46 protein-coding genes (2 of these 46 running past the window's edge) are annotated in these 57,671 nt (G+C 71.8%); 31 read left to right on the top strand and 15 right to left on the bottom strand.

Annotated features, from left to right (window positions below):
• The 9 genes from nirB to HCK04_RS12705 all read left to right on the top strand — a co-directional run.
• Positions 1-1,132, top strand: the final stretch of a protein-coding gene (nirB, locus tag HCK04_RS12750; RefSeq protein WP_142647383.1) for a nitrite reductase large subunit NirB. Its footprint begins 1,322 nt before the window's first position; the window shows 1,132 of its 2,454 coding nt (coding positions 1,323-2,454); the start codon falls outside the window, past its left edge; it ends in the stop codon at positions 1,130-1,132.
• A complete protein-coding gene (gene nirD / locus HCK04_RS12745) occupies positions 1,129-1,485 on the top strand; it encodes a nitrite reductase small subunit NirD (RefSeq protein WP_142647382.1) in 357 nt (118 codons plus the stop codon). Before nirB ends, nirD begins: the two co-directional genes overlap by 4 nt.
• On the top strand, positions 1,482-2,645 hold the full coding sequence (locus tag HCK04_RS12740) for a uroporphyrinogen-III synthase (protein WP_142647381.1): 1,164 nt from the start codon (positions 1,482-1,484) through the stop codon (positions 2,643-2,645). Before nirD ends, HCK04_RS12740 begins: the two co-directional genes overlap by 4 nt.
• Positions 2,642-3,373, top strand: coding sequence for a CbiX/SirB N-terminal domain-containing protein (locus HCK04_RS12735; RefSeq protein WP_142647380.1), 732 nt, complete (start codon positions 2,642-2,644; stop codon positions 3,371-3,373). The genes HCK04_RS12740 and HCK04_RS12735 overlap by 4 nt, the downstream gene beginning before the upstream one ends.
• Positions 3,374-3,971: 598 nt before the next feature.
• Positions 3,972-5,888 carry a serine O-acetyltransferase EpsC gene (gene epsC / locus HCK04_RS12725; RefSeq protein WP_205830160.1) on the top strand — a complete coding sequence of 639 codons (1,917 nt, stop codon included), beginning with the start codon at positions 3,972-3,974 and terminating at the stop codon, positions 5,886-5,888.
• Between the two features lie 44 nt (positions 5,889-5,932).
• Entirely contained in the window at positions 5,933-7,207 is a 1,275-nt protein-coding gene (locus tag HCK04_RS12720) for a hypothetical protein (protein ID WP_142647379.1), read from the top strand.
• Positions 7,204-8,601, top strand: coding sequence for an MFS transporter (locus tag HCK04_RS12715; protein ID WP_205830159.1), 1,398 nt, complete (start codon positions 7,204-7,206; stop codon positions 8,599-8,601). Before HCK04_RS12720 ends, HCK04_RS12715 begins: the two co-directional genes overlap by 4 nt.
• Positions 8,601-9,278: a DNA methyltransferase gene (locus HCK04_RS12710; RefSeq protein ID WP_142647378.1), complete on the top strand. Its 678-nt coding sequence runs from the start codon at positions 8,601-8,603 to the stop codon at positions 9,276-9,278. The genes HCK04_RS12715 and HCK04_RS12710 overlap by 1 nt, the downstream gene beginning before the upstream one ends.
• On the top strand, positions 9,275-10,210 hold the full coding sequence (locus HCK04_RS12705) for a cysteine synthase family protein (RefSeq protein ID WP_142647377.1): 936 nt from the start codon (positions 9,275-9,277) through the stop codon (positions 10,208-10,210). The genes HCK04_RS12710 and HCK04_RS12705 overlap by 4 nt, the downstream gene beginning before the upstream one ends.
• A gap of 150 nt (positions 10,211-10,360) precedes the next feature.
• On the opposite strand, the gene HCK04_RS12700 is transcribed toward HCK04_RS12705, so the two are convergent.
• Positions 10,361-11,215 (bottom strand): PAC2 family protein, encoded by an 855-nt coding sequence (locus tag HCK04_RS12700; RefSeq protein ID WP_079315266.1) that lies wholly within the window; start codon positions 11,213-11,215, stop codon positions 10,361-10,363.
• A gap of 220 nt (positions 11,216-11,435) precedes the next feature.
• On the opposite strand from HCK04_RS12700, the gene metH reads away from it, so the two are divergent.
• The 8 genes from metH (at position 11,436) to HCK04_RS12660 (ending at position 22,567) form a co-directional block, all read left to right on the top strand.
• On the top strand, positions 11,436-14,900 hold the full coding sequence (gene metH, locus HCK04_RS12695) for a methionine synthase (protein WP_142647376.1): 3,465 nt from the start codon (positions 11,436-11,438) through the stop codon (positions 14,898-14,900).
• Positions 14,901-14,995: 95 nt separating this feature from the next.
• Complete coding sequence (locus tag HCK04_RS12690; protein WP_142647375.1) at positions 14,996-15,637, top strand: HAD family phosphatase; 642 nt, start codon at positions 14,996-14,998, stop codon at positions 15,635-15,637.
• A gap of 68 nt (positions 15,638-15,705) precedes the next feature.
• Positions 15,706-16,209 carry a cellulose synthase gene (locus HCK04_RS12685; protein ID WP_142647374.1) on the top strand — a complete coding sequence of 168 codons (504 nt, stop codon included), beginning with the start codon at positions 15,706-15,708 and terminating at the stop codon, positions 16,207-16,209.
• Between the two features lie 367 nt (positions 16,210-16,576).
• Positions 16,577-17,569, top strand: coding sequence for an ABC transporter permease (locus HCK04_RS12680; protein ID WP_142647373.1), 993 nt, complete (start codon positions 16,577-16,579; stop codon positions 17,567-17,569).
• A 71-nt stretch (positions 17,570-17,640) separates the two neighbouring features.
• Complete coding sequence (locus HCK04_RS12675) at positions 17,641-19,401, top strand: ABC transporter substrate-binding protein (RefSeq protein WP_260617227.1); 1,761 nt, start codon at positions 17,641-17,643, stop codon at positions 19,399-19,401.
• Positions 19,402-19,491: 90 nt separating this feature from the next.
• Positions 19,492-20,511 carry an ABC transporter permease gene (locus tag HCK04_RS12670; RefSeq protein WP_142647371.1) on the top strand — a complete coding sequence of 340 codons (1,020 nt, stop codon included), beginning with the start codon at positions 19,492-19,494 and terminating at the stop codon, positions 20,509-20,511.
• Entirely contained in the window at positions 20,508-21,533 is a 1,026-nt protein-coding gene (locus HCK04_RS12665) for an ABC transporter ATP-binding protein (protein ID WP_142647370.1), read from the top strand. The genes HCK04_RS12670 and HCK04_RS12665 overlap by 4 nt, the downstream gene beginning before the upstream one ends.
• Positions 21,530-22,567: a dipeptide ABC transporter ATP-binding protein gene (locus tag HCK04_RS12660; protein WP_142647369.1), complete on the top strand. Its 1,038-nt coding sequence runs from the start codon at positions 21,530-21,532 to the stop codon at positions 22,565-22,567. Before HCK04_RS12665 ends, HCK04_RS12660 begins: the two co-directional genes overlap by 4 nt.
• 302 nt (positions 22,568-22,869) lie before the next feature.
• On the opposite strand, the gene HCK04_RS12655 is transcribed toward HCK04_RS12660, so the two are convergent.
• The 3 genes from HCK04_RS12655 to HCK04_RS12645 all read right to left on the bottom strand — a co-directional run bounded on the left by HCK04_RS12655 (position 22,870) and on the right by HCK04_RS12645 (position 26,071).
• A complete protein-coding gene (locus HCK04_RS12655; protein ID WP_142647368.1) occupies positions 22,870-23,553 on the bottom strand; it encodes a response regulator transcription factor in 684 nt (227 codons plus the stop codon).
• 97 nt (positions 23,554-23,650) lie between these two features.
• On the bottom strand, positions 23,651-24,850 hold the full coding sequence (locus HCK04_RS12650; protein ID WP_260617226.1) for a sensor histidine kinase: 1,200 nt from the start codon (positions 24,848-24,850) through the stop codon (positions 23,651-23,653).
• Positions 24,851-25,210: 360 nt separating this feature from the next.
• Positions 25,211-26,071, bottom strand: coding sequence for a PD-(D/E)XK nuclease family protein (locus HCK04_RS12645; protein WP_142647367.1), 861 nt, complete (start codon positions 26,069-26,071; stop codon positions 25,211-25,213).
• A gap of 160 nt (positions 26,072-26,231) precedes the next feature.
• Between HCK04_RS12645 and HCK04_RS12640 the strand changes: the two genes are divergently transcribed.
• Both HCK04_RS12640 and HCK04_RS12635 read left to right on the top strand, forming a co-directional pair.
• Positions 26,232-27,401, top strand: coding sequence for a site-2 protease family protein (locus tag HCK04_RS12640; RefSeq protein WP_142647366.1), 1,170 nt, complete (start codon positions 26,232-26,234; stop codon positions 27,399-27,401).
• A gap of 447 nt (positions 27,402-27,848) precedes the next feature.
• Positions 27,849-29,324 carry an FHA domain-containing protein gene (locus tag HCK04_RS12635; RefSeq protein ID WP_142647365.1) on the top strand — a complete coding sequence of 492 codons (1,476 nt, stop codon included), beginning with the start codon at positions 27,849-27,851 and terminating at the stop codon, positions 29,322-29,324.
• Positions 29,325-29,710: 386 nt separating this feature from the next.
• On the opposite strand, the gene HCK04_RS12630 is transcribed toward HCK04_RS12635, so the two are convergent.
• On the bottom strand, positions 29,711-30,301 hold the full coding sequence (locus HCK04_RS12630) for a TetR/AcrR family transcriptional regulator (RefSeq protein ID WP_142647364.1): 591 nt from the start codon (positions 30,299-30,301) through the stop codon (positions 29,711-29,713).
• Positions 30,302-30,353: 52 nt separating this feature from the next.
• Between HCK04_RS12630 and HCK04_RS12625 the strand changes: the two genes are divergently transcribed.
• Entirely contained in the window at positions 30,354-31,274 is a 921-nt protein-coding gene (locus tag HCK04_RS12625; RefSeq protein WP_142647363.1) for a sugar kinase, read from the top strand.
• A 57-nt stretch (positions 31,275-31,331) separates the two neighbouring features.
• Complete coding sequence (locus HCK04_RS12620; protein WP_142647362.1) at positions 31,332-32,555, top strand: aminotransferase class III-fold pyridoxal phosphate-dependent enzyme; 1,224 nt, start codon at positions 31,332-31,334, stop codon at positions 32,553-32,555.
• A 115-nt stretch (positions 32,556-32,670) separates the two neighbouring features.
• Here the strand turns inward: HCK04_RS12620 and HCK04_RS12615 are convergent, their stop codons facing one another.
• Positions 32,671-33,783, bottom strand: a complete 1,113-nt coding sequence (locus tag HCK04_RS12615) for a GNAT family N-acetyltransferase (RefSeq protein ID WP_142647361.1) — start codon at positions 33,781-33,783, stop codon at positions 32,671-32,673.
• Positions 33,784-34,189: 406 nt separating this feature from the next.
• Between HCK04_RS12615 and HCK04_RS12610 the strand changes: the two genes are divergently transcribed.
• The 4 genes from HCK04_RS12610 to dop all read left to right on the top strand — a co-directional run bounded on the left by HCK04_RS12610 (position 34,190) and on the right by dop (position 40,168).
• Positions 34,190-35,053, top strand: a complete 864-nt coding sequence (locus HCK04_RS12610; protein WP_142647360.1) for a tRNA (adenine-N1)-methyltransferase — start codon at positions 34,190-34,192, stop codon at positions 35,051-35,053.
• A 205-nt stretch (positions 35,054-35,258) separates the two neighbouring features.
• The gene (gene arc / locus HCK04_RS12605) at positions 35,259-37,022 is read left to right on the top strand and encodes a proteasome ATPase (protein WP_142618767.1); all 1,764 of its coding nucleotides are present in this window, start codon (positions 35,259-35,261) and stop codon (positions 37,020-37,022) included.
• 362 nt (positions 37,023-37,384) lie between these two features.
• Positions 37,385-38,575 carry an acyltransferase gene (locus tag HCK04_RS12600; RefSeq protein ID WP_205830158.1) on the top strand — a complete coding sequence of 397 codons (1,191 nt, stop codon included), beginning with the start codon at positions 37,385-37,387 and terminating at the stop codon, positions 38,573-38,575.
• 75 nt (positions 38,576-38,650) lie between these two features.
• The gene (dop, locus tag HCK04_RS12595; protein WP_142647358.1) at positions 38,651-40,168 is read left to right on the top strand and encodes a depupylase/deamidase Dop; all 1,518 of its coding nucleotides are present in this window, start codon (positions 38,651-38,653) and stop codon (positions 40,166-40,168) included.
• Between the two features lie 79 nt (positions 40,169-40,247).
• Here dop and HCK04_RS12590 read toward each other — a convergent pair whose 3' ends face one another.
• On the bottom strand, positions 40,248-40,874 hold the full coding sequence (locus HCK04_RS12590) for a hypothetical protein (RefSeq protein ID WP_142647357.1): 627 nt from the start codon (positions 40,872-40,874) through the stop codon (positions 40,248-40,250).
• A 93-nt stretch (positions 40,875-40,967) separates the two neighbouring features.
• Between HCK04_RS12590 and HCK04_RS12585 the strand changes: the two genes are divergently transcribed.
• The 3 genes from HCK04_RS12585 to HCK04_RS12575 all read left to right on the top strand — a co-directional run bounded on the left by HCK04_RS12585 (position 40,968) and on the right by HCK04_RS12575 (position 43,419).
• Complete coding sequence (locus HCK04_RS12585) at positions 40,968-41,660, top strand: response regulator transcription factor (RefSeq protein ID WP_142647356.1); 693 nt, start codon at positions 40,968-40,970, stop codon at positions 41,658-41,660.
• A 4-nt stretch (positions 41,661-41,664) separates the two neighbouring features.
• Entirely contained in the window at positions 41,665-42,954 is a 1,290-nt protein-coding gene (locus HCK04_RS12580; RefSeq protein ID WP_142647355.1) for a HAMP domain-containing sensor histidine kinase, read from the top strand.
• Between the two features lie 90 nt (positions 42,955-43,044).
• On the top strand, positions 43,045-43,419 hold the full coding sequence (locus HCK04_RS12575) for a PepSY domain-containing protein (RefSeq protein WP_142647354.1): 375 nt from the start codon (positions 43,045-43,047) through the stop codon (positions 43,417-43,419).
• 287 nt (positions 43,420-43,706) lie between these two features.
• Here HCK04_RS12575 and HCK04_RS12570 read toward each other — a convergent pair whose 3' ends face one another.
• Positions 43,707-44,948, bottom strand: coding sequence for a serine/threonine-protein kinase (locus HCK04_RS12570; RefSeq protein WP_168065874.1), 1,242 nt, complete (start codon positions 44,946-44,948; stop codon positions 43,707-43,709).
• A 305-nt stretch (positions 44,949-45,253) separates the two neighbouring features.
• Between HCK04_RS12570 and HCK04_RS12565 the strand changes: the two genes are divergently transcribed.
• Positions 45,254-45,463 carry a ubiquitin-like protein Pup gene (locus tag HCK04_RS12565; protein ID WP_142647352.1) on the top strand — a complete coding sequence of 70 codons (210 nt, stop codon included), beginning with the start codon at positions 45,254-45,256 and terminating at the stop codon, positions 45,461-45,463.
• A 379-nt stretch (positions 45,464-45,842) separates the two neighbouring features.
• Here the strand turns inward: HCK04_RS12565 and HCK04_RS12560 are convergent, their stop codons facing one another.
• The 7 genes from HCK04_RS12560 to HCK04_RS12530 all read right to left on the bottom strand — a co-directional run bounded on the left by HCK04_RS12560 (position 45,843) and on the right by HCK04_RS12530 (position 55,912).
• Positions 45,843-49,109: an alpha-mannosidase gene (locus HCK04_RS12560; protein WP_260617225.1), complete on the bottom strand. Its 3,267-nt coding sequence runs from the start codon at positions 49,107-49,109 to the stop codon at positions 45,843-45,845.
• A gap of 10 nt (positions 49,110-49,119) precedes the next feature.
• Positions 49,120-50,331: a Gfo/Idh/MocA family oxidoreductase gene (locus HCK04_RS12555; protein ID WP_260617224.1), complete on the bottom strand. Its 1,212-nt coding sequence runs from the start codon at positions 50,329-50,331 to the stop codon at positions 49,120-49,122.
• 67 nt (positions 50,332-50,398) lie between these two features.
• A complete protein-coding gene (locus tag HCK04_RS12550; RefSeq protein ID WP_142647351.1) occupies positions 50,399-51,670 on the bottom strand; it encodes a CehA/McbA family metallohydrolase in 1,272 nt (423 codons plus the stop codon).
• Positions 51,667-52,725, bottom strand: a complete 1,059-nt coding sequence (locus tag HCK04_RS12545; protein ID WP_142647350.1) for an ABC transporter ATP-binding protein — start codon at positions 52,723-52,725, stop codon at positions 51,667-51,669. The genes HCK04_RS12550 and HCK04_RS12545 overlap by 4 nt, the downstream gene beginning before the upstream one ends.
• On the bottom strand, positions 52,722-53,546 hold the full coding sequence (locus tag HCK04_RS12540) for a carbohydrate ABC transporter permease (RefSeq protein ID WP_142647349.1): 825 nt from the start codon (positions 53,544-53,546) through the stop codon (positions 52,722-52,724). The genes HCK04_RS12545 and HCK04_RS12540 overlap by 4 nt, the downstream gene beginning before the upstream one ends.
• Positions 53,543-54,454 (bottom strand): sugar ABC transporter permease, encoded by a 912-nt coding sequence (locus HCK04_RS12535; RefSeq protein ID WP_142647348.1) that lies wholly within the window; start codon positions 54,452-54,454, stop codon positions 53,543-53,545. Before HCK04_RS12535 ends, HCK04_RS12540 begins: the two co-directional genes overlap by 4 nt.
• A gap of 78 nt (positions 54,455-54,532) precedes the next feature.
• The gene (locus tag HCK04_RS12530) at positions 54,533-55,912 is read right to left on the bottom strand and encodes an extracellular solute-binding protein (protein ID WP_142647347.1); all 1,380 of its coding nucleotides are present in this window, start codon (positions 55,910-55,912) and stop codon (positions 54,533-54,535) included.
• Between the two features lie 233 nt (positions 55,913-56,145).
• Between HCK04_RS12530 and prcB the strand changes: the two genes are divergently transcribed.
• Together prcB and prcA are read left to right on the top strand one after the other, a co-directional pair.
• Positions 56,146-56,961 (top strand): proteasome subunit beta, encoded by an 816-nt coding sequence (gene prcB / locus HCK04_RS12525; RefSeq protein ID WP_142647491.1) that lies wholly within the window; start codon positions 56,146-56,148, stop codon positions 56,959-56,961.
• Positions 56,962-56,982: 21 nt separating this feature from the next.
• Positions 56,983-57,671: the 5' portion of a proteasome subunit alpha gene (gene prcA / locus HCK04_RS12520; protein ID WP_185948964.1), read on the top strand. 145 nt of this gene lie beyond the right edge of the window; 689 of the gene's 834 nt are visible here — the first part of the coding sequence; the start codon lies at positions 56,983-56,985; its stop codon lies beyond the right edge, outside the window.

The raw sequence follows: 57,671 nt of genomic DNA, 5'->3' as shown, positions 1-57,671 counted from the left end.
CGTGCCGATGCTCAAGCAGATCCTGGTGAAGTCGGGCGTCGACGTCGGCAAGGCGCTGTGCGAGCACTTCCCGCACAGCAGGGCCGAGCTGTTCGACATCGTCAACGTCCGGGGGATCACGACGTTCTCCCAGCTCATCGCCGAGCACGGCACCGGCCGCGGCTGCGACATCTGCAAGCCCGCGGTCGCCTCGATCCTCGCCTCCCTCGGCCGCGGCCACATCCTCGACGGCGAGCAGGCCGCGCTGCAGGACACCAACGACCAGTTCCTGGCCAACATCCAGAAGAACGGCACCTACTCGGTCGTCCCCCGCATCCCGGGCGGCGAGATCACCCCGGACAAGCTCATCGTCATCGGCGAGGTGGCCCGAGAGTTCGGGCTCTACACGAAGATCACCGGAGCGCAGCGCATCGACCTGCTCGGGGCCCGGGTCGAGCAGCTTCCGGCCATCTGGCGCCGCCTCGTCGACGCCGGCTTCGAGTCCGGTCACGCGTACGGCAAGGCGCTGCGGACGGTGAAGTCCTGCGTCGGGTCCACCTGGTGCCGCTACGGCGTGCAGGACTCGGTGGGCCTGGCCATCGCCCTGGAGCTGCGCTACCGGGGGCTGCGCTCGCCGCACAAGCTGAAGTCGGCCGTCTCCGGCTGCGCCCGGGAGTGCGCGGAGGCCAGGTCGAAGGACTTCGGCATCATCGCGACCGAGCAGGGCTGGAACCTCTACGTGGGCGGCAACGGCGGCTTCAAGCCCCGCCACGCCGACCTGCTCGCGTCCGACCTGTCCACCGACGACCTGGTCAGGACGATCGACCGGTTCCTGATGTTCTACATCCGCACCGCCGACCGGCTCCAGCGCACCGCCGCCTGGCTGGAGAACCTCGACGGCGGGCTCGACTACCTCCGTGAGGTGATCATGGAGGACTCGCTCGGCATCTGCGCCGAACTCGACGCGCAGATGGAACGGCACGTGTCCACGTACGTCGACGAGTGGCGCGCCACCATCGAGGACCCCGACAAACTGCGCCGCTTCGTGAGCTTCGTCAACGCCCCCGGCGTTCCCGACCCCTCGATCTCCTTCGAGACCGAGCGCGACCAGATCAAGCCGGTGCTGATTCCACTGGAGGTGACCCGCAGATGACCATCCTCGACGAGATGCCGGCCCTTGCCGGCCACTGGACCCCGGTCTGCTCCTACACCGACCTGCTGCCCGAGCGGGGTGCGGCGGTGCTCGTCGGCGACCGGCAGGTGGCGGTCTTCCGCACCTTCGACGGCGCCCTGTACGCCCTGGGCAACCTCGACCCGTTCAGCGGGGCGTACGTCATGTCCCGGGGCATCGTCGGCACCAGGAACGGTGAGCCGACCGTGGCGTCGCCCATGCACAAGCAGGTGTTCTCCCTGGTCACCGGCGTCTGCGTCGACGACCCGGGCGTAGCCGTGCCGACCTATCCCATTCGGGTCACACATGGAACCGTGGAGGTGAGCGTGGTATGACCGCGCTGCTGGACGAGACCCCGATGAGCCTGGAGACCGCGCCGGACGCGCTGGCAGGGTTCACGATCGGGGTGACGGCGACCCGCCGCAGCGAGGAGCTGGCCGCGCTCCTCGAACGGCGTGGCGCCCGGGTCGTGCGGGCGCCCGCGATCCGCATCGTGCCGCTCGCGGAGGACGCCGGGCTGCTCGCCGCGACCCGGGCCTGTCTGGAGGCGCCCGTCGACGACGTGGTCATCACCACCGGGGTGGGGTTCCGCGGGTGGATGGCGGCGGCGGAGGGCTGGGGCCTGTCCGCCGACCTGAACGCGCACCTCGCCAACGCGCGGCTGCTCGCCCGCGGCCCCAAGGCGCGCGGAGCCGTCCGCGCGGCCGGCCTGGTGGACTTCTGGACGCCGGCCACGGAGTCGTGCGAGGAGGTCAAGGAGTATCTGCTCGCGCAGGACCTGCACGGCCGCCGCATCGCCGTACAGCTCCACGGCGAACCGCTGGACAGCTTCGTCGCGGCGCTGCGGAAGGCGGGCGCGGAGGTGATCGAGGTGCCGGTCTACCGGTGGCTGCCCTACCGCGACACCTCGCCGCTGCGCCGCCTGATCAGCCAGGCGATCACCGGGTCGGTGGACGCGGTGGCCTTCACCAGCGCGCCCGCCGTGCTGGCCATGCTGGGCGCGGCCCGCGCCGACGGGCTGGAGGACGCGCTGCTCGCGGCGTTCGGCAGCCGTGTGGTGGCGGCCTGCGTCGGCCCGGTCACGGCCGGGCCGCTCACCCAGCGCGGCGTGCGGGCCGTCCAGCCCGAGCGTGCCCGTCTCGGCGCGCTCGCCCGGATCCTCGCCCGCCACCTGCCGGAAAGCGGCGTCACGCGGCTCGTCGCGGGCGGGCACGAGCTGGAGATCCGCGGTCACGCCGTGGTGGTCGACGGCGAGCTCAAGCCGCTGCCGCCCGCTCCGATGGCCGTGCTGAAGCGGCTCGCCGAGCGCCCCGGGCACGTCGTCAACCGGGCCGACCTGCGGGTCGTGCTGCCCGGCGGCCCCTCGCGCGACTCGGCCGAGCACGCGGTGGAGATGGCCATCACCCGCCTGCGCCGGGCGCTCGGTCCCTCGGGCATCGTCGAGACCGTCGTCAAGCGCGGCTACCGCCTCGCCTGCGGCCGGGACGAACGATGACCCCGACCCTGGTGATGGCCGCGCACGGGGCACGCAGCGGCCACTGGGAGTCGGTCATGGACTCCCTGGCGGCCCGCGTGCGCCGCGCCAGGCCGGGCTCGGCGGTCGAGCTGGGCTTCCTGGAGATCAGCTCGCCGCTGCTGTCCGACGTGCTGTCGGGGGTGGCCGGGCCCGTCGTGGTGGTCCCCATGCTGCTCGCCGGGGGATACCACGCGCACATCGACCTGCCCGCCGTCGTCGCCCGCACCCGGCCCGACGCGGTCGTCGCCGGGCAGCTCGGGCCGCACCGGCTGCTGACCTCGGTGCTGGCACGCCGCCTGGCCGTGGCCGGCCTGCGGCCCTGCGACGCCGTCATCCTGGGCGCGGCCGGCTCGTCCGACCCCGCCGCTCTGGACGACGTCCGCGCCGCGGCCCGGCTCCTTTCCGTACGGCTCTCGCGTCCCGTCACGGCCGCGTTCGCCTCGGCCGGGACGCCCACGCTCGCCGAGGCGCTGGAACGCACCAGGGCGGGCCTCGCCCCGCGCGTCGCCGTCGCCTCCTACCTGCTCGCGCCCGGGTTCTTCCACGACCGGCTGCTGAACAGCGGCGCTGACCTGGTCAGCCCGCCCCTCGGCGTGGACGACGACCTGGCCGCCCTCGTCTGGACCCGCTTCGACGAGGCCCTCGCCGGACACCGCGCCACCATCACGCCCGCTCGCACCCCGTTCGCCACCCACACCCGCGCCTGACCGCGTCAGCCGCCTCCACCCCGGCCAGAGCCCTCAGTCACCCCCCAACCCCGGGCCCCGGCCCGTCTCCGCGTCCTCAGCCGTCAGCCGCCCGCGTCCGCTGAGCTGTCGGCCACTCGTGCCCGGGCCGTGCCGTCAGGCACCGGCTGTATCCGCGGCTGAGCCGTTCGCCGCGCCCGCCCTGTGCCGTGTGGGGGGGCGGGCTTTTCTTTTTGCCGTGCCGGTCTGTTCCGGGCCGGCGCGTACATGTTTTCGGACCCCGCCGACTCCGGAGAAATGCCGCCGTGGGCTCGGAGAATTCGGTACGGCGTCTGTCCGCCGGGGGTCGCCGGCCCGCCGGATACCGGTCGACGGCCGGCCGGGTAGGGGTTGACCTGGTGGTTCCAGGGCAAGCACGCTTACCCAATAACCGAGGAAAAAGGGTCCGTAATTCACTCTCCCGGAAATGGCCGTGGAGGATCTCCAGGCCAGTGGCGGGCTGCCATCCCATGAATCCGGGCTCCATTCATGGTTCATTCGCCGAGGTGAATGTGAGGAGGCGAAGATGCCGCGTGCCGATTTCAGGTCTTCTCCGCCGCCCCCGGGAAGCGAACGGCCGGTGAGACTGCCGCGTCTCCTGGCCGAGGACCTGCGGACGATCGTCGAACGGGACCCGTCCGTACGCGACCGGAAGGAGGCGTTGCTGCACCCGGTGCTGCCTGCACTGTGGCTGCACCGGATCGCCCACCGGCTGCACCGGCGTGGCAGGCGGCTGCCGGCCCGGCTGCTGATGCTCCTCGCACGCCACGTCACCGGAGTGGAGATCCATCCGGGCGCGGAGCTGGGACGCAGGGTCTTCGTCGACCACGGCGCGGCCGTGGTGATCGGGGAGACCGCGGTCGTGGGCGACGACGTGACCATCTACCACCAGGTGACCCTCGGGGCGGTCGGCTGGTGGCGCGACAACCTCCGCGCGGACGGGGAACGGCGGCACCCGGTGATCGGAGCCCGTGTGGTGCTGGGCGCCGGGGCGACCGTTCTCGGCCCGGTGCGCGTGGGGGACGACGCCGTCATCGGGGCGCGGGCGCTCGTCCTCGACGACGTGCCCGCCGGCGCGCGCGTCCTCGCCCCAGCCGGCACCGTTTCCGCGCCACGCGGCGGCGTCCCGGCCCGTACGGCCGGAGCCGACCTGCCCCGACCCCCCGACGAAAGGAGTGGATCGATGAATCCGGACAGCACGGTCCTGATAGTCGGCGCCACCGACGAGACCGTGCGCAAGGCCAAGGAGCTCGGGCTGACCGTCCTGCTGCTCCAGCACCCCACCAAGGTCAGCGCCGAGCAGGAGGAGCTCGCCGACGTCCTGCGCGTGCTCGACTACACCGACTGGGCGGCGGTCGAGCCCGTCGCCAGGCGGCTGTGGCGGGAGCCTGGGTTCCGCGTCGCGCTGTCGATCACCGAGCCCGGGCTGGAGAACGCGGGACGGGTCAACGACCTGTTCGGCCTGGGCGGCACCGGTTATGAGGTCACCCGGAGGTTCCGCGACAAACTGGCCATGCGCCGTCACCTCGCGTCGGTTCCGGGCGCGGAGCTCGACCCCTCCGCGGTGGCCGCCGCGCCGCTCCTGCGCCGCGAGGACCTGGACGCCTTCGGCGCCGCCCACGGCTATCCGTTCATCGTCAAGCCGGCCGACGCGACCGCGAGCATCGGCGTCCACCGCGTCGCAGGACCGGAGGACGCCGAGCGGGTCTGGGCCGCGGTGGAAGGGCTGCGCGGCACCCGCACCGACCGGGTCTCCACCATGTTCCTCCTGCAGGACTTCCTCATGGAGCAGTACGTCGAGGGGCCGGAGTTCAGCGTCGAGGCGTTCAGCTTCGCGGGCCGCCACGTCGTGGTGGCGATCACCGAGAAGTTCGTGCACCCCGACCGGTTCGCCGAGCTCGGCCACGCCGTGCCCGCCCGGCTGGACGAGCCGGTGCGGGAGCGGATCCGCGCGAGCGTGTGCCGCTTCCTCGACCTGATCGGTCTCAGGGACGGCGTGACGCACACAGAGCTGCGGCTCGGCCCGCACGGCCCGGTGGTCATCGAGAGCCACAACCGCGTCGCCGGCGACATGATCCCGGAGCTCGTGCGGGGGGCGTACGGCATCGACCTGATCGAGTATGCCCTTGGCTGGCCGTTCCGGCTGGTCCCCGAGCTGCCGGACCGGCCGGAGGCGCACGCGGGGGCCAGCGTGCGCTCCCTGGTGAGCGAGCCGGGGCGGGTCGAGTCGGTGGAGGGCGTCGCCGACGCCGCGGCGCGGGAGGGCGTGCTCGACGTGCGCGTCACGGCCAAGCCCGGCGACACCGTGCACGCGCTGCGCGACAACTGGGACCGGCTCGGCCTGGTGGCGGTGACCGGCCCGGACACGGAGGCGGCGATCCGCCGCGGCGCGGAGGTCATCGACGAGGCGATCCGGATCCGGGTCGCCGGCGAGGACGGGCGCACCTGGCTCGCGCAGGTGGCCGAGGCGCGGTCCCTCGCGGAGGTGCCGGCATGAAGGGGCGAGGCAACGAACCCCGAGCCGCCGGGCGAGGGAGTGACATGAGCGTCGTCATCGTGCACCGCAACCCGCTGGAGCCGTTCCCGTACGACCGCTGGCTGCGCGACCACGAGGGCCCGGTGGTCATCCTCGCCGCCCGCGACAGGTTCGAGCCGTTCGGCGAGCGGATCCCCGAGGGGAACCTCGGCTACACCCACCTGGAGCTCTTCGACCACGACGACGAGGTGGCCGGGCGGGTCGCGCGGCTCGTCGCCGAATATGGCGCCACCCACCTGATCGGGGAGCACGAGGCCGACGTGCTGCGCGTGGCCGCCCTGCGCGAGGAGCTCGGGCTGCCCGGCGCGCGGGCCGCCGACGTGCTGCCGTTCCGCGACAAGGCCCTGATGAAGGAGCACGCGGCGCGGGCGGGCGTGGAGGTCGCGCCCCACACGGTGCCGCGGACCACCGCCGACGTGCTGGACTTCGCGGGCGTCCACGGGTTCCCCCTGGTGGTCAAGAACAGGGCCGGTTTCAACTCCATCGGCCTGCGCATCCTGCGCGACGGCGACGCGCTGACGGCCTTCCTCGCCGAGGCGTACGGCCCGGGGCACGACGGGCAGCGCGACGACCTGCTGCTGGAGGCGTACGTGCCCGGCCGCATGTGCCACGTCGACGGGCTGGTGGTGGACGGCGAGGTCGTGCTCGCCTGGCCTTCGCAGTACCAGTACGAGCTGGCGTCGTTCGGCAGCGACCCGGGCTCCCGGGTCGACCTGGCGCTCGATCCCGGCGACCCGCTCACCGGCCGCCTGCTGGAGCTGACCGGGCGGACGCTGGCGGCGCTGCGGCGGCCCGGCGGGCGGCTGCGCGACCACGCGTTCCACGCGGAGATCTTCCACACGCCCGACGACCGGCTGGTGCTGTGCGAGATCGCCTGCCGGTCCGGCGGCGGGAAGATCCGCGAGGTCTTCCACACTCTGTTCGGGGTCAACCTCGCCGAGTGCTCCATCCGGGCCCAGCTCGGCCTTCCGCTGCCCGACGTGGAGCGGGCCGTACGGCCGGGGCGGCGGCCGGAGCCGGCCCGGATGGCCGGTCAGGTGCTGATGATGAAGCGGCCCGGCCTCATCCACGCGCTGCCCGACGTCCCGCAGGAGCCCTGGGTGGAGCACTTCTGGCTCTACGCGCGGCCGGGCCAGGTGGTCCCGCCCGCCGCGGGCTCGGCCGACTTCCTCACCGTGGCCATCGCCTCGGCCCCCACCCGCGCGGAGTGCGAGCGCAGGCTGCGCTCGCTCGGGGCGCGGCTGGAGGAGCAGGTGCGGATCGGGGCGGTGCCGTCGTGATCCGCCCGTCGACGCAGGCGCGCTACATGGCCGGCATGGTGGTCGACTCCACCGGCAGCGGCATGTACCTGCCCCTGTCGCTGCTGTTCTTCCACCACGTCACCGGGCTGCCGATCGAGCGGGTCGGCGTCATCATGACCGCGGCGGCGCTGTTCAGCCTGGTCGCCAACCCGATCGCGGGCGTGCTCGTCGACCGCTTCGGCGCGCGGGCCGTCGTCGTGGGCGGTTATCTGGTGCGTGCCGTGGGGTTCGCCGCCTACCCGCTGGTGGACTCGCCGCTGACGATGTTCCTCGCGGTGGCGCTGGTGGCGCTCGGCGACGGCTCCTACCCGCCGTCGATCCAGTCGTTCGTCGCCGCCATCGCGCGGGGCGCGGACCGCGACAGGCTCCTCGCCGCGCAGCGCAGCCTGCGCAACGCCGGCCTCGGCGCGGGCGGCCTCATCGCGGGCGCCGCGCTCGGCCTGGGCAGCGACGCCGCCTACCGGGTGATCGTGCTCGTCAGCGCCGCCGCGTTCGCGGGCGCCGCGCTGATCCTCCGTACGATCCCCGTTCCCGGCGGGCGGGATCGTACGGCCACGCGGGCAGGTGCGGCCGCACCGGCTCCGGCGGCGGCCCGGGGGAGCGGGGGATACCGGCTCGTCCTACGCGACCGGACGTTCCTCGCCCTGACCCTGCAGAACGTGCCGACCGCCTTCGGCTACATGGTGCTGTCGGTGGCGCTGCCCGTCTACGTCACCCAGGAGCTGGGCGTCCCGGCCTCGCTGGTCGGCGTGCTGTACGCGGTCAACACCGTCGGCATCGCGCTGCTGCAGATCCCGGTGACGCGGCGGCTGATCCGCTATCGGCGCACCCGTACGGTCGCGGCGGGCGCCGCCACGTTCGGGGCGTCGTTCGCGGCGTTCGCCCTGCTGGCCGGGGTACCCGTCCGGCCGGTCGCGCTGGCCGGGGTGTTCGCCGCGACGGCGCTGTTCACGCTGGGGGAGATGCTGCACGGCGCGCCGCTGTCGGCGCTCGTGTCGAGCGCGGCCCCCGAGGAGACCCGGGGCAGATACATGGCGGTCTACCAGTTCTCCTGGGCGATCCCGATCACGCTGGCCCCGGCCGTGCTGACCGCGCTGCTGAGCCTGTCGCCGATCTCCATGTGGCTGCTGCTCGCGGCGGGCGTCTCCGGCTCGGCCCTCACCATGCTCCGCCTGGAGCCCCGGCTGCCCGCCCGGGCCGTCCACGCGCGGGTCCCCGACGACCCCGAAGTCCCCGAGGACTCCGAAGACCCCAAGAACCCCGAAGACCCCGAGAACCCCGAAGACCCGGAAGACCTTCTCGAAGACCCCGGAAAGACGGACACGGACGACCGTCGCGCCGCGACGGCGACACAGAAGGCTGGTGTTGAGTGATGGGCAGATCGAGTTGGCACGTGCTGCAGGGAGAGGACCCCGCGTTCGCGCTGCCGGAGGCGGCGGGCCAGTGCGGCTGGGTCAGCCAGCTGAGGCCGCTGATCGTGGAGATGACCGAGCCGGGCGACGTCGTGCTCGACCCGTTCGCCGGCTGGGGCACCACGCTGGTGGCGTGCGCGGTCGAGGGCCGGAAGGGGATCGGCCTTGAGGTCTCGCCGGAGCGCGCGGAGCAGGCGCGCAGGCGCCTGGAGGCGTATCCCGGCCAGACCATGCTGTGCGGCGACGCCCGCACGCCGCCGCTGCCGCCGGAGTCGGTGGACTTCGTCCTGGCCGACCTGCCCTACTTCGGCACCAACCTCGACACCGACTCCACCGTGGAGGGCCAGTTCTACGCGCTGCGCGACTACGACGAGTATCTGAGCGCGATCGACGAGGCGTTGGCCGCGGTGGCGAAGGTCATGCGGCCCGGCGCGCGGGCGGTGTTCGCCGTGCAGAACCGCCGCCTGGCCGGCAGGTTCGTGCCGCTGGCCTGGGACGTCGCCCGGGTCCTCGGCCGCCATCTGATCCTCGGCGACGAGCGGATCCACTGCTACAACTGGCCGGTGAGCGACGACGGCCCGATGGTGACCAACCGCTCGCACGAATACCTGCTCGTGGCCGAGAAGGAGCAGGCATGATCCCGCTGATCGGCGGCGACATCGCGGCCAGGATCGACGACCTCATCGGCGACACGCCCCTGCTCCGGCTCTCCCTCGACGGCCTGCCCCCGGACGTCACCGTGCTCGCCAAGCTGGAGGCGGCCAACCCGCTGTCGAGCATCAAGGACCGGGTGGCGCTGCGCATGATCGAGGAGGCCGAGGCGTCCGGGGCGCTGACCCCCGGCGCCACCGTGATCGAGTCGACCTCCGGCAACACCGGCATCGCCCTGGCGGCGCTCGCGGTCAGCCGGGGATACCCGTGCGTGGTCGTGATGCCGGACAACGCCTCCCGGGAGCGCACGCTGACCCTGCGCATGCTGGGCGCGCGGGTCGAGTTCACCGACCACACCCTCGGCTTCCAGGGCTGCGTGGACCGGGCGACGGAGCTGCACGCCGCCCTCCCCGGGTCCTGGTACGCCCGCCAGCACGAGAACCCCGCCAACGTCATGGCCCACTACACGACCACCGGACCGGAGATCTGGGCCGCCACCGGCGGTCAGGTCGACGTGCTGGTGTGCGGGGTCGGGACCGGCGGCACGCTCACCGGAACCGCCCGCTACCTGCGCGAGCGCAACCCCGGGCTGCGCGTCGTCGCGGTGGAGCCGGAGGGCTCGCCCCTGCTGTCGGGAGGCGCCCCGGGGCCGCACCGGATCCCCGGCCTCAACGGCGGCTTCATCAGCCCCGTCACCGACGTCACGCTGATCGACGAGGTGATCACCGTGCCGGACGGCGAGGCGGCCGCCATGACCCGGCGCATCGCGGCCACCACCGGGCTGCTGGTCGGGATCTCCTCCGGCGCGGCGGCGTACGGCTGCGCCGCGCTCGCCCGCCGGCCGGACCTGTCGGGGCGGACGGTCGTGACGATCTTCCCGGACACCGGCGAGCGCTACCTGAGCTGGTGGCCGGCCTGACCGATCCCGCCGCCAGGGCCGCCCTGATCACGCCGAACCGGCCGGTCGGCCGTCCCCCGAACGGAGGGACCGGCCGGCCGCATCGGCTGACGCGGGGCCCGGAGCCAGGGCTCAGGCGTAGGAGTCCGACACAGGGAGCGGACGCAGGGGTCAGCGGTCGGTGCCGCGGTCGCGGCGGCGCAGGTAGCGCTCGAACTCCGCCGCGATGGCGTCGCCGCTGGCCTCGGGCAGCTCGGCCGCGTCCTTGCGCTCTTCAAGCTCACGCACGTATTCGGCCACCTCGCTGTCCTGGGCCGCCAGCTCGTCCACGCCGTGCTCCCAGGCCCGCGCCTCCTCGGCGAGGTCGCCGTACGGCATCGGGATGTCGAGCATGTCCTCGATGCGGCGCAGCAGCGCCAGCGTGGCCTTGGGGTTGGGCGGCTGGGCGACGTAGTGCGGGACCGACGCCCACAGGGACACCGTCCGCAGCCCGGCGGTGCCGAGGGTGTGCTGCAGCACGCCCACGATGCCCGTCGGGCCCTCGTATTTGGTCAGCTCCAGGTTGAGCGCGCGGGCCATGCCGGGGTCGCTGACCGAGCCGGTGATCGGCACCGGCCGGGTGTGCGGCGAGTCGTTGAGCAGCGCGCCGAGCAGGATGGCCAGCTCGATGCCGAGGTCGTGGCAGAGCCCGACGATCTCGGCGCAGAACGACCGCCACCGCATGTTGGGCTCGATGCCGCGCAGCAGCACCACGTCGCGCTTGGCGCCCGGCGGGCGCGCCAGCAGCAGCCGGGTCGTCGGCCAGACGATGGAGCGGGTCACGCCGTCGCCGAGCTCGACCACCGGCCGGGTCACCTGGAAGTCGTAGTAGTCCTCGGGGTCCAGCTCGACGAGTGGGGTGGCCTTCCACTCGGATTCGAGGTGCGCGAGCACACCACTGGACGCCTCGCCGGCGTCGTTCCACCCCTCGAACGCGGCGATCAGCACCGGGTCGACGAGCTCGGGGAGCCCTTCGAACTCGATCACGCGCCGCCTCCTCACTGGCCTTGTGCAGTATGGCTCAGTCCAAGACTATTCGGTGAGGGCCCCCATACGTCACCTCCGCCGGGCACCGGTCCGTCGTAGTGGCGCTGACCTGCGGCGGATCGCCGGGCGGACACGGGCCCGCCGTCGCCCGCGCGACCGCTATTCCCGTTTCACGCGCGCTGACGATGTTCCGTCCGTCGGGGCCGATAGGCTTGCCTCCATGACCAGCAGACCGTCGTTCCGAGAAGTGCTGTCCGAGCGAATCCTGATCGCCGACGGAGCCATGGGGACGATGCTGCAGTCCTACGACCCCACCCTTGACGACTTCCAGGGCCACGAGGGCTGCAACGACGTGCTCAACGTGAGCCGTCCGGACATCGTACGGGCCGTGCACGACGCATACCTGGAGGTGGGCGTCGACTGCGTCGAGACCAACACCTTCAACGCCAACCGGGCGGCCCTGGGCGAGTACGGCATCGAGGACCGCATCTTCGAGCTCTCCGAGGCGGGCGCGCGGCTGGCCAGGGAGCGTGCCGACCACTGGTCGACGCCGGACAAGCCCCGGTTCGTCCTCGGCTCGATGGGTCCCGGCACGAAGCTGCCCACGCTCGGCCACCTGCCGTACGAGACGCTGCGCGACGCCTACCGCGACAACGCGGCCGGCCTGATCGCGGGCGGGGCGGACGCCCTGATCATCGAGACCTGCCAGGACCTGCTGCAGGTGCGGGCGGCGGTCGTCGGCGCCAAGCGGGCGGTCGAGGCCGCAGGGCGCGACGTGCCGATCATCACGCAGGTCACCATCGAGACCAACGGCGCGATGCTGCTCGGCTCCGAGATCGGCGCCGCGCTGACCGCGATCGAGCCGCTCGGCGTCGACCTGATCGGCCTCAACTGCGCGACCGGCCCGACCGAGATGAGCGAGCACCTGCGCTACCTCGCCAGGCACTCGCGGATCCCGATCTCCTGCATGCCGAACGCCGGTCTGCCGCAGCTCACGGCCGACGGCGCGTACTATCCGCTGAGCCCGGGTGAGCTGGCGGACGCGCACGAGGCGTTCACCCGCGACTACGGCCTCGCACTGGTCGGCGGCTGCTGCGGCACCACTCCCGAGCACCTGCGCCAGGTGGTCGAGCGGGTGGGCGGCCGCGCCCGCGGCGAGCGGCGGCCCCGTCCCGAGGCGGGGGCGGCGTCGCTCTACCAGCACGTGCCGTTCCGGCAGGACACCTCCTACCTCGCCATCGGCGAGCGGACCAACGCCAACGGCTCCAAGGCGTTCCGCGAGGCGATGCTGGCCGGCGACTACGAGGAGTGCGTGGAGATCGCCCGGGCCCAGGCCCGCGACGGCGCGCACATGCTCGACCTGTGCGTCGACTACGTCGGCCGCGACGGGGTCGCCGACATGAAGGAGCTGGCGTTCCGGTTCGCCACCGCCTCCACGCTGCCGATCGTGATCGACTCCACCGAGCCCGCCGTGCTGGAGGCGGGGCTGGAGATGCTCGGCGGCCGGGCCGTGGTCAACTCGGTGAACTTCGAGGACGGCGACGGCCCCGACTCGCGCTACCAGAAGATCATGCGCCTGGTGAAGGAGCACGGCGCGGCCGTGGTCGCGCTGACCATCGACGAGGAGGGCCAGGCCCGCACCACCGAGGGCAAGGTGCGCATCGCCACCCGGCTCATCGAGGACCTGGTGAACACCTGGGGCATGCGGGTCGAGGACATCATCGTCGACTGCCTGACGTTCCCCATCGCCACCGGCCAGGAGGAGACGCGGCGCGACGGCATCGAGACGATCGAGGCGATCCGCGAGCTCAAGCGCCGCTATCCCGGCGTGCAGACCACGCTCGGCGTCTCCAACGTGTCGTTCGGCCTCAACCCGGCGGCCCGCATGGTGCTGAACAGCGTCTTCCTCAACGAGTGCGTCAACGCGGGGCTCGACTCGGCGATCGTGCACGCGTCCAAGATCCTGCCGATGAACCGGATCCCGGACGAGCAGCGGCAGGTCGCGCTCGATCTCGTGTACGACCGCAGGCGCGAGGGCTACGACCCGCTGCAGCGGTTCATGGAGCTGTTCGAGGGCGTCGACGCGGCGTCCATGAAGGCCGGCAAGGCGGCCGAGCTGGCCGGGCTGCCGCTGTGGGAGCGGCTCAAGCGGCGCATCATCGACGGCGAGCGCAAGGGCCTGGAGGCCGACCTCGACGAGGCCCTCGCCCAGCGGCCCGCCCTGGAGATCATCAACGACGTGCTGCTCGACGGCATGAAGGTCGTCGGCGACCTGTTCGGCTCCGGCGAGATGCAGCTGCCCTTCGTGCTGCAGTCGGCCGAGGTGATGAAGACGGCCGTGGCCTACCTCGAACCGCACATGGAGAAGGTCGAGGGCAGCAGCAAGGGCCGCATCGTGCTGGCCACGGTCAAGGGCGACGTCCACGACATCGGCAAGAACCTGGTGGACATCATCCTGTCCAACAACGGCTACGACGTCGTGAACCTCGGCATCAAGCAGCCGGTCTCGGCGATCCTGGAGGCCGCCGAGGAGCACCACGTCGACGTGATCGGCATGTCCGGGCTCCTGGTCAAGTCCACCGTGGTCATGAAGGAGAACCTCGAGGAGATGAACTCCCGGGGGATCGCCGACAAGTTCCCGGTGCTGCTCGGCGGCGCCGCCCTGACCAGGGCGTACGTCGAGCAGGACCTGGCCGATCTCTATCGGGGCGAGGTCCGCTACGCGCGCGACGCGTTCGAGGGCCTGCGCCTCATGGACGCCTTCATGGCGGTCAAGCGCGGCGAGGACGGCGCGGCGCTGCCGCCGCTGCGCGCGCGGCGGGTGAAGACCGGCGCGACGCTCACGCGGACCGCCGAGGAGGACCTGCCGGCCCGCTCCGACGTCGCCGCCGACAACCCGGTGCCCGCCGCGCCGTTCTTCGGCGACCGGATCGTGAAGGGCATCCCGCTGGCCGACTACGCCGCCTTCCTCGACGAGCGGGCGACGTTCATGGGCCAGTGGGGCCTCAAGGCAGCCCGGGGCGGCGACGGCCCGTCGTACGAGGAGCTGGTCGAGACCGAGGGCAGGCCGCGGCTGCGGATGTGGCTGGAGCGGCTGCAGACGGAGAACCTGCTGGAGGCGGCGGTCGCCTACGGCTACTTCCGCTGCGTCAGCGAGGGCGACAACCTGATCATCCTGGACGACGACGGCAAGGAGCGCACCCGCTTCACCTTCCCGAGGCAGCGGCGCGACCGGCACCTGTGCCTGGCCGACTTCTTCCGCTCCCGCGAGTCCGGGGAGACCGACGTCGTCGCCTTCCAGGTCGTCACGATGGGCAACCGGATCAGCGAGGCCACGGCCGAGCTGTTCGCCAAGGACGCCTACCGCGAATATTTGGAGCTCCATGGTCTGTCGGTGCAGCTCACCGAGGCGCTGGCCGAATACTGGCACGCCCGGGTGCGGTCGGAGCTGGGCATCGGCGGCGACGAGTCGCTGGCCGACATGCTCAAGGTGAACATCACCGGCTGCCGCTACTCCTTCGGCTACCCGGCCTGCCCCAACCTGGAAGACCAGGTGCAGGTCATGGAGCTGCTCGACCCCGCGCGCATCGGCGTGACGCTGTCGGAGGAGTTCCAGCTTCACCCCGAGCAGGCCACCTCCGCACTGGTCGTCCACCACCCCGAGGCGAAGTACTTCAACGTCTGACACTTCAACGTCCGACCGGCCGCACGGGCGTCCACGGGCACCCCTTACCATGTTGGTCCCCCCTCTTCGGGGGTCTCGCCGGGGGAAGGGGCCACGTGGACGCCGTGCTGTTCGACATGGACGGATTGCTCGTCGACACCGAAGGGGTGTGGTTCGAGGTCGAGACCGAGGTGGTCACCCGCCTCGGCGGTGACTGGGGCCCGGAGCACCAGGAACAGCTCGTGGGCGGCTCCTGGGACCGCACCGTCGCGTACATGCTGGAGCTGACGCAGGCCGATGTCGATCCCGCGATCGTGGGGGACTGGCTGATCGACGGGATGGAGAGCCGCCTGTCGAGGGGCGTCGAGCCCATGCCGGGAGCCCTCGAACTGCTGCGGGGGCTCGGCGACCAGGGGGTGCGCACCGCGCTTGTCACCTCGTCGCTGCGGATCATCGCCGACGCCGTGCTCAAGGCCGTCGGCCGGGAGCACTTCGAGGTCGTCGTGACGGCCGACGACGTCACCTGCACCAAGCCGCACCCGGAGCCCTACCTGACCGCGGCCGGCCTGCTGTCGGTGGACCCGGAGCGGTGCGTCGCGCTGGAGGACTCGCCGAACGGCGTCGCCTCCGCCACCGCCGCGGGGTGCAGGGTCGTCGCCGTGCCGGGCGTCCTGCCGATCGCCCAGGCGCCGGGCCGGGTCGTGATGCCCTCTTTGCTCGACGTGGACGTCGATTTCCTGCGGGGGCTCATCCGGTAACGCGGACCCCCGCATGATCGTCGCGCGGGTGCCAGGATGGGGGTACGCCGTGGATCGAGGGGGCCCTCATGAATTTCACCGACATCGCCTGGCTGCCGCTGTGCGCCGGCCTCACCGCGGTGGGCGTCGGGCTCAGCTACCTGGCCTTCCGGCGGCGGGGGGTGACCGCCGGCCTGCGCGCCACCGCCTGGTCACTGCTGCCGCTGGCCGCCTATCTCACCGGCGCGCTGCGGACGATCTGGAACATCGGCGCGGCGGCGGTGGGTTTCGTGACCGGCCTGGTCCTGTCGCCCGCGGTCTGGGCCGGGGTGGTCCTGGCCGGTCTGTCGGCGCTGCTTTTCGTCGTCTCCGGCACGCTGCGCGGCCGCGCCCTGTCCCGGGCCCGTACGGCACGGCCGGAGCAGGGTGGCGGCGCCGCGGCGTCCGAACGCTCCGCCGAGCCCGGAACGTCCAAGACGGCCACGTCTAAAACGGCACAGACCGGAAAGACGGCACCACGACAGGTGGAACAGTCCGCAGCAGATGATTTCTCGGACATCGAGGACATTCTCAAGCGCCGGGGGATCAGCTGATCGATCTCACATCGTGAGACGAAGTTACCGGCCAGTGCAATGTTACAGTTCCACGACATAATCGAAACGGGACGCGGACATTCCCTTCAAGATCAACACGAATGAGTTTCGCGTGAATCACAGTTGAGCCACAGCGGCCCCCTGGGGACTGGTCAGCCCAGCTCAGACCATAGATTCTGCCTCCGGGGGTCGCACACCACGCGACCCCTTCGGACAATGTCGTCTGGGATCCAGGGGGCCTGCACCACATGGCCGTGCGAGGCAAGGTCGTAAGCGGCCGCAGCTACTTCGTCGCCGGATCGATCCCGGGCTATCCCGAGCCCGTCACCGCTGTTGCGGTGCGCTCGGGCAGGGCGAAGGAGGATCGATGACCGCGCCGATGGACGTCACCGGTGGGGACACAGAGGCCGCGCCGGAGGCCGTCGTCGACGCCTCGGGCGGCAAGGCGATCCAGGGCAGGTCTCTCGGTCAGATCGCCTGGATGCGGCTCAAGCGCGACAAGGTCGCCCTCGCCGGTGGTCTGATCGTCATCTTCCTGATCCTGGTCGCGGTCTTCGCGCCGGTGATCGTCGGGGTGTTCGGGCAGGACCCGACGCAGTTCAACTCCAACCTCATCGACTCCTCCACGATGGCGCCCAAGACGGGCACCGGCATCAGCCTCGACCACCTGTTCGGCATCGAGCCGGTGAACGGCCGCGACATCTTCAGCCGCGTCGTGTACGGCGCGCGGATCTCGCTGCTCATCGCCTTCCTGGCCACGCTGCTCTCGGTGGTCATCGGCACCCTGCTCGGGGTCACCGCCGGTTACTTCGGCGGCCTGGTCGACTCGATCATCAGCAAGACCATGGACGTCTTCCTGGCCTTCCCGCTGCTGGTCTTCGCGATCGCGCTGGCCGGCATCGTGCCCGACACGGCGTTCGGCCTGACCGGCGACACGCTGCGCGTCTCGCTGCTGGTGTTCATCATCGGCTTCTTCAACTGGCCGTACATCGGGCGCATCATCCGGGGGCAGACGCTGTCGCTGCGCGAGCGGGAGTTCGTGGACGCGGCGCGCAGCCTCGGGGCGCGCGGGCCGTACATCATCTTCCGCGAGCTGCTGCCGAACCTGGTCGCGCCGATCCTCGTCTACGCGACTCTGCTGATCCCCACGAACGTGTTGTTCGAGGCGGCGCTGTCGTTCCTCGGCGTCGGCGTGCGCCCGCCCACCCCCACCTGGGGCGGCATGCTGTCGGACGCGGTGCGGTTCTACACGATCCCGCACTTCATGTTCTTCCCCGGCATGGCGATCTTCATCACGGTCCTGGCGTTCAACCTGTTCGGCGACGGCCTGCGGGACGCTCTCGACCCGAAAGCCCGCTGAGCCCTTCCCTTCTCGTAAAGTCCCCGGCTCCTATCACCAAGGGGTTTGCAATGCTAAGAAGAAGACTGGGTGTGGCTGCCATCGGCGCCGTGCTCGCCCTTGCCGTGGCCGCCTGTGGCGGCGGTTCGGGCAGCGGCACGTCGTCGTCGTCCTCCGGTGGCGACGCCGCGGGCGGCGCCACCGCGACCGGCGAGTTCAACGCGGCCCTCACGGGCATCGTGAACCCTTCGGACAAGAAGGGCGGCATCCTCAAGTTCGCCAACGGCGGTGACTGGGACTCCCTCGACCCGGGCGACACCTACTACGGCTACTCCTGGAACTTCATCCGCCTGTACGGCCGCTCGCTGCTGATGTTCAAGTCCGCAGTGGGCAAGGAGGGCAACGAGCTCGTCCCCGACCTCGCCGAGAGCCTGGGCACGCCGAGTGACGACGCCAAGACCTGGACGTACAAGCTCAAGAAGGGCATCAAGTTCGAGGACGGCACCCCGGTGACGTCCAAGGACGTGAAGTACGCCGTGGAGCGGTCGTTCGACAAGGAGGTGTTCCCCGACGGGTACACCTACTTCAACGACTTCCTCAACTGGCCCAAGGACTACAAGGGCGCGTACAAGTCGAAGGACGTCAACACCGACAGCGCGATCGAGACGCCCGACGACTACACGATCGTCTTCCACCTGAAGCAGCCGCTGAGCAACTTCGACTACTTCGCCCAGCTTCCGGCCACGATCCCGGTCCCCAAGGACAAGGACACCGGTGCGAAGTACAAGGAGCACGTGATCGCCACCGGGCCGTACAAGTTCGAGAAGAACGAGATCGGCAAGGGCTTCACGCTCGTCCGCAACGACCAGTGGGACCCGGCGACCGACCCGAACCGCAAGGCTCTGCCTGACGGCTACGAGGTCTCCACCAACGTCAACGCCGACGACATCGACAACCGGATCCTCGCCGGCGACCTCGACGTCGACGTCGCGGGCATCGGCATCCAGTCGGCGGCCCTCGGCCGGGTCCTGTCCGACCCCGCCCTGAAGGCGAACTCGGACAACCCGACGAGCACCCGCCTCTGGTACACCTCGATCAACGGCAACGTCCCGCCGCTGGACAACATCGACTGCCGCAAGGCCGTCGAGTACGCCACCGACAAGGTGTCCCTGCAGACCGCGTGGGGCGGCGAGTTCTCCGGTGGTCAGATCGCGACCAGCCTGCTGCCGCCGGCCATCCCCGGCCACGAGGACTTCAACCTCTACCCGCCGGGCGCCGACAACACGGGCGACCTGACCAAGGCCAAGGAGGCGCTGACCGCCTGCGGCCAGCCTGACGGCTTCGAGACCAACATCGCCTACCGCGCCGAGCGGCCCAAGGAGAAGGCGGCCGCCGAGGCGCTGCAGCAGTCCCTCGGCCGAGTCGGCATCAAGCTCACGCTCAAGCCGTTCCCGCAGGCCGACTACTTCGCCCTGTACGCCGGCAAGCCGGGCTACGCCAAGGACAACAAGATCGGCCTGGCCATGAACGGCTGGCAGTCCGACTGGCCCGACGGCTTCGGCTTCCTGCAGCAGATCGTCGACAGCCGCGTCATCCGTGACACCGGCGGCTCCTCCAACATCAGCGTCCGCGACCCCGAGGTCGACAAGCTGATCGACAAGGCGATGCTGGAGACCGACACCAACGCCCGCAACGCGATCTGGACCCAGATCGACAAGAAGGTCATGGAAGACGCCTTCATCCTGCCGAACGTGTGGACGAAGACCCTGCTCGTGCGCAGCAAGAACGCCACGAACGTCTTCGTCAACGACGCGTACGGCATGTACGACTACCTCGGCATGGGCGTCAAGTAAGCGTCCGCCGAGACCAGACAGATCCGATAGACGCGTGAACGCGGCAAGGGGGCCGGTCCGGCAGGGCCGGCCCCCGGAGCCGGGGGGACTGTGGTCACATACATCATCCGGCGGCTGATCTGGGCGGTGGTGATGCTCACCATCGTGAGCATCATCACGTTCGCCATCTTCTTCCTGGTGCCCCGCCTGGCGGGCGCCACCTCGGAGAGCCTGGCCGCGCGCTACGTGGGGCGCACCGCCTCGGCGCAGGAGGTCAAGCTCGCGGCCGACAAGCTCGGCTTCAACGATCCGCTGATCGTGCAGTACGGGCGGTTCGCCAAGGGCATCGTCGCCGGCGCCGACTACGACTACGGCCCCGGTGTGGAGCACTGCCCGGCGCCCTGCTTCGGCTACTCCTTCCTCACCCGGCTCCCTGTCTGGCCCGACCTGCTCGACCGGCTGCCCGTGACGATCTCGCTGGCCATCGGGGCCGCCGTCATCTGGGTGTTAGCCGGTGTGGCGACCGGCGTGCTGTCCGCGCTGAGACGCGGCAGCTTCTTCGACCGCGCCGCGATGGGCGTCGCCCTGGCCGGCGTGTCACTGCCGATCTTCTTCACCGGCATCGTCTCGCTGGTCATCTTCAGCTACGGTCATCCGTTCCGCATCACCGCCCCGGGCGGCAGCTTCACGCCGTTCGACGAGAACCCGGCGATGTGGGCCTACAACCTGATCCTGCCGTGGATCACGCTGGCCTTCCTGTACGCCGCCGGATACGCGCGGCTCACCCGGGCGGGCATGCTCGAGACGATGAACGAGGACTACATCCGCACCGCACGGGCCAAGGGCCTGAACGAGCGGAGGGTCGTGATCAAACACGGCCTGCGCGGAGCGCTCACCCCGATCCTCACGATCTTCGGCCTCGACCTCGGCCTGCTGCTCGGCGGCGCCGTGCTCACCGAGAGCACCTACTCGCTGCCCGGCATGGGCAAGTACGCGATCGACGCGATCACCAACCAGGACCTGCCCAAGGTCATGGGCGTGACGCTGGTCGCCGCGTTCTTCGTGGTCTGTGCGAACCTGATCGTCGACCTCCTGTACGCCGTCGTGGATCCGAGGGTGAGGCTGGGATGAGCTTCCTGGAACTGAAGGACCTGCGGATCCACTTCCCGACCGACGACGGTCTGGTCAAGTCGGTCGACGGGCTGTCGTTCAGCCTGGAGCGGGGCAAGACGCTCGGCATCGTCGGCGAGTCCGGCTCCGGCAAGAGCGTGACCAGCCTCGGCATCCTCGGCCTGCACAAGGGCGGGCGCGCCCGCATCTCCGGTGAGATCTGGCTGGACGGCGAGGAGCTCGTCGGCGCCAGCCAGGAGCACGTGCGGGCGCTGCGCGGCAAGAAGATGGCGATGATCTTCCAGGATCCGCTGTCGGCGATGCACCCGTTCTACACGGTCGGCGACCAGATCATCGAGGCCTACCGCATCCACAACGACGTCAGCAAGAAGGTCGCGCGCAAGCACGCGATCGACATGCTCGGCCGGGTGGGCATCCCGCAGCCGGAGCGCCGCGTGGACAGCTATCCCCACGAGTTCTCCGGCGGCATGCGGCAGCGCGCCATGATCGCGATGGCGCTGAGCTGCGACCCCGAGCTGCTGATCGCCGACGAGCCGACGACCGCGCTCGACGTGACCGTGCAGGCGCAGATCCTCGACCTGATGCGCGACCTGCAGCGCGACTTCAACGCCGCGCTGATCATCATCACGCACGACCTCGGCGTCGTCGCCGAGCTGTCCGACGACATCCTCGTGATGTACGGCGGCAAGTGCGTCGAATACGGCACCTCCGACGACATCTTCGAACGGCCCGAGCACCCCTACACGTGGGGCCTGCTCGGCTCTATGCCGCGCCTGGACCGCGAGCCGACCGAGCGGCTGATGCCGATCAAGGGCTCGCCGCCCTCGCTGATCAACGTGCCGTCCGGCTGCGCCTTCCACCCGCGCTGCGTGTTCGAGGAGCGTACGGGCGGAAGGGCCAAGGCGGAGGTCCCCGAGTTGCTGGAGACCGAGGGCGGCCACCTCGTGCGCTGCCACCTGCCGCGCGAGCGGCGGCGCGCCATCTGGGAGAACGAGATCAAGCCGAACCTGGAGGCTTCGTGAACGAGGAGCCCTTGCTGTCCGTACAGGGGCTGGAGAAGCACTTCCCGGTCACGAAGGGCCTGCTCAAGCGGCAGGTCGGCGCGGTCAGGGCGGTCGACGGCATCAGCTTCGACGTGAAGAAGGGCGAGACCCTCGGCCTGGTCGGCGAGTCGGGATGCGGCAAGAGCACCAGCGGACGCCTCATCACGCGTCTGATCGAGCCGACCGCCGGAAAGATCGTCTTCGAGGGCGCCGACATCACCCACATGTCCCAGGGGCGGCTGCGGCCGCTGCGCCGGGACGTGCAGATGATCTTCCAGGACCCCTACAGCTCGCTCAACCCCCGGCACACGGTCGGCGCCATCGTCGGCGCGCCGTTCCGGATCCAGGGCATCAAGACCGAGCAGGGCACCAAGAAGGCGGTCCAGGAGATCCTCGAACTGGTCGGCCTCAACCCCGAGCACTACAACCGCTACCCGCACGAGTTCTCCGGCGGTCAGCGGCAGCGCATCGGCATCGCCAGGACGCTCGCGCTCAAGCCCAAGCTGATCATCGCGGACGAGCCGGTCTCCGCGCTCGACGTGTCGATCCAGGCCCAGGTCGTCAACCTGCTTGAGGACCTGCAGAAGGAGCTCGACCTCACCTACGTGGTGATCGCGCACGACCTGTCGGTGGTGCGGCACATCAGCGACCGCGTCGCGGTGATGTACCTCGGCAAGATCGTCGAGATCGCCGACCGCAAGGGCCTCTACGAGTCGCCGATGCACCCGTACACCAACGCGCTGCTGTCGGCGGTCCCGATCCCGGACCCGAAGCGTCGCACGGAGCGGGAGCGCATCCGGCTGCAGGGCGACGTTCCGTCCCCGCTCAACCCGCCGCCCGCCTGCCGGTTCCACACCCGCTGCTGGAAGGCGCAGGAGATCTGCAAGCAGGTCGAGCCGCCGCTGGTGGCGCTCGCTCCCGGGCACGAGGTGGCCTGCCACTTCCCCGAGAACGCCCCCTCCGGCGACGCGGCCGCGGCACCCGCGCAGCCGGCCGCCGCGCCCGCCGACTGAGCCGCCCACAGGGTTGTTCAGCAGGGTCATTCGGCAGGGTTGTTCGGCACGGTTCTTCAGCAGGGTTCTTTGGCGCCGCGCCTGTTCGCCCGGTCTTTCCGCCGGTACGGCCCCCGCCGTCTTCCCCCAGACGGTCCGCGGGAGCCGTACCGGCGGGGCGTGTTTCCGCCACCTCGGCCACGCCCCTGTCATGACGCTATCGGCGCGCGCCCCCGCCCGGCATCGGCCCTCCGTACTGATCTCGCCCGCTACCAGGGGATGACCCGGCCCGCCGCACTCCTCCCGTGGTCGTAGGGCGGTGGTCAGGAGAAGGCGCCGGGGACGATCAGCCCGGTCTCGTACGCGAGCACGACCGCCTGCACCCGGTCGCGCAGCCCCAGCTTGGTCAGCACGTTGCCCACATGGGTCTTCACCGTCGTCTCGCTGACCACGAGTTCGGCGGCGATCTCGGCGTTCGACATGCCCTTCGCGATCAGGCGCAGCACCTCCAGCTCGCGCTCGGTCAGCCGGTCGACCCGCGCGGGGGTGGCCTGCGGGTGGGCGGAGGGCAGCCGGGTGGCGAACTTGTCCAGCAGCCGCCGGGTGACGCTCGGCGCCACTATCGCGTCGCCGGCCGCCACCACGCGGATCGCCTGGACCAGCTCGTCGGGCGGCACGTCCTTGAGGAGGAACCCGCTCGCGCCCGCGCGCAGCGCCTCAACGATGTACTCGTCCAGGTCGAACGTCGTCAGCACGAGCACCTTCGGCACGTGGGCGCTCGGCGCGGCCTCCCGCACGATGCGGCGGGTCGCCTCGATGCCGTCGGTGCCGGGCATGCGGATGTCCATGAGCACCACGTCGGGCAGCAGGGCCCGCGACTGCTCCATGGCCACCGCGCCGTCGCCGGCCTCGCCCACGACGGTGACGTCAGGCTCGGCCTCCAGGATGAACCGGAACCCGGTGCGCAGCAGCGGCTGGTCGTCGACCAGCAACACCCTGATCGTCATGATGCGTCTGTCTGGGAATGGGCGGCGGGCCGCCGGGTGGAGGGGGGCACCCTGATCGTCATGGTCTGTCCTCGGAGGGGCTCTACGTGTGGGGGCTTCACTTCAACGGGAACCGGGCGCGGACCTCGAACCCGCCCCCGGTGCGGGGACCGATCCGCAGAACTCCACCATAAAGCGCCACGCGCTCGCGGATGCCGACGAGACCGTGGCCCCTGCCTCCGATCCGCACCGACTCGTCCGCCGCGCCGCGCCCGTCGTCCTCCACGTGGATGCTCAGCTCGTTCGGCTCGTGCCGTACGGTCACCCAGGCGCGGGCGGCGGGCCCCGCGTGCCGCAGGCTGTTGGTCAGCGCCTCCTGCACGAGCCGGTAGGCGGCCAGGTCCACCCCGGGCGGCAGGCCGCGCCGCTCGCCCTCGATCGAGAGCTGGGTCCGCAGCCCCGCCTCGCGCATCTGCTCCACCAGCGCGGGCAGGTCGTGCATGCCCGGCTGTGGCCCGCGCTCTGCCGGGCCGTCGGTGCGCAGCACGCCGACGATGCTGCGCATCTCCGCCATCGCCGTACGGCCCATCTCCTCGATCGCGGACAGGGCGTCCCGGGCCACGTCGGGCTTGGTGTCGAGCATCTTGCGGGCGGCGGCGGCCTGGACCGTCATCACGCTGACGTGGTGGGCCACGACGTCGTGCAGCTCCCGGGCGATGCGGGAGCGCTCCTCGGCCCTGGCGGCCCTGGTGTCGGCCTCGCGCGCCCGCTCCAGCCGGTCGGCCCGCTGCACCAGCTCGGCGAGGTATGCGCGGCGCAGCCGCAGCGCCCGGCCGCACACCCAGCACAGCAGCAGGACGGCGGTGACGACGACATGGTCGGTCCACGACGGGGTGATGACCCCGGCGACCGTGCCGGCCAGGTAGGAGGCGAAGGAGACGACGAGGGCGACCAGGCTCAGCGCCAGCCCCCGGTAGGCGGCCACCGAATAGAGCAGGACGAGCGCGCCGAACCCGCTCAGACCGGGGTCGTAGTCGAGCGTGTCGAGCATCGCCTGGGGGACGCAGGTGGCCACCAGCAGCACGAAGGGACGGCTGCGCCGCAGGGCCACGGGCAGCGTGCAGGCCGCCGCCAGGACCAGGTTGAGCACGTCAGCCGGGCGCGGTGTCCCCGGCCGCAGCCAGCCGGCCCCCTCCCCGCGGCCCGCCGAGGCGATCCACACCAGGGACGCGGTCGTCAGCACCACCGCGAGGATCGAGTCGTAGACCAGGGGACGAGCCCTGAGCCAGGACCGCATATTGCCGGGGGTGGTGCGCACGTACCAAATCTAGGCGTTCGCCGCCCGAGGCCACCCTGCCCCGGAGGGATATCCCCCTCCTCCTCGCGGAGGAGCGGCGGAGGCCAACTGGCCGGGCACGACGAGGGACGTGACGTGCGCGTGCCTCCGGCTCGGCCGGGCGGACGTGATCGCGTCGGGCAGCGAGGCGGCAGCCCCGGACGCGCCCGGGGCGCGGGAGACGCGGCCCCGCGAGCGCCGGGGGACCCGGAGGTCTGGGAGATCCGGGAGGCGTGGGGAGATCTGGGGCAAGGGGAGATCCGGGAGACGCGGACACGGGAGCGCCGGGGGACCCGGAGGTCTGGGAGATCCGGGAGGCGTGGGGAGATCCGGGAGACGCGGTCACAGCTCGTCGCTGGCCGACCTCCTGCTCACGCGGGCCGACAGCCCGGGCTCGCGGTCGGGCACGGGCGGCGGGGTGCCGCCGAACTCCGGGCACAGCGCCTGGTGGTCGCACCAGTCGCACAGCCGGGAGCGGCGGGCGCGCCACTCACGGGTGCGTACGGCACGCTCGATGGCCGCCCACAGCGCCTCGACCTTGCGCTCGGTCGCCCGCAGGTCGGCCTCGTCGGGGACGTAGCGGATGATCTCACCGTTGCCCAGGTACATCAGCTGGAGCATCCGGGGGACCTGGCCGCTGCGCCGCCACAGCGCCAGCGCGTAGAACTTCATCTGGAACAGCGCCTTGGCCTCCCACTCGCGCCCCGGCGCCGTGCCCGTCTTGTAGTCCACGACCCGCACCTCGCCGGTCGGGGCCACGTCGAGCCTGTCGATGTAGCCGCGCAGCAGCAGCCCGCTTTCGAGCACGACCTCGACGTACATCTCCCGCTCGGCGGGCTCCAGCCGCTGGGGGTCCTCCAGCGTGAAGTAACGCTCGACCATGCCGCGGGCCTGGGTCAGCCAGGCGTCCCGCTCCGCGTCGTTCTCGAACAACCCCGCGTAGTCGGGCTCCTCGGCGAGTAGCCGCTGCCACTGGGGCTCCAGCAGGTCCTGGGCGGCGGCGACCGTCCGCGCCTCCGCGGGCAGGTCGTAGAGCCGCTCCAGCACGGCGTGAACGAGCGTGCCCCGGACCGCGGCGGCCGAGGGCCGCTCGGGGAGCTGGTCGATCACCCTGAACCGGTAGAGCAGGGGGCAGGTCATGAAGTCACCGGCCCGGGAGGGGGATAGCGCCCCGATCACGGCGCGCTCTTCGGCGAGGGTCATGCCGGAACTGTAGGACACCGGGCCGACAGAACGCTTCCGCCCCGCCCTTCCCGGGACGTCGCGGCGACGATCACACGGTGCGCAACGGGCGGGCGAGCTCTTAGGCTGATCTCACGCTCCGGCACGTAGCATCGAGGAGCGCGGGAGGGGAAGGCGGCACATGAGCACACCTGTCAAGGAGTCCACCGGACTGCGGATGGGGCGGCCCTTCGGCATCCCCGTTTACGTCTCGCCCACCTGGCTCATCGTGGCGGCGTTCATCACGTACAGCTTCCAGCCGGTCTTCGCCGCCAGTCTCCCCGGATACGGGCTCCTCGGCAGTTCCGTGGTGGCGCTGGTCTTCGCCGTCCTGCTCTACGGCTCGGTCCTGCTCCACGAGCTGGCGCACTGCGTGGTCGCCAAGCACTACGGCCTTCCGGTGCGCAGGATCACCCTCTACATGCTGGGCGGCGTCTCGGAGATCGAACGCGAACCCGAGACGGCGGGCCGGGAGTTCAACGTCGCGCTCGCGGGGCCCCTGCTTTCGCTCGGCCTCGCGGCGATCGGTTACCTGGTGTCCGCGGTCGCGTTCGTGACCGGTCCCGTCGACCCGCTGTCCATGTTCCTCCGCCCGCCCGACGGTCTCGTGCCGGTGCTGATCTGGCAGCTCTGGTCGTCCAACCTGATCGTGGGGATCTTCAATCTCCTCCCCGGCCTGCCGCTCGACGGCGGTCGGATGCTGCGGGCCGCCGTGTGGAAGGCCAAGCGCGACGCCGGCATCGGCACGCTGGCCGCCGCGTGGGTCGGCCGCGGCGTCGCGGTCGCGATAGTCGTCGTGCCCCTCCTGATGAACCTGATGTCCGGCCAGGAGCCGGGGATTGGGAGCATGCTCTGGACGGTGGTGCTGGCGTCGTTCATCTGGCTCGGGGCCTCCCAGGCGCTGCGGGTGGCCCGCGTGCGGGCCCGGCTGCCGCAGTTGCGGGCCCGGGTGCTGGCCCGCAGGGCGATCCCGGTCACTCCCGAGGTGCCGCTCTCCGAGGGCCTGCGCCGGGCGCGGGAGGCCGGGGCGGGGGCCATGGTGGTGGTCGACCACGACGGGCGGCCGGTCGGGATCGTCAACGAGGCGGCGGTCAACGCCACTCCCGAGCAGCGCAGGCCGTGGGTGAACGTCGGCGCGCTGTCCCGCTCCCTGGAGCCCTCGCTCGTGCTCGGCGCCGACCTGGAGGGGGAGTCCCTGCTCGACGCCATGCGGGAGGCCCCCGCGCCCGAATACCTGCTCGTCGAGCGGGGCGGTGAGATCTACGGCGTGCTCGCCACGGCCGACGTCAACCGCATGTTCAGCGGTGTGTGAGCGGCCCGTGAAACGGCCCGTGAAACGGCCCGGGGAACGGCGCGGGGAGCGGTCCGTGAAACGGCGCGGGCAGCGGCCCGGCCCGCCGGGGCGGCCAGCGCGTCTGTACGGCGGGTCCCCGGAGACCGGGGTGCCGATCGCAAACTCGGCCGGTCGTCGCCTGGGCGCCCGTCGCGCGCTCATACAGTTCGAGACCGGGGCCGGCCGCTGTCCGGGCACCCGCCGCGTGCTCCCGCAGACCGAAACCTGGGCCGGTCGTCGCCCGGGCATCCCTCGCGTGCTTCCGCAGATCAGAACGGGGGCCGGCCGCCGTCCGGGCACCCGTGGCGCACTCCCGCAGGCCGCTTCATCATTCTTTTTTGCTACTTTCTGGGGTGATCGATCCGGCACACGGCGTGCCGGCGATGGTGCCGGTCATCCGGTGGCGTTTCCGGAGGGAGAACTTCTGTGACGGAACAGGGCGTGGGGGTGGTCCGCCCGCTGCCGGGGGAGGGCGTGGTCGCCCATCTGAACGGGTTGCTGCTCGTGTGCGCCACCGGTGGCGACCACCCGGTCGAGGACCTGCTGGCGGCGCTGCACGAGACCGCCACGACGGGCGGGGACGGCCGGGCGCTGGCCCGGCGGGTGGCCCAGGTCCTCGCGCGCGCCATGGACAGGTCGATCGGCGGCGAGCCGACGGCCTGCGCGGTCGCCGGGCCCGCCGGGGGCGGCGTGGCCGTGCTGGTCAGCGGCGCCGCGTACGCGACCGTGTCGGGCGGTCCCGACGGCGAGGTCCGTCTCGCCGGGCACGACGCGCTGACCTGGACCGATCGCCTCGTCAACGGCCCGGTGTCCCGGGTCGAGCTGCGCCTGCCGGGAGCGGGCCCGTCGAGCCCGTACGCCCGGCTGGACGGCGGTGTGGTCACCGGGGCCGGGGTGGAGCGCGACTTCACGCGGCACGGCGACCTCGCCTTCCCGCCGCTGCCCCCGCGCCCGCCCCAGCCGCAGCAGCAGGGCGTGCAGCCCCCGCCTATCGGCGCTCCGGAGCCGATCGCCCCGCGTGGGCCCGTGGTGCCGTCGACCGTGCCTCCGCCGCCCGTGTCGCCGTACTCGGGTCCGCTGTCCGGCGGGCCGTCTGGGGAGCAGGGAGCGCCGTCTCCGGGACCGTCCCAGCCCCTGTCGCCGCCGCCCGTCCAGCCGCTGCCTCCGCTCCCCGATCCGGGTCCGGCACACCATTCGGGACCGCAGCCGCTGCCCCCGCTGCCCGAGCCCGCCGAGGATCGGGGCGCCCCGCACGACCCCAACCCGCCGCACGACCTGAACCCGCCGCTTGATCTGAACCCGCCGCTTGACCCGGGCGGTCCTGACGGCCCGCCGAGCGGGCCGTTCGAGCCGGTGCCGCACGCGCTCGCGGACGAGGATCCGGGCGAGGCGACCCAGCTGGACGCGACGCCCGAGCCGGAGCAGCGGCCGATGGTCTACGGCGTCGACTGCAAGAACGACCACTTCAACGACCCGCGCGCGCCCTACTGCGCGGTCTGCGGCATCCCGATCGACCAGCGGGCCGTGGTGCCCTACAAGGGTCCTCGGCCGCTGCTCGGCGTGCTGCTGCTCGACGACGGCATGGCGCTGCCGCTGGAGGCCGACTACCTGCTGGGCCGCGACCCCGAGCGCGCGCCCGAGGTGCAGTCGGGCGAGGCCAGGCCGGCCAGGGTGACCAGCCCGGACGGTTCGGTGTCGCGCCGCCACCTGCGGGTCTTCCTGGACAACTGGGACGTCAACCTGCTCGATCTGGGCTCGGTGAACGGCACCCAGATCCAGCCGCCCGGCGACCCCAACTTCTACGACATCCCGCCGAACGAGCCGGTGCCGATCCTGCCCGGCACGACCGTGCGTGTCGGCGTCTCGCGCACGATGCGGTACGAGCCCCATCGCACCGCCTGACGATCCGAGGCCGCCGGGACCACCGGCTCCCGGCGGCCGGATCAGCGGCCCAGATCCAGGGGCCCAGATCCAGGGGCCCAGATCGAGGGGCGCAGATCCAGGGGCCCAGATCGAGGGGCGCAGATCCAGGGGCCCAGATCGAGGGGCGCAGACTTCGGGGGCCCAGACTTCCGGGGGCCCAGAGCCGGAGGCGCAGCTCAGCGGCCCGGGCGCGGGAAGTGCTCACGCGCGGGCGGCAACCGGGCACGGCGTTCGCCCAATAAGCACCGGGCACGGCGTCCGCCTAACGAGATCGGGCACAGCAAGACCGGCCCGGTGAGCTCCGGGGCCGTCGCGCAGGTGGCGCAGGGCTTCCAACCGGGAGGTGACGATCCCGTGCGCTCCGGTCAGTCGCGCAGCCGGTCGATCTCGCCGAGGATCAGCCGTTCCAGCCGCTCGGCGGTGACGTGCGCGGGATACAGCAGCCGGTGCACGCTCAGCCCGTCCACGAGCGCCAGCAGCCGCTCCGCCACGTCCTCCAGGTCGTCGTCCGTACGGATCTCACCGGCCTCGGCGGCGCACCTGAGCAGGCTCGTCACCAGATAGCGGAGCTCGGCGGCCTCCCGCCGCTGGACCTCCAGCAGCGCGGGGCTGGTCAGGCTGCGCCCCCAGAAGCCCACCTCCAGCCCGGTCTCCCCGGCCCGCTCGTCGTCGAGCGGCACGTTGTCGAGCAGCAGTTCGCGCAGCGCCTCAAGGCCGGTGCGGCCCGACAGCTTCTCCCGCAGCCGGTCGGTGATCCGGCGATGGGACGCCTCCAGGGCCGACAGCAGGATCTCGTCCTTGTCGGCGAAGTAGTGCGTGAGCACCCCGTTGGAGTAGCCGGCCTCCTTGGCGATGGCCCGCGTCGTCGCGGCCTCGATGCCCTCGCGCAGGATGATCCGGCGCGCCGCCGCGACGACCTCGCCCCGGCGCTCCTCATGATTGACGATCTTCGGCATGGTGCACCACCTCAGTTGACATTTTAGTCGGGCGCCCGTCTATTATCCGCTCATGACGGTAGTGACGGTCGGCGTGCATATCGTCGACGTCCTGGCCCGCCCGGTCGAGTCGATCCCGGCCGGTCAGGACACCCACCTGCTGGAGCAGATCCGCATCACCGCGGCCGGCGCCGCCGCGGGCACGGCCGTGACCCTGGCGAAGATCGGCGTACCGGTCGCCTCGATGGGCGCCGTCGGCGACGACGAGCTCGGCGACTTCCTCCTGATGATCATGGCGAGGCACGGCGTCGACGTGAGCGGCGTGGTGCGCAGGCAGGGGGAGCAGACCGCCGCCTCCATCCTGCCCATCCGCCCCGACGGCGGACGGCCGTCGTTCCACGTGCCGGGGGCCAACCTCGGCCTGGCGACCGCCGACCTCGACGCGGATCGTCTCACCGGCGCGAAGGTGGTGCACCTCGGCGGCATGGACGTCACCTGGGGCCTGCACGACCCCGCCTTCTTCGCCCTGCTCGACAAGGCCCGCGAGGGCGGCACGACCGTCACGCTCGACCTGCTGTCGAACATGCCCGACCTCATGCCCGGCGTCCGGGCGTTCCTGCCCCACGTCGACTACCTCCTGCCGAACGAGGAGCAGGCGCTCATGCTCAGCGGGGCGGCGACCCCCGAGGAGGCCGCGGCGGCGCTGCTCGCCGAGGGACCGAAGGGCGTGATCGTCACCCTGGGGGCGGCCGGCAGCCTCGTGGCCACCGCCGACGGAGTCACCCGGGTGCCCGCCCTCGACGTGCCGGTGGTCGACACCACCGGCTGCGGCGACGCGTACTGCGCCGGATTCGCGGCGGGACTGCTGCACGGCCGCGACGTCCTCGGCGCCGCGCGCCTCGGCACCGCCGTCGCCGCACGGGTCGCGGGCGGGCTCGGCTCCGACGCCGGGCTGGACGGCTTCTCCGCCGCCGACCCCGGCCCGGACGCCTGACCCGGCTCCCCGCCCGGCCCCCACATCTCCGATATTCCGATCCCAGGAGTGCCGCCCATGTCCCTCGACGCCTCCCTGCGGGCCCGTGCCGCGAAGGTCATCCCCGGTGGCATGTACGGCCACCTCAACGCGGCCCTGCACGGCGACCGCTACCCCCAGTTCTTCGTACGCGCCGAGGGCGCCCGGCAGTGGGACGCCGACGGCCGTGCGTACGTCGACCTGATGTGCAGCTGGGGGCCGATGATCGTCGGCCATCGCAACCCGCGCGTGGAGGCAGCCGCCGCCGCGCAGCAGGCGGAGGGCGACTGCCTGAACGGCCCCGGCCCGGTCATGGTGGAGCTCGCCGAGCTGCTGGTGGACCTCATCCCCTCCGCCGACTGGGCGATGTTCTCCAAGAACGGCACCGACGCCACGACCCAGGCCCTGATGGTGGCCAGGGCGGCGACGGGCAGGACCAAGGTGCTGGTCGCCCACGGGGCCTACCATGGCGCCGACCCCTGGTGCACGCCCGGCCTTTCGGGCGTCACCCCCAACCAGCGGGCGGACACGATCGAGTTCACCTACAACGACCTCGCGAGCGCCGAGGCCGCCGCCGCACAGGCGGACGGCGACGTCGCCGCCATCCTCGTCACCCCGTTCAAGCACGACTCGTTCGAGGACCAGGAGGACGCCGACGCGGAGTTCGCCCGGGGCCTGCGGGCGCTGGCCGACCGGATCGGGGCGGCGCTGGTCATCGACGACGTACGCGCCGGGTGGCGGCTCGACCTGCGCGGCTCGTGGGAGCCGCTCGGAGTGCGCCCCGACCTGGCGGCCTGGAGCAAGGCGATGGCCAACGGCTTCCCCATCGCGGCGGTCACCGGGACCGACGCGCTGCGCGGGGCGGCCCAGACGCTGTATTCGACCGGCTCCTTCTGGTTCTCCGCCACGGCCATGGCCGCCGCCAAGGCGACGATCGAGATCCTGCGCGAGACCGACGGCCCCGCGCTCATGCACCGCGCCGGGACCCGGCTGCGCGAGGGCCTCGCCGCTCAGGCGGCGGCGCACGGCTTCGTGGTCCGTCAGACCGGCCCGGTGCAGGTGCCGTGGCTGTCCTTCGAAGGCGACGAGACCCTGGAGAAGGGCATCGCCTGGGCCGGGCACTGCCTGGAGGAGGGCGTCTATCTCCACCCCTGGCACAACTGGTTCCTGTCGGCCGCGCACACCGACGAGGAGATCGACCGGGCCCTCCAGGGCACCGACGCCGCCTTCGCCAAGCTGCGGGCCGCGTACGGAGCCGACTGAGCCACCGGTCTCCGAAGGCGTGGGCGGGGCGTCCGGAGGGCGTTCCGCGCCGCGGACGGCCCGCGCTCGGGTGCCGGGTTCCGGGCGGCATCCGGGCGCGGGAGGTCCGTTGCGCTCAGGGGCGTGTCCGCGCCCACTGGATGTCGTCGAGCCGGGTGCCGTCCGGGCCGGGCAGCAGTCCCTTCACCAGGTGCTCCCGGGTGAAGCCCGCCCGTTCCAGCACGCGGTGGGACGCGGCGTTGCCCGGCGCGGTCCCGGCGATGATCCGGCGCAGCGGCGTGTGCGTGAAGGCCCACTCCACCAGCAGGTTCGCCGCACGCGTCACCAGGCCCCTGCCGCGGAAGTCCGGGTGGAGGCTGTAACCGAGCATCGCCTGGCCCAGCGGCGGGACGACGCCGGTGAGCTGGATCTCCCCGGCGAACTGGCCGGTGGTTGCGTCCCTGATGGCGATGTCCGCGCGCTGGCCGGTCAGCCACCGGTGCCCGGCGTACCGGCAGAGCACCTCGCAGTCCGCGTACTCCGGCTGCCCGGGCGGCACGTGCGAGTCCATCACGTCGGGCACGGACGCCAGCGCGAAATAGTCGGCGGCGTCGGCCGTGGTCAGCGGCGTGAGCCGGACGACGCCGTCGGTGAGCGAGCCACCGGGGAACCCTCCGGGGAAGAACGGCAGGAAGGGCGCGATCGGGTCGCCGGGGTCGGTGCTCAGCCGCCCGAACACCGCGAGGTCGGCGAGGGTGCCGCCCCGGGGACCGCCGGCCCCGCGCAGCACCCCCTCATGGGCGAAGCCGCACCGCAGGGCGACCCGCTGGCTCGCGACGTTCTCCACGTCGGCGTACAACTCGATCCGCGGGACGCCCCGGGCGAAGGCATGCTCGGCGAGCGCCCGCACGGCGGCCGTGACGACGCCGCGCCCGCGTGCCCACGGCGCGAGCCAGTAGCCCACCTCCGTCCCGCCGAACCGGTCCTGCGGCTTGAGCCCGGCGGCGCCGAGCACCTCGTCCGTGGCGGCGTCGGCGACGACGAAGTCGGCTCCGCCGTTCTCCCAGGTGGCGGGCACGGTCTTGGTGATCCACGTCAGCGCGTCGTCCCGCGTGTACGGGGAAGGGACAAAGGGGATGAACCTCGCGATCTCGGGGTCGGCGCAGGCTCGGGCGATCTGGTCGGCATCCCCCTCGACGGGCAGGCGCAGCACGGCCGGTCCGGCGGGGATCGCCTCTTGGGGCAACATGTCCCATTGTTACCAGCAGCGACTCCGCACCGGCCAGGCGTTTTCCCGGCCACCGCCGCGCCCCGCCGGGTTGCCGTGCGCCCTGCCGGGTTGTCACGCGCCCCGCTGGGTTGCTGTAAGCCCCGTTGGGTTGTCACGCGCTCTGCCGGGTTGTCACGCGCCCCGCTGGGTTGCTGCACGCCACGTAGCACCCCCGCTCCGCGCGGGCGAATCTCGTCGGTCGCGGGCACCCCGTGCCCCTTCCTCCGATCTTCGCCCCATCGTGTCGCCCGGAGCGGCGCCCCGCCGCGTTGTCGTCGTCGCCCACAGCCCGGCTATGGTCTCCTCCTCCGCCTTGCGATGCACGACTCCGGCCACCGCTCCGTCCCGGCGAATCTCGTCGGTCGCGGGCACTAGCCTTTTCCGCATGGGTTTTCGCAGGCACGGCCCGTTCCAGGCCGGAGATCAGGTCCAGCTCACCGACCCCAAGAACAAGCGGCACACGGTGACGCTGAAAGAGGGCGGCGTCTTCCACACGCACAAGGGGTCGATCCCGCATGACGACCTGATCGGACAGCCCGAGGGGTCCGTGGTGCGGTCCTCCGGAGGCACGGCCTACCTGGCGTTCCGGCACCTGCTGGCCGACTACGCGGTCTCGATGCCGCGCGGCGCCGCGGTGGTCTACCCGAAGGACGCGGCCCAGATCGTCGCCATGGCCGACATCTTCCCGGGCGCCCGGGTGGTCGAGGCCGGCGTGGGCTCCGGCGCGCTCACCTGCTTCCTGCTGCGCGCCGTCGGCTCGGAGGGGAAGGTCACCTCGTACGAGCGGCGCGCCGACTTCGCCGAGGTGGCCACCAAGAACGTGGAGAAGTTCTTCGGCGGCCCGATGGGGCAGTGGCGTCTTGTGGTCGGTGACTTCGTCGACGCTCTGGACGAGACGGACGTGGATCGCGTCATCCTCGACATGCTCGCCCCTTGGGAGTGCGTTGACGCGGCGGCGAAGTCCCTTACTCCTGGGGGAGTTATCTGCTGCTATGTAGCAACGACGACCCAGATGTCCAGAACGGTGGAAACCCTGCGGGAGCACGGGAGTTTCACCGAGCCTCACGCGTGGGAGACCCTGGTTCGCGACTGGCATGTCGAAGGTCTCGCCGTACGGCCCGACCACCGGATGGTCGGCCACACGGGGTTTCTCGTGACGGCCCGTCGCATGGCGGACGGCGTCACGCCCCCGCCGCGGCGCAGGCGTCCCGCCAAGGGGGCGTACGGAGAGGGGATCGAACAAGTGTGACGATTCAGCCACAACCCGGCAAAGCCGCGTGACACGGGAACATATGGGTGTGTTCCTAATGGTGAACCGAACAATCGGTCCATAAGGTATCAAACGCCGAACACCCAACGTAACTACACGAACACTGCCCGGCCAGGTTACGTACAGCGCCAAGATAGGTAGGGTCTTGAGTAGTCGTTCTCGACGGGGAAGGAGGTGACGGGGCGTGGCAGCTCGCGACGACGCTGAGGCTCGAGCCGCGCAGCGCGAACGGGAGGTCGCGGATCTCACAACACAGGTCTCCTTCCTGCAAGAGGAGATCACCGCGTTGCGCCGGAAGCTGGCCGAGTCTCCCCGGCAGGCCAGGGTCATCGAGGAGCGCCTCCACGAGGCGCAGGCTCAGGTGGCCGCCCTTACTAGCCAGAACGAGCGTTTGGTCTCCACCCTCAAGGAGGCCAGGGACCAGATCGTCGCCCTCAAGGAGGAGGTCGACCGGCTGGCACAGCCGCCGTCCGGATTCGGCGTCTTCCTCGAAGCCAGGGATGACGGCACGATCGAGGTGTTCACGGGCGGGCGCAAGCTCCGCGTGAACGTCAGTCCGGCGGTCGACGTCGACTCGCTCAAGCGTGGCCAGGAGGTCATGCTGAACGAGGCGCTCAACGTCGTCGAGGCCCTCGGCTACGAGGACGTCGGCGAGATCGTGATGCTCAAGGAGTTGCTGGAGAGCGGCGACCGCGCGCTCGTCATCTCGCACGCCGACGAGGAGCGGGTCGTCAAGCTCGCCCACTCGCTGCTCGACCAGCCGCTGCGGGCCGGTGACTCCCTTCTGCTCGAACCCCGTTCCAACTACGTCTACGAGCGCATCCCCAAGTCGGAGGTGGAGGAGCTCGTCCTCGAAGAGGTCCCCGACATCTCCTACGAGGAGATCGGCGGCCTCGGCCGGCAGATCGAGCAGATCAGGGACGCCATCGAGCTGCCCTACCTGCACGCCGATCTGTTCCGCGAGCACAAGCTCCGCCCGCCGAAGGGTGTGCTGCTGTACGGCCCGCCCGGCTGCGGCAAGACGCTCATCGCCAAGGCGGTGGCCAACTCCCTGGCCAAGCAGGTCGCGGAGAAGACGGGCCAGTCCGGCAAGAGCTTCTTCCTCAACATCAAGGGCCCCGAGCTTCTCAACAAGTACGTCGGCGAGACCGAGCGGCACATCCGCCTGGTCTTCCAGCGGGCGCGTGAGAAGGCCTCCGAGGGCACCCCGGTGATCGTGTTCTTCGACGAGATGGACTCGATCTTCCGCACCCGCGGCTCCGGTGTGTCCTCCGACGTCGAGAACACCATCGTTCCCCAGCTCCTTTCGGAGATCGACGGTGTCGAGGGCCTGGAGAACGTCATCGTCATCGGCGCCTCCAACCGCGAGGACATGATCGACCCGGCGATCCTGCGGCCCGGCCGCCTGGACGTCAAGATCAAGATCGAGCGGCCCGATGCCGAGGCGGCGAAGGACATCTTCTCGAAGTACCTCGTCAGCGACCTGCCGCTGCACCCGGACGATCTGGCCGAGCACGGCAGCAGCCGCGAGGGCACGATCGCCGCGATGATCCAGCGGGTCGTCGAGCGGATGTACGCCGAGAGCGAGGAGAACCGCTTCCTCGAGGTGACATACGCCAACGGTGACAAGGAAGTCCTCTACTTCAAGGACTTCAACTCCGGCGCCATGATCCAGAACATCGTGGACCGGGGCAAGAAGATGGCCATCAAGGAGTTCCTGGAGACCGGGCAGAAGGGTCTGCGGATCTCGCACCTGCTGGCCGCCTGCGTGGACGAGTTCTCCGAGAACGAGGACCTGCCCAACACCACCAACCCCGACGACTGGGCCCGCATCTCCGGCAAGAAGGGCGAGCGGATCGTCTACATCCGCACCCTCGTGCAGGGCAAGCAGGGCACCGAGGCCGGGCGGTCGATCGACACGGTCGCCAACACCGGTCAGTACCTGTAACACCCCGGCTCCGGCCGGACCGTCGCCATCGAGGAGCGGCGCGACCTGCGGGTCGCGCCGCTCCTCCGGCATTTCAGGCCCTTCCCGGCGCGGGAACGCGGGCAGGGCGGCGGCGGGCGGGGCAGAAGTGACCCTTGATAACGATCGTGATCAGAGGGAACCGAAACCCGGGCTGATCACGTCAAAGAAGGCATGATCTTTCTTGGCTCGCGCGGATGTCCGCTGTGGGGCAGCCTGTGAGACAGCCGGTAAGACGGCCCGTGCGACAGTCCGATCCGGTCTCGGCCGCGCCGGACAGGGGGCCGGAAATGGGGCCGGAAATGGGGCCGGACAGAGCCCTGGGCAGTGCCTCGGGCAGTGCCTTGGATAGGGCCCGGCCGCGGGGCGCCGCCGCGGCCGCCAAGGGCCGCCGCCTGGTCGAGCTCGACGTCCTGCGGTTCGTGGCCGCGTTCGCCGTCATGTCCTTCCATTTCATGGCGGCCAGCAAGTCGCTGTGGGACGAATACCCCACCAAGCTGTTCGAGCCGGTCGCCCGCCTGACCACGCTGGGCATCCTCGGGGTGGAGCTGTTCTTCCTCATCAGCGGGTTCGTCATCCTGATGAGCGTCTGGGGGCACACGGTCGGTGAGTTCGCCGTCTCCCGGGTGTCGCGGCTGTATCCGGCGTACTGGTTCGCCGTACTGATGATCTTCATCATGTACCGCTTCAGCGGGGTCGCGGGGTTCGACCCCAAGCTCAGCGACGGCGAGTATCTGCTCAACCTGACCATGTTCCAGGGGGCGTTCGGCGTGGGCCACGCCGGCGGCGTCTTCTGGTCCCTCTGGGTGGAGCTGCGGTTCTACGTGCTCATGGCGCTGTTCTCCCTCGTGGGGATCACGATGCGGCGCTGCCTGGTGTTCCTGGTGGCCTGGTGCGGCCTGGCGCTGCTGGCCGAGCTCACTCAGAACGAGACGCTCGTCTTCGTCTTCATGCCGCGGCAGGCGCCGTACTTCATCGCGGGCATGGCCTTCTTCCTGATCCACCGCTTCGGCGCGCGTTCCGGCGCGTTCGTCCCGTGGCTGCTGGTCGCCGCCGGCTACGGGATGTCCCTGTACGCCGCCATGGAGCGCGTGGGGGAGCGGGTGCGCCTGGTCGGCATCAAGCACTACCCGGCGCCGCCGGAGGCCGTCGTCGTCGCGATCACGGTCGTCTACCTCCTGATGGCCGCGGTCGCCCTCGGCTGGCTGCGGTGGGTGCGCTGGCGACGCCTCGTGACCCTGGGGGCCCTCACGTATCCCCTCTATCTCGTGCACCAGACGATCTCGGCCGTCGTGATCCCCGCATATCGAGATGTGGTGGACCCGTGGCCGCTGGCCGCGATCACGATGGCGGTCTCGATCGGGATCGCCTATCTGATCTACCGTTTGGTCGACAAACCCGGTCAGCGCTGGCTTCGTGCCAGGCTGGGGGCACTGCTCGACCGCTCGCGGCGGTCCCGTCCCCGGGGCGGCGGGGGTATCTCCCGGACTACGACGGCCATTCCGGCGCAAAGTCCCGAGGCATCTGTGCCGTAACTGTTCGGTAGCAGGGCATAGAGAAAGGGCTAGGCTCGGATATGACTACGACGGCCTGATACAGGCGGGGTGCGAATGACGGTTCGGCGGGTGATGGGCATCGAGACCGAGTACGGCATCGCCGTGCCTGGTCAACCGGGAGCGAACGCGATGGTGACCTCCTCACAGGTCGTCAACGCGTACCTGGCGGCGTCGGCCGCCCGGGCTCGCCGGGCCCGGTGGGACTTCGAGGAGGAGAACCCGCTCCGCGATGCCCGAGGGTTCGACCTGGCCCGTGAGGTGGCCGATCAGAGTCAGCTCACCGACGAGGACCTCGGGCTCGCCAACGTGATCCTGACCAACGGCGCGCGCCTCTACGTCGACCACGCGCACCCGGAATACTCCACGCCCGAGTGCACCAACCCCCGGGCCGCGGTGATCTGGGACAAGGCGGGCGAGCGGGTCATGTACGACGCCGCCGTGCGGGCGTCCTCCATGCCCGGCAACTCCCCCATCCAGCTCTACAAGAACAACACCGACGCCAAGGGCGCGTCGTACGGCTGCCACGAGAACTACCTCATGCGCCGCGCGACGCCGTTCGCCGACATCGTCAGGCACCTCACGCCGTTCTTCGTGTCGCGGCAGGTCGTCTGCGGCGCGGGCAAGGTCGGCATCGGCCAGGACTCGCGCGGCGAGGGCTTCCAGATCAGCCAGCGGGCCGACTTCTTCGAGGTCGAGGTCGGGCTGGAGACCACGCTCAAGCGGCCGATCATCAACACCCGGGACGAGCCGCACGCCGACCCGGAGAAGTACCGCCGCCTGCACGTGATCATCGGCGACGCCAACATGTCGGAAATTTCGACTTATTTGAAGCTGGGCACGACGGCGCTGGTCCTGGCGATGATCGAGGAGGGGTTCCTCACCATCGACCTGACCCCCGAGTCGCCGGTCGCGGCGCTGCGCGCGGTCTCCCACGACCCCACCTGCAAGTACGAGATCGCGCTGCGCAACGGGCGGAAGATGACCGCCGTGCAGCTGCAGATGGAATACCTGGAGCAGGCCCGCAAGTACGTCGAGGACCGCTTCGGCTCGGGAGTAGACGACCTCACCAAGGACGTGCTCAACCGCTGGGAGTCGGTGCTCACCCGGCTCGCGGAGGACCCGATGCAGTTGTCCCGGGAGCTCGACTGGGTCGCCAAGCTGGAGATCCTGGAGGGCTACCGCACCCGCGACAACCTGCCGTGGTCGCATCCGCGGCTGCAGCTGGTCGACCTGCAGTATTCCGACATCCGCCCCGACCGCGGCCTGTACAACCGGCTGGTCGCCAGGGGCCGCATGCAGCGCCTGGTGACCGACGAGGACATCGAGCGGGCGGTCGAGCTGCCGCCCACCGACACCCGGGCCTACTTCCGCGGCCGGTGCCTGCGGCAGTACAGCGAGTCGGTCGCCGCCGCGTCCTGGGACTCGGTCATCTTCGACATCCCGGGCCGCGAGTCGCTCCAGCGCGTGCCGACCCTGGAGCCGCTGCGCGGCACCAAGGCGCACGTGGGCGACCTGCTCGACCGGTGCCGTACGGCCGCCGACCTCGTCGCCGCCCTCACCGGGGAGAGCTGACCGGGGCGCCGGGGCCCGGCGGCGGCCGGTGCGGGCCGTACGGCAGGGCGCCGCGATCGGCGGCGGCCGGTGTCTCCCGTCAGTCGTCGTGCCGGGTGATCCGGGGGACCGGGACACCGCCGGAGCAGCGCACCTCCACCTCAAGCCGGGCCTCGTCCGACTCGAACCTCACCCGCGCGCGGTCGTCCGGCCCCGGGTCGACGTCGTCCACCTCGAAGCCCTGGGCCGGCGTCCACGACTGGAGCCGGACCAGCTCGCCGTCGCATCGGGCGATCACGCTGCCCGCGTCCGTGGAGACGAGCCTGCGCCCGGGCGCGACGCCCGGCGTCCGTGCGCCCGAAGGGCCCGCCGAGGCTTCATCGGAGGGGACGGCGGGGGAGAGCGCGCCCGGGGTGCCGCTCGGTGTATCGCCCGGGGCGTCCTCGGCGAGCGGCGTTTCCAGGGCGAGCGGCGTCTCCAGGGCAGGCCGGGCGTCCTGGGTGAGCGGGGTGTCCTGGGTGAGCGGGGTGTCCTGGGCAGACCGGGTGTCCTGGGCGAGCGGCGTCTCCCGGGCGAGCGCGAGGCTGATGTCCTCGTCCGTCATCAGCCGCTCCGCCGGGCCGGTGAGCGGCCGGCCGAGCAGGCCGAGCACGGCGACGCCCGTACCGGTGGCGAGGGCCGCGGCCAGCAGCCACCCGGCGACGGCGAGTGCGAGACGGCTGTTCACGCCGTCACTCTCCCACTCCGAACGCTAAGGGAATGCTAAGGCCCGGATAACGGACTTATGCCGCTTCCATCGGGCGGCTACCGTAACGGTCAAATGCCAAGCGTGCTGCTCATCGAAGACGACGCCCCCATCCGCACCTCCCTCACCCGGAGCCTGCGCGACCGCGGGCACGCCGTCTCCTCCGCCTCCACCGCCCTCGACGGCCTGCGCTCGGCCGTCGAGGACCGTCCCGACCTCATCGTGCTCGACCTCGGCCTGCCCGACATGGACGGCGCCGACCTGCTGCGCATGCTCCGCGCGGTGAGCCGCGTGCCGGTCATCGTCGCCACCGCCAGGGACGGGGAGGCCGACATGGTCCGTCTGCTCGACGCCGGCGCCGACGATTACGTGATCAAGCCCTACAGCGCCGCGCAGCTCGACGCGCGCATCCGCGCCGTGCTGCGCCGGATCGACACCGGGCGTACGGACACCTCTCTGACGGTGGGGACGCTGCGGGTCGACCCGGGCGCCAGGGAGGCGACGCTCGACGGGGCGGTGCTGGACCTGACGCCGCGGGAGTTCGACCTGCTGCACTATCTGGCGGCACGGGCCGGGCAGGTCGTCACCAAGCGCGAGCTGCTCACCGAGGTCTGGCGCATCCCCTATGGGGGCACCGACAAGACGGTCGACGTCCACCTGTCGTGGCTGCGCCGCAAGCTCGGCGAGACCGCGCAGCAGCCGCGTTATCTCCAGACCGTCCGCGGGGTGGGCGTGCGCCTGACCGCGCCGCCCTCGCCCGCGGAATGAGCCGATGAGGCGCTGGCTCGCGGCCCTCGTCGCGGCGACCACGTCGCTGGTCCTGGTGTCGCTGTTGGTGCCGCTGGCGTTGCTCGTGCGGTCGGTGGCGCACAGCGAGGCCGTCGACTCCGCCACGCGGGCCGCCGAGTCCGTCGCCGTGGCCGTGGGCGCGGTGGACGAGGAGACGCTGCGGCTGACCGCCGAGCAGGCGGGCGCGTCGAGCGGACACCCCGTCACGGTCTTCCTCGCGGACGGCCGCGTGCTCGGGGCACAGGCGGCCCGCACCCGCGCCGTCGACCTCGCCGCACGCGGCCGGAGCCTGACCGCGGCCGTGCCGGGCGGCAGGGAGATCCTCATGGCGGTGCAGGGGGCGCCGGGCGGCACCGCCGTCGTCCGCGCGTTCCTCTCCGACGACGACCTCGACCGAGGCGTCCACCGGACCTGGCTCGCTCTGCTGGTCCTCGGGGTCGCCCTGGTCGGGCTCGGCATCGTGGTCGCCGACCGGCTCGCACGCGCGGTCGTCCGGCCCACCACGGCTCTCGCCCAGGTCTCCCACCGCCTCGCGAAGGGCGACCTGACCGCCAGGGCGACCCCGCAGGGCCCACCCGAGGTCCGTACGGCGGGGCTGGCACTCAACCACCTCGCGGGACGCATCTCCGACCTGCTCGCCGAGGAGCGCGAGATGGTGGCGGACCTCTCCCACCGGCTGCGCACCCCGCTGACCGGCCTGCGGCTCGAAGCGGAGTCGCTGGCCGATCCCGGCGAGGCGGCCAGGATGGAGGCCCGCGTGGACGCGCTGGAGCGCGCGGTCACCGCCGTCATCAACGACGTGCGGCGGCGGTCGCGGGAACGGGCCTCCTGCGACGCCGTCGCCGTGGTGCGCGACCGGGTGGAGTTCTGGTCGGTGCTGGCGGAGGACCAGTCGAGAACCGTCACGCTCGACCTCGCGCCCGGCCCGCTGCCGGTGGCGGTCGCGGCCGAGGACCTGGCCGACTGCGTCGACGCCCTCCTCGGCAACGTCTTCGCGCACACCCCCGACGGGACGTCCTTCCGCGTGCTCCTGGCCCCCGGGCCGGACGACGCCGCGGCCCTGACGGTCTCGGACGCCGGCCCCGGCTTCGGCCCCGGCGGGCCGCCGCGACGCGGGGAGAGCGGCGCGGGCTCGACCGGGCTCGGGCTCGACATCGCCCGCCGCGCGGCCGAGGAGTCGGGCGGCTCCCTGACCGTCGGCCGGTCGGACCTCGGCGGCGCCGAGGTGCGCCTGCTCCTGGGCTCGGCGCGTGGCGACTCGGATCGGCGCTGACACAGGGATTCCGGCGGTGCGAGGATGAGGCAGCGATGCTTTAGGGATCGCTTAGCGCGGCCCTAACATGATCGCTGCGAGCCTCGACGCATGAGACACACAACGAAGATCGCTCTCGCCGCCGCCGTCACCGTCACCGCCCTGGCCGCAGGGGGCACCGCCGTCGCCGTCGCCGCGCCCGCACCGCTCTCCTCGGCCGCCTCGGCCTCCCTCTCCTCCGCCGCCCTCTCCCGGGCCTCCGTCGCCAAGGCTTCCGCCTCCACGGCCGCGATCACCTGGCGCCAGGCGGTCGCGATCGCGAAGAAGCGGGTGCCCGGCGCGCGGGTCACCGAGGTCGAACGCGAGTGGGAGCACGGCTACCGCACCTGGAAGGTCGAGCTGCGCAAGGGCCACACGGAGTATGACGTCTACGTCGCGATCGCGACCGGACGGATCATCAAGTTCCGCGTCGACCACGACGACTGATCTCGGGCCGGGAACACGCGGCTCCCCTGGCCACCCACACGGGGAGCCGCCCGGCCTCGTCGGGCCTTGCGGCCGGGGGCCTTCCGGGGGCCACGAGTGGCTCCGGGAGCTATGGGCCAGGGGCTACCGGGGGCTTCTGAGGCTGTGATGCGGGGGCGGCCGGGGCTATGGGGCCAGTAGCTACCACGGGTTATTCGGGGCTACCGGAGCTACGGAGGCCAGCCGGGACTACCGGAGCCCGCGAGGGCTACCGGGAGCTACGGAGGCTGGCCAGAGGCCTTCGGTGGCTACGGGAGACGCGGAGGCCAGGGCAGGCTGGGCCCGGTCGTGGGAAGGGGCCAGTGGGAATGGTCCCGGCGACGCGCCTCCACGTCGTAGAAGCGCCCGGTCGTGAGCTCTCCCGGCACCATCCGCTCCCGTGGCGTCGGGACTTCCCGGGGCGTCGGGACTTCCCGGGGCATTGGGAACTCCCGAGGCACGGGGAGTTCCCGGGACACGGCGAACTCTCGGGGCACCGCGAGTTCGCGGGGCGCTGTCAGTTCACGGGGTGCCGGCGGCCGCGCGTGGCCGGAGGAACGGCCGTGCTGGTGCGCCCCGCCCGGTCTGGGCGCCGTGCCGGACGCCGCGTACGGGGCCGCGTAAGGCACGGCGCCGGCCGCGCCGAGGCTCGGCAGCTCTCCGGCCGTCCGGCCGGGCGCCGCCGCCGGGATGCCCTGCCGCCGCAACACGTCCACCAGCACGCGCATCGCCTCGTCGATGGTGAGCCGTTCTTCCGGGTCGTGCCGCAGCAACCCCTCGATCAGCGGTCGCAGCGGGCCCGCCCGGTGCGGCGGCTCCGGCTGGCGGCCCAGCAGCGCCGCGGCCGGCAACGGCTGCGCGGCCGGATACGGCGGCCGCCCCTCCACTCCGCAGTACAACGTGGCGCCGAACGACCACAGGTCGGCGGCGGGGGCCAGGCCCTTCCCGCGCAGCCGCTCGGGGGCCAGATAGGCGCCGGACCGCCCCACGGGCACGGTCGTCGACCCGCCCGCGTCCCGGTCGAACGCGGCGATGCCGAAGTCGGTCAGCACCACCCGGTCCTCGGTCAGCACGACGTTGGCGGGCCGGATGTCCCCGTGGACGACGCCCATCGAATGCGCGTGCCGTACGCCCGACAGGAGCTGGAAGCCCACCCAGGCGGCCCAGTGGACCGGCAGCCGGCCGAGGTGGCGGACGGTGTCGCTCAGGGTGACGCCCTGCAGGAGCTCCGTCACGATCCAGAGCCGGCCCTTGTCTTCGAGCAGGTCGTGCACGGTGATGACGGCCGGATGGCTGAGCCGGGCCGCCGAGCGGGCCTCCCGCAGCGCCTGCCGGCGGGCGGCCTGCAGATCGGCCACGTCCACCCGGTAAGGCGGCTGCACTTCCTTGATCGCGACATCACGCTTGAGACGGAGATCGTGCGCCTGCCACATGATCCCGCCGCCGTCGCGCCGGAAGGGCGTCAGCAGCTTGTACCGATCCGCCAGCAGTTGCCGTGCGTGCGATGCCATCGACCACCCGTACGCTAGGTCGTGCCGTGATCCATCAATTGTCGTCCCGCACACGGTAGCGCTGCGCCGAAAGGCGGCCACGAAGAGTGTGAGGTCGATAACGATCCGGTCTAACGAAGGCGCTGTCCGATGCCCTGTGCGTCCGCGGCGGGGCCGGATCCCCGGGCGTTTGCCTTCCCGGCGCTCAGCGGGTTGTCTGGCCAGAGCGGCCGGGCCGAAGATCGCACGCTCTTTCGCGCGCATTGTCGGTCGGTTCGGGGAAGATATGGGGAGAGGCGTCCCCCCGAGCAGCGGAGGTGTCAGGGATGGCGACCAAGGAGACCGGCGGCCAGAAGCAGACCGGACGGCAGGAGAACGAAGTCGAAGAAGTCGAGGCGCAGGCGTCCCCGGACGTCCAGGAGCGCCACGAGAAGCTCACCGACGACGTCGACGCGATCCTGGACGAGATCGACGAGGTGCTCGAGGAGAACGCGGAGGAGTTCGTCCGTTCCTACGTGCAGAAGGGCGGGCAGTAACCCGTCGGGCAGCGTCCGGGCCGGTGGCGGCCACGCCGGGAGACCGTCTCCCGGCAGGGCCGCCGTCGGACCCGGAGACTCCCGCCGGACGCGCCCTCGGCGACCAGACGGCAGCCGATCAGGCACGGGCGAGCGCACGCAAGACGCGCGGACGACGACGCGCGGGCCGCGGGCTCTGTGCGGGGCCTGTACGGCGGCTCTGCGCGGCGGCCTTATCCGGGTGCCCTGTCCGGGTGCCTTGTCCGGGTGCCCTGTCTGGCTCCTCTGCCGGGTTGCTCCGTGTGGAGGCCGAGCGAGTGGGCCCTGCGCGATGGGCCTGTGCGAGTTCTCTGTCCAGGTCTCAGTACAGGTCTCGTGCGGGAACCCGGGCGGCCGGGCGTCAGGCTCCGTCGAGATGACCGAAATGATCGAAATGACCAAGATGAACGGTCGCGATCTCGAAGGGCCTCAGCGGGACGCGCACCGTCCGCCAGGACCCCGAGGAGTCCGGGGACCCCGACGAACCCAGAGATCCCGCCCGTCCCGAGAGTCCCGGTGCGTCCGCCCCACCGTCGCCTGACAGCTCACCGGGTAGCACCCCGCGCGGAACCACCCCGTCCGCAACCACTCCATCCAGAATCACGTCGCCGGAAACCACCCCGTCCCTGACCACTCCATCCAGACCTACGCCGCCGGAGACCAGCCATTCCGGCACCGCTCCGTTCGGAACCACCTCGTCGCGAGACACCTCCAGAGGGCTCAGGGGAGAGCCCAGCACGTCGGCCGTCCAGGCCGCGGTGAAATCTCCCCGGACGACCGCCTCGGTGGCCGTGGGATGCTCGGCCACCAGGCGGACCTCCAGCCGTCCGCCCCGCTCGCGCAGAGCGGCCATCACGACACCGTCCCCGCTGATCGCGACGCGGCCACCTCCTCGCCGGCCCTCCACGCTGATGGCGGCATGACCGCCTTGGTCCAGGCCGTCGCCGCTGATCGCGGCATGACCGCCTCGGTCCAGGCCGTCGCCGCTGATCGCGACGCGTCCGCCTTCGGGCGGGCCGTCCTCATCCGCGTCCCACGCCGTGCCGCTGTCCGCCGCCTCGGCTGCGTCTGCCGCCCCGCTCGCGTCCGCGGCCTCGGCGGCGCTCTCCCTTCCGGCCGCGTCTGTCTGCTCGGCGGGGGCGGCGCCTGGTACGGCGAGCAGGTCGTGGCGGAACTCCTCGGCGAGCCTCGGCAGCCCGGCCTCGTGCCACTCTCCCGCGTACGGCAGGACGGCGAAGCGCACGGTCAGCGGCCCCTGGCACTGGGCGGCCGGGGTGGGCACCTCGGGCCCGGCGGGCTCGTCGCGGTAGGGGTTGCGGTTCCTGGAAAGGTAGCCGACGGACCGCACGAGCGTCAGCGCCAGCTCGGCCCCGTCCCCGCCGGCTTCATGCCTGCCGATCTCGCCCCCGCTTTTCTCGTCCGTGACGATCTCATACTCGGTGACGTGGTCGAGGAGCACGGCCAGGCCCCCGGCGGCGGCGAACGACTCGGCGGGGAAGGTCGGGATCGGCCGCTCGCCGCCCCCGCCTTCGGCCATCAGGCCGCGCCGCACCACGGCGAACTGTCCCTCGGCGTACGACCCGTCCGCCGCGCGGGGCAGCGGTGCGTGCCAGCGGACGCGGTGGTCGCGGCAGCGCACGTCCATGGTGATCTCGCACCGTGCGAACGGCTCGCCCGCCCTGAGCTCCACCCGGGTCGTGACGGCCGTGGGCACGGTCTCGGAGCCGTCGGTGTCGCCGCCGAGGCCGGTCGGCCAGTCGTACACCCGAGTGATCTCGTACGCGCCGGTCAGCGGGCCCGAGCAGATCTCCTCGACGTCGACGCGGGAGGGCCGGTCGGTGAGCCGGTCGTGCGGCGGGGGCGCGTGGTTGTAGGTGTCCCCGGCGTCCCCGCCGTGGACGATCCGCCCGACGCCGTGGACCTCGGTGCCGTCCGCGCCGCGCAGCGAGAGCGTCCCGTCGTCGGCCACGCGCACCCGCAGCAGCCCGTTGTCCAGCACCGGCTCGAACCCGTACGCGTCGGTACGCAGGGCGTACGGGACCGGGGCGGGCGGCCGGGGCTCGGGCGGACGGGTGGTGAGGACGGCACGGCCGAGCGGCGGCACGGTGACCAGCGCCGCCACGGTGACCACGGGCTCGGCCACCGTGCGGACGATCCACGGCCCCGGACCGGCCGACACGACGGCCCCGCGCAGGTCCTCGTAGGCGTACGCGCCGGAGGCGTGCCGGCTCACGGTGACGGTGAACACGCCGTCCCCGGCGTGCCAGGAGACGATCTCGTGGCCGTACAGCTCCCGCTCGTGGACGCGCCCGAGGAGCCGGGAGAGGTCGTCCATGACGGTCTCGTCGAGCAGCGTGGCGGCGTGTTCGAGCCGCTGCGCGGGGACGGGCAGGCCCGAGGCGTCCACCAGGGACGCGCGGTCCTCCGGCAGGTCGGCGAGCACCAGGCCGGTCCGTTCGAACGGGGACGGGTTGACGACCACGAGCGCGCCCTTGGGCGCGGCCTCGGCGAGGGACGCCGCGACCAGGTCCACGACCGCCTGGGCGGTCTGCCCGGCCTCGGCGATCCGCGCGGCGACCTGCTGGGCGGTCTCGTCCGAGCCGCACCCCGTGACGGAGTCGTGCCCGCTGCAGGCGATCACCGACCGCCAGGCCATGTCGATGAGGCGTCCGCAGGCGGAGTCGCCGGGGAGCCACAGCGCCGACAGCGGTTCCGCGTAGCGGGTGAGCAGCCGCTCGGCCCGCGCCATGGCCTGCTTGATCGGCACCCGGGCCGAGATCACGCCGGGCAGGATGTTGGCCCGCGCGTGCGAGCGCAGCTCGCCCACGACCCGCGGCACCTCCCCACCTGCTGGAACGCCGTCCGGAACCCCGTCCGGAACGCCGTCCGGAACGCCGTCAGGAACGCCGGCCGAATCTCCGGCCAGGGCCTCGGCGAGGGTGGCGACGCGGAGCCCGGACGCGGTGACCTCGCGGGCCGGGGCCGAGTGGTCCGCGCCGTACATCGCGACCAGGGTGCCGCCGGACGACCAGCCCTCCGCCGTCGAGACGAAGGCCGCCACGCGGTCGGGCATCTCCTCGGCCGGGCCGGTGAACAGGCCGAAGGCGTTGCCATAGCCGCCGGGCAGATACGTGGTCCTCACCGTGGTGCCGTCCGCGCCGGTCCAGTCGAACACGTCGCGGTCCACGTGCGCGGGCACGCCGCGCCACAGGCACGCCCGGCGCAGCCCCGCCAGCGCCAGCATCTGCGGCATCTGGGCGCCGTGGCCGAACTGGTCGGGCAGATAACCCACGGGCATGGCGCCGCCGAGCGCGGCGGCGCCCCGCATGCCGTACTCCAGGTTGCGCAGCAGCGTCTCGCCGGAGCACAGGAACTCGTCGGCGAGGATCAGCCAGGGCCCCACGGCCAGCCGTCCCTCGGCGACGAAGCGGGCGACGTCGCCGCGCCGGGCGGGCCGGATCTCCAGGTAGTCCTCGATCGCCGCGAGCTGGCCGTCCATCGTGAACCGGTAGGCGGGGTCGGCGGCCATGGCGTCGAGGACCTCGTCGAGCACCCGCACCAGCCCGACCCGGAACCGCTGGAAGGGCAGATACCACTCCCGGTCCCAGTGGGTGTGCGGGACCACCACGATCCTGTCGCTATCTGCTGAGGCTCGCCTTGGCGTGACCGCTGGCTCCACTCCCGCCCTCCTCGGCGTCGCTGCTGACGGCCCCGGCGGTCGCCTCCCGCGGGGCGCCGGTGACCTCCTGGGCGCACTCCCCGCCGATGGGGATGCCCGCCCACCGCGCGTACCGGTGCACGATCCGCTGCGCCGTGACGATATCTTCCAAAGCGCCGTCGAGTCCGGTGAGCGGCGGTTCCTCCAGGGTGACGAAGCGGTAGAAGGCGCGCAGCTGGCGTTCGAAGGCCTCGGCGACGTCCTCGTTGACGACCGTCCGCTCGGTGGTGCCGACCCGGCAGGTGATGGTCAGCCGGGTGGGCGTGTTCAGCAGGTACGGAGAAGGGAAGCGCAGCTCCATCGACCCGTGCTCGTGGTGCAGCGCCATGGTCTCGTGGTAGGCGGGGTAGCTCGGCAGGTAGTGCCACCGGATGCCGTACCTGCCGGAGCATTCGCCGCCGAGCGTGCCGCTCACCTCCAGGGACGGCGGGAACGCCTCCACCGGCCACACGGCCACGTGGTCCACCGTGTCGGGTGAGCCGGTGAACAGCCGCATGAGCGACAGTTCATGGCACACGCTGCTGAGCAGCACCTCGGCGTACAGCCGCCGCAGCCGCTCCGACGAGGTGCCGAGCGCGGCGGTCAGCGCCCGCTCGTCGGCCTCCGCGTAGGGGGCCAGCCGTTCGGGCGCGGGATGGCCGGGCCGCACCCGGGCGAACAGCAGCTGCGACTCCTCCGACGGGTGCAGCACGGTGGCGTCCAGGTGGCGGACGACCTGCGGCCCGCCGGCCTCGTGCAGCGCTTCGAGCAGCCGCTGGGAGGCGGGGTCGTACTGCTTCATGTAACCGGCCATCAGCCGTTCGCCGGAAAAGCCGCTCAGCTCGGCCCGGCTGTAGGCGAGGGGCTTCTCGCACAGCACCCACAGGCCGCGTTCGAGGGCGGCCCGCACCAGCAGCCCGTGGGAGCCGGGGGTGAGCACGATCAGCGCGTCGAACCCGCCCCTGTCGAGCATCGCCAGCGGGTCGTCGTACGCCGGGACGCCCGCCTCCCTGCCGATCGTCTCCGCGTGCCCGCGGTCGAGGTCGCACACGGCCGCGACCCGGAACAGGTCGCGCCGCCGTGCCAGCAGGGGCAGGTAGACGACCTGCGCGGCGACGCCCAGACCGGCGATTCCCACCTTCACCGTCTCCACGTCCTCACCCTCCTCCGCTCGGCGACCTGACCTGCACCTCCCCATCGGCGGCGGGGCGCAACCCCCGTCATGTGCAGACGGCGACCACCTCGTTGGCGGGCGTCTCCAGCCGGTGCACCCCGGGGCCGGCGGGCAGGAGGACGAGGTCCCCCCGCACCATCCGCCGGGTCCGCGGCCCCCACAGCACCAGGCCGTCGGCGTCCACGGCGAGGAACTCGTCCTCCAGCCGCAGCAGCAGCGGCGCGCCGGGGGAGACCGACACCGCCGTCCGGCCCTCCGCCACGGCCCGCACGATCGCTCCGGCCGCCTCCGGGCCGCGCCCGTCGCCCTCGGCGAGCACCCAGGTGGTCGGCGCGCCGGGAGGGTGACCCTCCTCGGGCCGGTGGTAGTCGCCGCCGCCGACCACCACGAGGTCGCCGGCCGGGTCTCCGCCCGGATCGCCCGCCCACGCCTGCGCCCAGGCCAGCGGCGCGCCCCAGGTGCGGTCCCACCAGCTCCAGTGCCACAGCTCGACGACCCGTGGCCGGTCGGTCATCGGGTGCCGCCAGGCGCAGTCGGCCGCCACCGGGTGGTTGACCGACAGCACCCCGCCCCGGTCGCGCACGGCCTTCGCCCACTCGTCAGGTGGCTGCCGGAAGTCGATCCAGCCGACGTCCCCGAGCGCGTTCGCGTGCCCGAGATCGGTGGTCACCTCCTGCCCCGGCACGAGCACGACACCGGCCGGCGCCGCGGCCGCGGCCAGCTCCATGTGGTGACTGACGGTGTTGTGGTCGGTCACCGCGAGGAAGTCCAGCCCGGCCGCGGACGCCACGCAGGCCAGCTCGAAGACGCTCAGCGCGCCGTCCGAGTGGTCTGTGTGCGCGTGCAGGTCCCCGGCGAGCCAGCGGTATCCGGGCGGCGACGGCAGGCGGCGCCGTACGGCGGCGGGCTCGGGCGGGACGGGCCCCGGCACGCGGGAGAAGCGGGCGCGGCGCCGGCGCGGCCGCGCGGGTGGCCGCACGTGCCTGATCACCCGGATCTCGTACGGCAGGCCGCCGAGGGGCACCCGGTGCAGCCCGACGAGCACCCGCCACACCCCCGGCTCGATCTCGCCGGGCAGATAGCCGGGGGTGGCCCAGGAGGGGGTGATGGTGTATTCGGAACGCGCGCCGCCCGACCAGCCGCGAAACCCGGCGGGCCCGGCGCAGCCGAGGTCGAGCACGCCGGCCGACCGGTCGTAGGACAGGCGCACCGTGAGGGCGGCCGTGCCGGGCCGCACCTCGACCGGCACCTCCGCCACCGGCCCGGCCAGCCGGTCGTCCAGCGTCCACGTCCCGTTGATCGCGGCCCTGGTCGTCACGCGTCACCCACCAGGGCGTCGTCGCGGTAGAGCAGCGCCCGGCCGGGGCGGGGCACCGCCCAGGCGGCCGCCCCCGGCGGGGGTTCGGCGCCCTCGGGGACCACCACCTGCAGCAGATGGCCGGTGCACTCCAGCGTGACGAGATGGGCCGTGCCGAGGTTCTCCACCACCGCCACCTTCCCCCGGAACGCCCCCTTCTCCCCGGGCTCCCGGGTGGTCAGTTCGGCGTATTCGGGCCGCAGGCCGTACAGGATCTCGCCGTCGGGGACACCGTCCGGCAGGGGGAGCTCGGCCTCGCCCACCCGCAGCACGCCGTCCTCCGCGACGCCGGGCAGCAGGTTCATCGGCGTGGACCCGATGAAGGAGGCCACGAACGTGGTGGCCGGCCGCCGGAACACCTCGGACGGCGTGCCGAGCTGGCTGATCCGCCCGGCCGACATGACGGCGATGCGGTCGGCCAGCGCGAGCGCCTCGCTCTGGTCGTGCGTGACGAAGACCGTGGTCACCCCCAGCTCGCGTTGCAGGCGCTTGAGGAACGTGCGGGCCTCCAGGCGCAGCCGCGCGTCCAGGTTCGACAGCGGCTCGTCGAACAGGAACGCCTTCGGACGGCAGGCGACCGCGCGGGCGAGCGCCACCCGCTGCTGCTGGCCGCCGGACAACTGGGCGGGCCTGCGGTCCAGCAGTTCCGACAGGCTGAGCCGGGACGCCGTCTCGGCGGCCTTCGCCACGCGCTCGGCCCGCGGGACCTTCTTGATCCGCAGCGGATAGGCGATGTTGGCGGTCACGTCCATGTGCGGGAACAGCGCGTAGTCCTGGAAGACCATCGCGACGTCCCGCCGTCCGGGCGGCGACCCCGTCACGTCGACGCCGCCGATCTCGATCCGCCCCGAGGTGGGGGTCTCGAGGCCGGCGATCGTCCGCAGCAGCGTCGTCTTGCCGCAGCCCGACGGGCCGAGCAGCGCGAAGAACTCGCCGTCGCCGATCTCCAGGTCGAGCGCGTCGATCGCCCGCACCCCGCCGGGAAACTCCTTGGTCAGGCCGCGCAACGCGATCAACGCTTGATCCCTCCGTGGAAGCGGAAGCCGTATCTCCGGCTGACGAACACGTACATCACCACCACCGGCAGCGAGTAGAGCAGCGAGAACGCCGAGATCACGTCGAGGCGCGGCGCTCCGCCCTCGGTGTAGAGCGTGTAGAGGATGACCGCGCCGGGGGCCTTGTCCGGGTCGCGCAGCAGGATGAACGGCTGCAGGAAGCTGCCCCAGACGTTGGCGACCGTCCAGACCGCGATCGTCGCGAGGCCGGGCCGCACCAGCGGGATCACGACGTGCCGCAGCACCTGCCCCGCCGACGCGCCGAACACCCGCGCCGACTCCTCGTACGACGTGGGCGTGGCGTCCATGAAGTCCTTCAGGATGAAGATCGCGGCGGGCAGCAGGCCGCCCGACAGCGTGAGCACGACGCCGAGGTGGGTGTCGATCAGGTTCAGCCGGGTCGCCAGCTCGAACAGCGGCACCATCGCCGCCGTCCCGGTCACCACCGACGACAGGAGCAGCAGCACGTAGAGCAGCGCGTCGCGGCCGGGCACCCGCGCCCGCGACAGCGCGTACGCCGCCAGCGCGGCCAGCGTCACGACCAGGGCCGCGCTGCCGCACGCCTGGATCAGCGAGTTGCGCAGCGAGCCCAGCGCGTACGGGTTGTCCAGCAGTGCCCGGAAGTTCGCCAGCGTGAACTCCGGCACCGATGTCGTGATCGTCGGGTGTGCGTCGAACGGCGCCGATGCGAGCCACAGCAGCGGCAGCGCGAAGAAGCCCAGCACCAGGGCGAGGAACACGGCCCGCCCGATGGTCCCCAGCGCGTGGCGCACCGGCGTCACGACGGCCGCACCTCCCCCCGGGACCGCAGCAGGCGCAGGTAGGCGAACGCCAGCACCAGGTTGACCACGAGGACCAGGAAGGACACCGCCGCGCCGAAGCCGAGCCTGCCGCCGCTCATCGCGACGTTGTAGATGTAGACGGGCAGGATCTCCGACCGCCCCTCGGGGCCTCCGGCGGTGAGCTGGAAGGCCGTGAAGTCGTTGAACGTCCACAGTGTGATCAGCAGCAGGTTCGTCAGCACATGGCCCTTGATGTGCGGGAAGACCACGTCCCTGAGCTGCTGGAGCGTCGAGGCCCCCGCGAGCCTGGCGGTCTCCAGGTGCGACGGCGGCACGTTCTCCAGGGCGGCGCCGTACAGCATCATCGAGAACGCCGTGCCGCGCCAGACGTTGAACACGATGATCGACATCATGGGGTGGTCGAGCAGCCAGGCGAAGCCGGGCGTGCGCAGGATCGCGTTCAGCGTGCCGCCGTCGCGGTCGAGCAGCGCGATCCACAGGAACGCGACGACCGACGACGGCAGGATCCACGCCAGCAGCACCAGCCCCTCGGTGACGCTCTTCAGCGGCCCGCGCCGGTCGCGCAGCACCCACGCGATCGCGAACCCGAGCACCGCCTGCCCGAGCACGGCCGAGCCGAGCACGAACTGCACGGTGAGCCACAGCGACGTGCGGAACCGCTCGTCGCCCAGCGCCTCGGCGTAGTTGGCCGCCCCCACCACCTGCGGATCGGCCGCCGCCAGGCCCGTGAGCCGATAGTCGGTGAGGCCCAGATAGACGGTCCACAGCGCGGGGAAGACCAGGAACACCCCGATCAGCACCAGCGCCGGCACCACGAACCCCAGGCTGTGCTTCCCGCTCACCATCGGGGCGCTCACTTCCGCCCGGTCGTGCCGGAGGCGCGCCATGTCACCCCCTCGCCGCCGCTTGGCCGCCTCGTTCCCGCGCGTCTCCCCGGTCCGGGCCGGCGGCCCGGCGTGCCGGGCTCAGCTCGCGACATTGGCGGGGCCGCCGACGAGGGACTCGACCTTGCGTTGGTAGGCGGCGGCCGCCTCGTCCACGCTCGTGCCCGACACGACCGCGGCCGTGGCCTCCTGCAGGGCGACCGACACCTGCGGGTAGACGGCCAGCGGCGGCCGGTACGCCGTGAGGGGCAGCACCTCGTCGGAGACGAACTTCAGCATCGGGTCGGCCCCCAGCACCGCGTCGTTCACGTCCGTGCGCGACGTGATCCGGGCGGCCCCGGCGAGCTGCGACGTGGTGGCCTCGGCCGAGTGCATGAACGACAGCAGTTCCCAGGCCAGCTTCGGGTTCTTCGCGTTGGGGTTGAGCACCCGTACGGCGCCGCCCGACATGCTGACGAAGTCCTGGCCCCGGATGCCGGCGCCGGGACGCTGGGCGGGGATCAGGGCGTAGCCGACGACCGAGTCGCGGTCCTTCATCGGGGCGACCCCGGCCTTGGGCTCGATGACCGACCGCCAGAAGTAGTCGCCCTCCGCCAGGATCGCGATCCTGCCCTCGGCGAACTGGGCGAACGACTTGTCCCGCCCGCGCGCCTCCTGCTGCAGCCTGGGGTCGCCGAGGCCGCCGGAGTAGACCTGCCGGTAGAAGCCGAGCACGTCCTTGAGCGCCCGGGAGGCGCCGGTCCACTTGCCGTCGGCGTAGATCTCCGCCCCCGCGCCCGCCAGCAGCGGCAGCGCGCCCTGCATGGTCGTCGCCTCGCCCATGGCGGTGCCCGCGTTGATCTGGATCGGGACGGGGACGCCTGCCTTCTTGAGCGCCGCGCCGGCGTCGAGGATCTCCTGCCAGCTCCGCGGCCGCCAGGGGTCGGGCAGGCCGGCCTTCCGGAACAGGGCCTTGTTGTAGAACAGCACCCGCCCGTCGGTGCCCTGCGGCAGGCCGTACCTCTTGCCCTCGAACGTGCCGAGGCCCTGCACGGCCTGCGGGATGCGGCTCCAGCCCTCCCAGGAGTCCGCCTCGGGACCGGCGACCTCGGCGAGCGGCTTGATGTACCCGGCCTGGGCGAACTCGCCCACCCAGATGCCGTCGAGGTCGATGACGTCGGCGCCCGCCCGCGACTTGAGGTCGAGGGCGATCTTGGTCTTGTACTGCTCGTCGTCCACGCCGCTCGGCTGGAACACCACACGGACGTCGCGGCCCTTGGCCTTCTGCGCGGCCTCGAACCGGGGGATGACCCACTCGGCCGTCCAGTCGGCGGTCTCGGCGTTCTTGCCGCCGGAGATCGAGTTGGAGGTGATGGTCAGGGTGACGCCCTCGCCCGCGGAGCCGCCGTCATCGCCGGAGCCGGTGCCGCAGGCGCCCAGGGTCAGCAGGGCCACCGCCGCCACCGCGAGTGCAGGTCTCATGATCGACCTCCCCGTAAGTCCTGATGTACGGACAAATCGACCCTCGCACGCGATTACCAACACGTAAAGAAACGGTTTGGTGAACGAGTAAGGGACGCGCGCCCGGCCTCTTGTGGGATGTCTGGTTCGCGCTGAGCTGATCGGGAAGAGTGCAACCAATGCTGAGACCTGAGTATGGTCGGGCGTAACAACGCACGCTTGGAGGGAGTCGCGTGGCATCTCAGCCAGCCTGGATGAACAGCCTCTTCACATATACGGGATCGTCGTCGTTCTCGGAGTTCCTAGGCGTGCACGCGCCGAACCTGCTGCCCGCCCGCAACGAGTCGCTGGCGGCGCCGGTGGGCGACGAGATCCCGCACGCGACCACCATCGTCGCGGCGACCTGCGCCGGCGGCGTGGTGATGGCGGGCGACAGGCGTGCGACCTCCGGGAACATCATCTCGCAGCGGGACATCGAGAAGGTGTTCCGCACAGACGACTACTCCTGCATGGGCATCGCGGGCACCGCCAGCACCGGCCTGGAGCTGGCCAGGCTCTACCGCGTCGAGCTGGAGCACTACGAGAAGACCGAAGGCCGCTCGTTGTCGACCGAGGGCAAGGCGCACCGCCTGGCCACCATGATCCGCGGGAACCTGCCCATGGCCATGCAGGGCCTCGTGGTCGTGCCGCTCTTCGCGGCGTACGACCCCGCCCGCGACGCCGGGCGGATCTTCAGCTACGACGTGGGCGGCGGGCCGTACGAGCAGAAGGAGTTCCACTCGATCGGCTCGGGTTCGATCTTCGCCCGGGGGTCGCTCAAGAAGCTCTACCGGGAGAACGCCAGCCCGCAGGACACGGTCCTGGCCTGCCTGCACGCCCTGTATGACGCCGCCGACGACGACTCGGCGACCGGCGGCCCCGACGTGATGCGGAAGATCTGGCCGGTCGTGGCCGTCATCACCGCGGACGGCTTCCGCCGTCTCCCGGACGACGAGGTCGCCGAGTTCGTGGAGTCCATGCTGGAGAGGCGGATGACCGCCCCCGAAGGCCCGATCGCGCCGCTGCGCTAACCCAAGAGAGGATCACCCCCGGTGTCCATCCCCTTCGGAGGATATGCCTCGCCCGAGCAGATCATGCGGGACAGGGCGGAGTATGCCCGCAAGGGCATCGCTCGCGGTCGCAGCGTGGTCGTGATGCAGTACGCCGACGGCATCCTGTTCGTGGCGCCCAACCCGTCCAAGGCCCTGCACAAGATCAGTGAGATCTACGACCGCATCGGCTTCGCCGCGGTGGGGCGCTACAACGAGTTCGAGTCGCTCCGCCTGGCGGGCATCCGCTACGCGGACATCAACGGCTACACGTTCAACCGCACCGACGTCACCGGCCGCGGCCTCGCGAACCTGTACGCCCAGCAGCTCGGCATGATCTTCACCGAGTCGATCAAGTCGTTCGAGGTGGAGATCGTCGTCGCGGAGGTCGGCGAGGCGCCCGAAGACGACCAGATCTACCGGATCACCTTCGACGGCTCCGTCTTCGACGAGCAGGGCATGGCCGTGATCGGCGGCCAGGCCGACTCCGTCGGAGGCCGCCTGAAGGAGCGCTACAGCGAGGGGCTGCCGCTGCCGCAGGCCCTCGACGCCGCGCTGGCCGCCCTGACCGAGCCGGGCGGCGAACGTCCCCCTGCGACCCAGATCGAGGTCGCCGTCCTCGACCGGAGCAGGGAGCACCGCAAGTTCCTGCGCCTGACCGGGCCCCGCCTGGAGAAGCTCCTGGAGGCCGC

Origin of the sequence: Microbispora sp. CL1-1 (assembly GCF_012034195.1) — a bacterium.
Classification (GTDB): Bacteria; Actinomycetota; Actinomycetes; order Streptosporangiales; family Streptosporangiaceae; genus Microbispora.
The sequence above is the reverse complement of the archived record's forward strand: the minus strand, read 5'-3'. Positions and strand labels throughout refer to the sequence as shown.

Bases quoted from the DNA above. Each gene is read 5' to 3' on its own strand.
- HCK04_RS12720 (WP_142647379.1), top strand. From the start codon at position 5,933: ATGAGCGTCGTCATCGTGCACCGCAACCCGCTGGAGCCGTTCCCGTAC.
- metH (WP_142647376.1), top strand. From the start codon at position 11,436: ATGACCAGCAGACCGTCGTTCCGAGAAGTGCTGTCCGAGCGAATCCTG.
- HCK04_RS12535 (WP_142647348.1), bottom strand. From the start codon at position 54,454: ATGGCGCGCCTCCGGCACGACCGGGCGGAAGTGAGCGCCCCGATGGTG.
- nirD (WP_142647382.1), top strand. From the start codon at position 1,129: ATGACCATCCTCGACGAGATGCCGGCCCTTGCCGGCCACTGGACCCCG.
- HCK04_RS12665 (WP_142647370.1), top strand. From the start codon at position 20,508: ATGAGCTTCCTGGAACTGAAGGACCTGCGGATCCACTTCCCGACCGAC.
- HCK04_RS12655 (WP_142647368.1), bottom strand. From the start codon at position 23,553: ATGACGATCAGGGTGTTGCTGGTCGACGACCAGCCGCTGCTGCGCACC.
- HCK04_RS12575 (WP_142647354.1), top strand. From the start codon at position 43,045: ATGAGACACACAACGAAGATCGCTCTCGCCGCCGCCGTCACCGTCACC.
- HCK04_RS12630 (WP_142647364.1), bottom strand. From the start codon at position 30,301: ATGCCGAAGATCGTCAATCATGAGGAGCGCCGGGGCGAGGTCGTCGCG.
- HCK04_RS12585 (WP_142647356.1), top strand. From the start codon at position 40,968: ATGCCAAGCGTGCTGCTCATCGAAGACGACGCCCCCATCCGCACCTCC.
- HCK04_RS12570 (WP_168065874.1), bottom strand. From the start codon at position 44,948: ATGGCATCGCACGCACGGCAACTGCTGGCGGATCGGTACAAGCTGCTG.
- HCK04_RS12645 (WP_142647367.1), bottom strand. From the start codon at position 26,071: ATGACCCTCGCCGAAGAGCGCGCCGTGATCGGGGCGCTATCCCCCTCC.
- HCK04_RS12685 (WP_142647374.1), top strand. From the start codon at position 15,706: ATGAATTTCACCGACATCGCCTGGCTGCCGCTGTGCGCCGGCCTCACC.
- HCK04_RS12530 (WP_142647347.1), bottom strand. From the start codon at position 55,912: ATGAGACCTGCACTCGCGGTGGCGGCGGTGGCCCTGCTGACCCTGGGC.
- HCK04_RS12640 (WP_142647366.1), top strand. From the start codon at position 26,232: ATGAGCACACCTGTCAAGGAGTCCACCGGACTGCGGATGGGGCGGCCC.
- HCK04_RS12565 (WP_142647352.1), top strand. From the start codon at position 45,254: ATGGCGACCAAGGAGACCGGCGGCCAGAAGCAGACCGGACGGCAGGAG.
- HCK04_RS12735 (WP_142647380.1), top strand. From the start codon at position 2,642: ATGACCCCGACCCTGGTGATGGCCGCGCACGGGGCACGCAGCGGCCAC.
- HCK04_RS12610 (WP_142647360.1), top strand. From the start codon at position 34,190: ATGGGTTTTCGCAGGCACGGCCCGTTCCAGGCCGGAGATCAGGTCCAG.
- HCK04_RS12625 (WP_142647363.1), top strand. From the start codon at position 30,354: ATGACGGTAGTGACGGTCGGCGTGCATATCGTCGACGTCCTGGCCCGC.
- HCK04_RS12580 (WP_142647355.1), top strand. From the start codon at position 41,665: ATGAGGCGCTGGCTCGCGGCCCTCGTCGCGGCGACCACGTCGCTGGTC.
- HCK04_RS12620 (WP_142647362.1), top strand. From the start codon at position 31,332: ATGTCCCTCGACGCCTCCCTGCGGGCCCGTGCCGCGAAGGTCATCCCC.
- HCK04_RS12680 (WP_142647373.1), top strand. From the start codon at position 16,577: ATGACCGCGCCGATGGACGTCACCGGTGGGGACACAGAGGCCGCGCCG.
- dop (WP_142647358.1), top strand. From the start codon at position 38,651: ATGACGGTTCGGCGGGTGATGGGCATCGAGACCGAGTACGGCATCGCC.
- HCK04_RS12615 (WP_142647361.1), bottom strand. From the start codon at position 33,783: ATGTTGCCCCAAGAGGCGATCCCCGCCGGACCGGCCGTGCTGCGCCTG.
- prcB (WP_142647491.1), top strand. From the start codon at position 56,146: ATGAACAGCCTCTTCACATATACGGGATCGTCGTCGTTCTCGGAGTTC.
- HCK04_RS12740 (WP_142647381.1), top strand. From the start codon at position 1,482: ATGACCGCGCTGCTGGACGAGACCCCGATGAGCCTGGAGACCGCGCCG.
- HCK04_RS12705 (WP_142647377.1), top strand. From the start codon at position 9,275: ATGATCCCGCTGATCGGCGGCGACATCGCGGCCAGGATCGACGACCTC.
- HCK04_RS12710 (WP_142647378.1), top strand. From the start codon at position 8,601: ATGGGCAGATCGAGTTGGCACGTGCTGCAGGGAGAGGACCCCGCGTTC.